This window comes from Bartonella sp. AC158YNML, assembly GCF_042196725.1.
GTDB lineage: Bacteria > Pseudomonadota > Alphaproteobacteria > Rhizobiales > Rhizobiaceae > Bartonella.
Genome location: NZ_JBHIQU010000003.1, coordinates 173,014 through 230,684, shown reverse-complemented (window position 1 = coordinate 230,684; position 57,671 = coordinate 173,014). Strand labels below are relative to the sequence as shown.

The 57,671-nt window shown below is 37.8% G+C and carries 43 protein-coding genes, 3 pseudogenes and 1 riboswitch (1 of these 47 running past the window's edge); of the genes and pseudogenes, 31 read left to right on the top strand and 15 right to left on the bottom strand.

Annotated features, from left to right (window positions below):
• Positions 1-113: 113 nt before the first annotated feature.
• Positions 114-344, bottom strand: coding sequence for a plasmid partition protein ParG (locus tag ACFIM1_RS03245; RefSeq protein WP_375608487.1), 231 nt, complete (start codon positions 342-344; stop codon positions 114-116).
• A complete protein-coding gene (parA, locus tag ACFIM1_RS03240; RefSeq protein WP_375609237.1) occupies positions 341-973 on the bottom strand; it encodes a ParA family partition ATPase in 633 nt (210 codons plus the stop codon). The genes ACFIM1_RS03245 and parA overlap by 4 nt, the downstream gene beginning before the upstream one ends.
• Before the next feature lie 987 nt (positions 974-1,960).
• On the opposite strand from parA, the gene ACFIM1_RS03235 reads away from it, so the two are divergent.
• Positions 1,961-2,290 carry a TIGR01244 family sulfur transferase gene (locus tag ACFIM1_RS03235; protein ID WP_375608485.1) on the top strand — a complete coding sequence of 110 codons (330 nt, stop codon included), beginning with the start codon at positions 1,961-1,963 and terminating at the stop codon, positions 2,288-2,290.
• 681 nt (positions 2,291-2,971) lie between these two features.
• On the opposite strand, the gene ACFIM1_RS03230 is transcribed toward ACFIM1_RS03235, so the two are convergent.
• Positions 2,972-3,097, bottom strand: coding sequence for a hypothetical protein (locus ACFIM1_RS03230; RefSeq protein WP_375609236.1), 126 nt, complete (start codon positions 3,095-3,097; stop codon positions 2,972-2,974).
• 1,098 nt (positions 3,098-4,195) lie between these two features.
• Between ACFIM1_RS03230 and ACFIM1_RS03225 the strand changes: the two genes are divergently transcribed.
• The gene (locus ACFIM1_RS03225; protein ID WP_375609235.1) at positions 4,196-5,227 is read left to right on the top strand and encodes an aspartate-semialdehyde dehydrogenase; all 1,032 of its coding nucleotides are present in this window, start codon (positions 4,196-4,198) and stop codon (positions 5,225-5,227) included.
• Between the two features lie 332 nt (positions 5,228-5,559).
• Here ACFIM1_RS03225 and ACFIM1_RS03220 read toward each other — a convergent pair whose 3' ends face one another.
• On the bottom strand, positions 5,560-6,198 hold the full coding sequence (locus ACFIM1_RS03220; RefSeq protein ID WP_375609234.1) for an SH3 domain-containing protein: 639 nt from the start codon (positions 6,196-6,198) through the stop codon (positions 5,560-5,562).
• Positions 6,199-6,700: 502 nt separating this feature from the next.
• Between ACFIM1_RS03220 and ACFIM1_RS03215 the strand changes: the two genes are divergently transcribed.
• Genes ACFIM1_RS03215 through ACFIM1_RS03205 form a run of 3 tightly spaced genes read left to right on the top strand, consistent with a single transcriptional unit; the run spans position 6,701 to position 9,254 of the window.
• Positions 6,701-7,519 (top strand): MetQ/NlpA family ABC transporter substrate-binding protein, encoded by an 819-nt coding sequence (locus ACFIM1_RS03215; RefSeq protein ID WP_375608717.1) that lies wholly within the window; start codon positions 6,701-6,703, stop codon positions 7,517-7,519.
• A 48-nt stretch (positions 7,520-7,567) separates the two neighbouring features.
• Positions 7,568-8,602 carry a methionine ABC transporter ATP-binding protein gene (locus ACFIM1_RS03210; RefSeq protein WP_375607359.1) on the top strand — a complete coding sequence of 345 codons (1,035 nt, stop codon included), beginning with the start codon at positions 7,568-7,570 and terminating at the stop codon, positions 8,600-8,602.
• Positions 8,595-9,254: a methionine ABC transporter permease gene (locus ACFIM1_RS03205; RefSeq protein WP_375609233.1), complete on the top strand. Its 660-nt coding sequence runs from the start codon at positions 8,595-8,597 to the stop codon at positions 9,252-9,254. Before ACFIM1_RS03210 ends, ACFIM1_RS03205 begins: the two co-directional genes overlap by 8 nt.
• 915 nt (positions 9,255-10,169) lie before the next feature.
• Here the strand turns inward: ACFIM1_RS03205 and ACFIM1_RS03200 are convergent.
• Positions 10,170-10,649: a MaoC family dehydratase gene (locus ACFIM1_RS03200; protein ID WP_375609232.1), complete on the bottom strand. Its 480-nt coding sequence runs from the start codon at positions 10,647-10,649 to the stop codon at positions 10,170-10,172.
• Between the two features lie 159 nt (positions 10,650-10,808).
• Here ACFIM1_RS03200 and ACFIM1_RS03195 point away from each other — a divergent pair, with 159 nt between their 5' ends.
• The gene (locus ACFIM1_RS03195; RefSeq protein WP_375609231.1) at positions 10,809-12,143 is read left to right on the top strand and encodes an NAD(P)H-dependent oxidoreductase; all 1,335 of its coding nucleotides are present in this window, start codon (positions 10,809-10,811) and stop codon (positions 12,141-12,143) included.
• A 414-nt stretch (positions 12,144-12,557) separates the two neighbouring features.
• On the opposite strand, the gene ACFIM1_RS03190 is transcribed toward ACFIM1_RS03195, so the two are convergent.
• The 5 genes from ACFIM1_RS03190 to gcvT form a co-directional block, all read right to left on the bottom strand.
• The gene (locus tag ACFIM1_RS03190) at positions 12,558-12,698 is read right to left on the bottom strand and encodes a hypothetical protein (RefSeq protein WP_375609230.1); all 141 of its coding nucleotides are present in this window, start codon (positions 12,696-12,698) and stop codon (positions 12,558-12,560) included.
• A gap of 744 nt (positions 12,699-13,442) precedes the next feature.
• Positions 13,443-13,793, bottom strand: coding sequence for a hypothetical protein (locus ACFIM1_RS03185; protein ID WP_375609229.1), 351 nt, complete (start codon positions 13,791-13,793; stop codon positions 13,443-13,445).
• 2,352 nt (positions 13,794-16,145) lie between these two features.
• Complete coding sequence (gene gcvP / locus ACFIM1_RS03180) at positions 16,146-18,941, bottom strand: aminomethyl-transferring glycine dehydrogenase (RefSeq protein ID WP_375609248.1); 2,796 nt, start codon at positions 18,939-18,941, stop codon at positions 16,146-16,148.
• A 5-nt stretch (positions 18,942-18,946) separates the two neighbouring features.
• Complete coding sequence (gene gcvH, locus ACFIM1_RS03175) at positions 18,947-19,315, bottom strand: glycine cleavage system protein GcvH (protein WP_375607353.1); 369 nt, start codon at positions 19,313-19,315, stop codon at positions 18,947-18,949.
• A 6-nt stretch (positions 19,316-19,321) separates the two neighbouring features.
• Positions 19,322-20,434 carry a glycine cleavage system aminomethyltransferase GcvT gene (gene gcvT / locus ACFIM1_RS03170; RefSeq protein WP_375609228.1) on the bottom strand — a complete coding sequence of 371 codons (1,113 nt, stop codon included), beginning with the start codon at positions 20,432-20,434 and terminating at the stop codon, positions 19,322-19,324.
• 136 nt (positions 20,435-20,570) lie between these two features.
• Positions 20,571-20,668, bottom strand: a riboswitch (glycine riboswitch).
• A 445-nt stretch (positions 20,669-21,113) separates the two neighbouring features.
• On the opposite strand from gcvT, the gene ACFIM1_RS03165 reads away from it, so the two are divergent.
• Together ACFIM1_RS03165 and ACFIM1_RS03160 are read left to right on the top strand one after the other, a co-directional pair.
• Entirely contained in the window at positions 21,114-21,776 is a 663-nt protein-coding gene (locus ACFIM1_RS03165) for an LON peptidase substrate-binding domain-containing protein (protein ID WP_375608100.1), read from the top strand.
• 13 nt (positions 21,777-21,789) lie between these two features.
• Positions 21,790-21,996, top strand: coding sequence for a Trm112 family protein (locus ACFIM1_RS03160; RefSeq protein ID WP_375608099.1), 207 nt, complete (start codon positions 21,790-21,792; stop codon positions 21,994-21,996).
• A gap of 1,806 nt (positions 21,997-23,802) precedes the next feature.
• On the opposite strand, the gene ACFIM1_RS03155 is transcribed toward ACFIM1_RS03160, so the two are convergent.
• Positions 23,803-24,804, bottom strand: a complete 1,002-nt coding sequence (locus tag ACFIM1_RS03155; RefSeq protein WP_375609227.1) for a bifunctional riboflavin kinase/FAD synthetase — start codon at positions 24,802-24,804, stop codon at positions 23,803-23,805.
• Positions 24,804-25,649, bottom strand: coding sequence for a TIGR01459 family HAD-type hydrolase (locus ACFIM1_RS03150; protein ID WP_375609226.1), 846 nt, complete (start codon positions 25,647-25,649; stop codon positions 24,804-24,806). Before ACFIM1_RS03150 ends, ACFIM1_RS03155 begins: the two co-directional genes overlap by 1 nt.
• A 1,190-nt stretch (positions 25,650-26,839) precedes the next feature.
• On the opposite strand from ACFIM1_RS03150, the gene ACFIM1_RS03145 reads away from it, so the two are divergent.
• The gene (locus ACFIM1_RS03145; protein WP_375609225.1) at positions 26,840-27,199 is read left to right on the top strand and encodes a helix-turn-helix domain-containing protein; all 360 of its coding nucleotides are present in this window, start codon (positions 26,840-26,842) and stop codon (positions 27,197-27,199) included.
• Positions 27,200-27,581: 382 nt separating this feature from the next.
• Here ACFIM1_RS03145 and ACFIM1_RS03140 read toward each other — a convergent pair.
• The 3 genes and pseudogenes from ACFIM1_RS03140 to ACFIM1_RS03130 form a co-directional block, all read right to left on the bottom strand.
• Positions 27,582-27,972 (bottom strand): annotated as a pseudogene (locus ACFIM1_RS03140) (integrase); the annotation flags it as partial.
• 465 nt (positions 27,973-28,437) lie between these two features.
• Entirely contained in the window at positions 28,438-28,674 is a 237-nt protein-coding gene (locus tag ACFIM1_RS03135) for an EexN family lipoprotein (protein ID WP_375607261.1), read from the bottom strand.
• A gap of 1,030 nt (positions 28,675-29,704) precedes the next feature.
• Positions 29,705-30,430 (bottom strand): hypothetical protein, encoded by a 726-nt coding sequence (locus ACFIM1_RS03130; protein ID WP_375609224.1) that lies wholly within the window; start codon positions 30,428-30,430, stop codon positions 29,705-29,707.
• Between the two features lie 387 nt (positions 30,431-30,817).
• On the opposite strand from ACFIM1_RS03130, the gene ACFIM1_RS03125 reads away from it, so the two are divergent.
• The 22 genes and pseudogenes from ACFIM1_RS03125 to ACFIM1_RS03020 form a co-directional block, all read left to right on the top strand.
• Complete coding sequence (locus ACFIM1_RS03125; RefSeq protein WP_375609223.1) at positions 30,818-31,138, top strand: TrbC/VirB2 family protein; 321 nt, start codon at positions 30,818-30,820, stop codon at positions 31,136-31,138.
• The gene (locus ACFIM1_RS03120; RefSeq protein WP_375608094.1) at positions 31,139-31,447 is read left to right on the top strand and encodes a type IV secretion system protein VirB3; all 309 of its coding nucleotides are present in this window, start codon (positions 31,139-31,141) and stop codon (positions 31,445-31,447) included.
• A gap of 22 nt (positions 31,448-31,469) precedes the next feature.
• On the top strand, positions 31,470-33,824 hold the full coding sequence (locus tag ACFIM1_RS03115) for a VirB4 family type IV secretion/conjugal transfer ATPase (protein WP_375609247.1): 2,355 nt from the start codon (positions 31,470-31,472) through the stop codon (positions 33,822-33,824).
• Positions 33,821-34,306 (top strand): type IV secretion system protein VirB5, encoded by a 486-nt coding sequence (locus ACFIM1_RS03110; protein ID WP_375609222.1) that lies wholly within the window; start codon positions 33,821-33,823, stop codon positions 34,304-34,306. The genes ACFIM1_RS03115 and ACFIM1_RS03110 overlap by 4 nt, the downstream gene beginning before the upstream one ends.
• Positions 34,293-35,279 carry a type IV secretion system protein gene (locus ACFIM1_RS03105; protein WP_375609221.1) on the top strand — a complete coding sequence of 329 codons (987 nt, stop codon included), beginning with the start codon at positions 34,293-34,295 and terminating at the stop codon, positions 35,277-35,279. Before ACFIM1_RS03110 ends, ACFIM1_RS03105 begins: the two co-directional genes overlap by 14 nt.
• A 211-nt stretch (positions 35,280-35,490) precedes the next feature.
• On the top strand, positions 35,491-35,793 hold the full coding sequence (locus tag ACFIM1_RS03100) for a type IV secretion system protein VirB7 (RefSeq protein ID WP_375609220.1): 303 nt from the start codon (positions 35,491-35,493) through the stop codon (positions 35,791-35,793).
• Positions 35,747-36,451 carry a virB8 family protein gene (locus ACFIM1_RS03095; RefSeq protein ID WP_375608090.1) on the top strand — a complete coding sequence of 235 codons (705 nt, stop codon included), beginning with the start codon at positions 35,747-35,749 and terminating at the stop codon, positions 36,449-36,451. The genes ACFIM1_RS03100 and ACFIM1_RS03095 overlap by 47 nt, the downstream gene beginning before the upstream one ends.
• Positions 36,448-37,314: a P-type conjugative transfer protein VirB9 gene (gene virB9 / locus ACFIM1_RS03090; RefSeq protein WP_375609219.1), complete on the top strand. Its 867-nt coding sequence runs from the start codon at positions 36,448-36,450 to the stop codon at positions 37,312-37,314. Before ACFIM1_RS03095 ends, virB9 begins: the two co-directional genes overlap by 4 nt.
• Complete coding sequence (virB10, locus tag ACFIM1_RS03085; protein WP_375608088.1) at positions 37,307-38,467, top strand: type IV secretion system protein VirB10; 1,161 nt, start codon at positions 37,307-37,309, stop codon at positions 38,465-38,467. Before virB9 ends, virB10 begins: the two co-directional genes overlap by 8 nt.
• Positions 38,464-39,534 carry a P-type DNA transfer ATPase VirB11 gene (virB11, locus tag ACFIM1_RS03080; RefSeq protein ID WP_375608087.1) on the top strand — a complete coding sequence of 357 codons (1,071 nt, stop codon included), beginning with the start codon at positions 38,464-38,466 and terminating at the stop codon, positions 39,532-39,534. The genes virB10 and virB11 overlap by 4 nt, the downstream gene beginning before the upstream one ends.
• Positions 39,535-39,599: 65 nt before the next feature.
• A pseudogene (locus ACFIM1_RS03075) lies at positions 39,600-39,814 on the top strand (antitoxin VbhA family protein).
• A gap of 10 nt (positions 39,815-39,824) precedes the next feature.
• Positions 39,825-41,459: a BID domain-containing T4SS effector gene (locus ACFIM1_RS03070; RefSeq protein WP_375609218.1), complete on the top strand. Its 1,635-nt coding sequence runs from the start codon at positions 39,825-39,827 to the stop codon at positions 41,457-41,459.
• A 155-nt stretch (positions 41,460-41,614) separates the two neighbouring features.
• Positions 41,615-43,534 carry a Ti-type conjugative transfer system protein TraG gene (gene traG / locus ACFIM1_RS03065; protein WP_375608085.1) on the top strand — a complete coding sequence of 640 codons (1,920 nt, stop codon included), beginning with the start codon at positions 41,615-41,617 and terminating at the stop codon, positions 43,532-43,534.
• 516 nt (positions 43,535-44,050) lie between these two features.
• Positions 44,051-45,679 carry a BID domain-containing T4SS effector gene (locus tag ACFIM1_RS03060; RefSeq protein WP_375609217.1) on the top strand — a complete coding sequence of 543 codons (1,629 nt, stop codon included), beginning with the start codon at positions 44,051-44,053 and terminating at the stop codon, positions 45,677-45,679.
• Between the two features lie 248 nt (positions 45,680-45,927).
• Positions 45,928-46,110 (top strand): annotated as a pseudogene (locus ACFIM1_RS03055) (type IV secretory system conjugative DNA transfer family protein); the annotation flags it as partial.
• 1,606 nt (positions 46,111-47,716) lie between these two features.
• The gene (locus ACFIM1_RS03050) at positions 47,717-49,315 is read left to right on the top strand and encodes a BID domain-containing T4SS effector (RefSeq protein WP_375609216.1); all 1,599 of its coding nucleotides are present in this window, start codon (positions 47,717-47,719) and stop codon (positions 49,313-49,315) included.
• Between the two features lie 308 nt (positions 49,316-49,623).
• Positions 49,624-51,093, top strand: coding sequence for a BID domain-containing T4SS effector (locus tag ACFIM1_RS03045; RefSeq protein ID WP_375608082.1), 1,470 nt, complete (start codon positions 49,624-49,626; stop codon positions 51,091-51,093).
• Between the two features lie 331 nt (positions 51,094-51,424).
• On the top strand, positions 51,425-52,375 hold the full coding sequence (locus ACFIM1_RS03040; protein ID WP_375608081.1) for a BID domain-containing T4SS effector: 951 nt from the start codon (positions 51,425-51,427) through the stop codon (positions 52,373-52,375).
• A gap of 354 nt (positions 52,376-52,729) precedes the next feature.
• Complete coding sequence (locus ACFIM1_RS03035) at positions 52,730-54,040, top strand: BID domain-containing T4SS effector (RefSeq protein WP_375609215.1); 1,311 nt, start codon at positions 52,730-52,732, stop codon at positions 54,038-54,040.
• 303 nt (positions 54,041-54,343) lie between these two features.
• Entirely contained in the window at positions 54,344-56,239 is a 1,896-nt protein-coding gene (locus tag ACFIM1_RS03030; protein WP_375609214.1) for a BID domain-containing T4SS effector, read from the top strand.
• 336 nt (positions 56,240-56,575) lie between these two features.
• The gene (locus ACFIM1_RS03025) at positions 56,576-56,749 is read left to right on the top strand and encodes a hypothetical protein (protein WP_375609213.1); all 174 of its coding nucleotides are present in this window, start codon (positions 56,576-56,578) and stop codon (positions 56,747-56,749) included.
• A 32-nt stretch (positions 56,750-56,781) separates the two neighbouring features.
• Positions 56,782-57,671: the 5' portion of a BID domain-containing T4SS effector gene (locus tag ACFIM1_RS03020; protein ID WP_375609212.1), read on the top strand. It continues 766 nt past the right edge of the window; the window shows 890 of its 1,656 coding nt (coding positions 1-890); its start codon is at positions 56,782-56,784; the stop codon falls past the right edge of the window.

Genomic DNA, 57,671 nt, shown 5'->3' with positions numbered 1-57,671 from the left:
CCTCATGAAAAAAGAGGGGTTTTTATTATTCTTAACTTCGTGTAAAAATGAAAGAGATTATCTTTAGAAAAAAGTCTTCAAACCGACCCAAACTTATTATCATATATCATTTTTTACACTTTTCCGTATTTTCGCGAAAGCAATTCGCGTACCTCATCGGCTATTTTGGTTCCACGACTTGCACAACTTACTTTAATTAACCGATGCAAATTTTCTGGTATATCAATCGTGAGGCGCTTCATACCTCCACTCATGTTCTTTTTGTGGTTTTCCACCCATGCATCAGCCGTTAAAGGAATTGATTTATTGGTTGGCTTCGTGCCAATTTTAATTTTTTTATTCATTGTGCTAACTCCTTGATTTCCGCTGCAACAGCTTCAATCTCTGCAGCTGCAGGGCCTTGCTTATCAACCTCATAAACAGCCTTCCCCTGTGCTGCAGCTTCTGCAAAAATCACGCGCTGCGCAACGCTAGAAGAAAGAACATGCACAGGTTGGTATATGCCAAGAGCTTCGTTCACATCACGCCCTATCGCTGTATTGACTATTTTACGATTAATAACAAAAGCAGATTTAAGATTCTCTTTATAAACGCGTGCTTCATCAATCAGCTTTACAATTCCATCAGCTGCCCAAATATCATAGGGACTAGGCAAAACAGGTATAAGCACCAAATCCGAAGCCATAAGAGCACTACGAACAAGGTCAGTCACACGTGGAGGACCATCGATAATAATATGATCATAACTATGACCAATCTGTGTAATCTCTTTGTGAACCGTTGCTCGCGGTAAACCAATAACTGAAAACAAAGGAGCATCTTCACGCGCAGCAGCCCAATCCAATGCACTTCCTTGCGGATCAACATCAATAAGCAAAACCCGTGCACCAGTACGTGCAAAACTGGCCGCAAGATTCACGCTCAACGTCGTTTTTCCGACACCTCCCTTTTGATTCAAAAGTCCAATGATCATTCATTATGCCTTTTAGCATTACCGTTTTTACGATTGTACAGAAAATAACAAAAGAAGCAAGCTTTCAGCTCCTACAAAACAACTACTTCTCTCATTTTTAGGATAAAAATAACAGCCCTCAATTTTATCTTTATAATATTCTTTTAACTTTTAGCATTGAGCAAAAACATTATGAAGATAATATTCTTGAGGATAAGAAAAAATTTAAACAATAGACACGCTCTTCTTTTCTACCCTAAAATAAAGATTTTTTAATCCATGTCGATCTGTAAACAATGCTCTGTCAATAATTCAGCTTCTTATTTTGCGCCTGCCATTTGAGCTTCTTCCTTCATGTGATCCACTTAATACAACTCTATAAACAAGCTCCACTCTGAATATACAACAAACTATAAGGAGAATTCATTGTTTTACACATTGAGTGAGAGAGCCAAAATCAGGAAGATTCCCTCATTTCATACCTCTTATATGAATCACTTGCTTGCACATCACAAGCAGAACTAGCATATGAGCAAAAAACACTGAAAAGAAAGGACTAAAAATGCTTCTTATGCAGAATCTCCAATACCAAGAACTATTATAATATTAGGGGCTAGCAAAGTGTATGATAGTGTCGGCTTGTACCTTTTCTTGAACTAAAGAAGGAGTACACAATGAATTTTATACTCTTTGACTCTTAACAGAGTAAAATGGTCTTAAGAAAAATAAGGATACCTCTAGCAAACGTGTAAACAAGCAATACAATGAAATGTCTATGCTTAGTAAACACAATAGATTATCCATAAAAACCACACAGCAGTCTTTCATAAGGTCGCATAACGAACATGTTGCGGAATGAGATATTTTGCACCTTACAGCTCATTTTTCCCAAAGAGATCTCCTCGACAAAAAGAATATTTTTGTTAAGATGCCATTGAAAAACTTACCTTCATCATGTTTTTTATATACCAGAGAGTATCGTGAAGATCGTGCAATTGAGAATAAAAAATGAATTTACAACAAATTGAACCGGATATTTTCATCAGTGCCCAAATTAGTATAGAAAATATCAAAACATTGGCACAAGCTGGTTTTAAAACAATTGTCTGTAACCGCCCTGATCACGAGGAGCCTCATCAACCTGATTTTTTGAGCATTAAAACAGTCGCAAATGAATATGGCATAAAAGCCTATCACATTCCCATTTCTCTTCCAACTATAGAAAAGTCAGCTATTGAAACCATGCAAACAATTTTAAAAACAGCCTCTCTCCCTCTTCTTGCCTATTGTCATCACGGAGCACGCTCGCTGCATCTTTATCGTTTAGCGCGTCTTTAGACAGAGATTTTGCACACTTCCTCCTCGTTCTAAAAGATGAAGATTCTTAAATTCACACCGATTTTTTAAAAAATAATCTGTAAATAATCTTTGTCTAGTGCCTTTCCCTTAGCTTGCCACTTAACGTGATTCATTTCATAAAATTCTACAAACAAGCTTTGCTCTTCAATATACAACAAACATGCACACTCGAAGCCATAAAAATGCATGCAAATTCATATGATGATCAAGGAAATATTAATTTTTTACTTCACCTGTCATCATGGCTTTACCTTCTTTTTCTCTTCCTTTACCAATATACCTCATTCGTACGCCACAAACACCTAAAACTACAGTACAAACTACTAAGAAAAATTGACATTGCGTATCAAAGGCGTGCAAAGCATTCTATAAAAAGCCGTAAGCCATAATCTATAGTTAATTACAACATATTGATTAATAATAATCAATTATTTTGCACGGTGAATAAGAAACCCTAATACTGTAGGATTTTCTCATTTCAAATCTGTTTATCTTGAATCAAACAAAAGCATGACTCTTACATGTCAAAAGAGGAAAGAGCCCATGTGAATAAAAACGCGTTAAAAAAGAATCCCACTTAATGAATGCTCTCAAATAACCAAGAGCTGTAAAACATTGAAGGCTCGTCGATATAACGGATGATACCGGATTGCTCTTCTATTAAACATAAAGATGATAACGCTCAACGGAGCTTACTTTATACCATTCACGGGTGGCATCATAGGTTTGGGAGCCAGATGTTTCTTTAAAACAAGCACGTAAATCAGCAACACAAGTATATTTCATTTAGAGCGATCTAGAGAGATCTGCCCGCTATTGAAGAATGTGAGAAAAAAGCGTACAGCAATGCGTAATTTCTATTATTTGAAAGATATGATTTAAAAGACATGATCATGGACGCTTTTGAAAGTCGTATAACTGAATTGGGTGATAGAGAAGAGTTTGGTTTTTCCTTTTATATTCTTCTAAGATAAAGCAGTATTTCCGTTTTGAAGAGCACACAAACAGATAAATATTCTGGTTCACGATATGGCATACAAAAGATGATACAGCTTGTCGTTTTTATTCATCTAGGGGTATTTTAAACATGTTGCTCGTGAATGGTATAACGATAAAGTCCCCATGAAATAATAAAAAATCTATTGAGCACCACCATCTTTACGCTCGTAAAGAAGCAAACCGGCATCATCACACACTTTGCTAGCTCCCAATGTTGCAACACAAACCCTTAAGCACTTGAGACGGTTTATGAGAAGCATTTTTCCTTCTTTCTTATACAGTTTTTACCCACACACCAACTCTGCTTGTGATGTACAAACAATTGATTTTGATTATTTCAACATAGGACAAATTCCAAATAAAAGAATTTGATAATAGTAGAGAATCTTATCCAATATAAATAGAGTTAGATTATCATTATAAATCAATACATTATTTCTAAGTAGAAGCCGATAAAATCTGGACATTTACAAACCGGAAAGAAATCTTCGTCTTTAAAAGCGTAGAGAGGAGGTAAAATAATTGACCACTTAACAGATAAAGTATAAAAGAATCCACCAACGCAATACCTAATACCCTCCTAAAAAACTCAAAAGAGTGAAGAGAAACAATTGACAGAAGATAAAAAATTCACTTAATTAAAGTGCTCTTTAAAGAGCATGATGACTTAGCGTAAAATATTCAATTTTTTCAATGCTGAAAGATTAAAAAAGACAATATTATTTGAAATAAAACAATTTATTGTGCTGACAGTTATAATTTGTATGCACAAAATTAGGATTGTTGAAAGTCAAAAATATAATTTAACGATGTTCCTTGACCAACTCACTCTCTCCTGAGTATAGCACGGGGAATAAACGTGGAGAGACATGAGGAGTATAGAAAATGAGTTTTAAAGTTGCAATTGTTGGCGCAACCGGCAATGTTGGTCGTGAAATGCTTACAATTTTAGAAGAGCGTGGTTTTCCTGCGCATGAAATTGTCCCTCTCGCATCACGACGCTCATTAGGACAAGAAGTTTCTTATGGAGATAAAACTTTAAAAGTAAAAGCACTGGATACTTACGATTTTTCAGACACAGATTTTTGTCTTATGTCTGCAGGAGGGAGCATTTCCAAAGAATACGCCCCTAAAATCGCTGCTACCGGCTGTGTCGTCATCGATAATTCCTCCACGTGGCGCTATGATGCCAATGTTCCGTTGATAGTCCCTGAAGTCAATGGCGAAGCTATAAATGCCTTTTCTAAGCGTAATATTATAGCAAATCCTAATTGTTCAACAATTCAACTGGTCTTAGCTTTAAAACCTCTCCATGATGCTGCAATCATTAAACGTGTTGTTGTCTCTACATATCAGTCTGTTTCTGGAGCTGGTAAAGAAGGAATGGACGAACTTTTCGAACAATCACGTGCAGTTTTTGTTGCAGATCCAATTACATCAAAAAAATTCACTAAACGCATTGCCTTTAATGTCATTCCTCATATCGATGTTTTCATGGAAGATGGTTATACAAAAGAAGAATGGAAAATGACCGTGGAAACAAAAAAAATTCTCGACCCGAAAATTAAATTAACAGCCACTGCTGTTCGGGTTCCTGTCTTTATCGGTCATGCCGAAGCTGTCCATGTTGAATTTGAAAAACCACTAAGCGCATCTGAAGCACAAGCGCTCCTACGCGATGCACCCGGCTGTCAGCTTATCGATAAACACGAAGATGGTGGCTATACCACCCCTTATGAATGTACGGGAGAAGATGACACCTTTATTAGCCGTGTTCGTGAAGATATCACCGTTGAAAATGGTTTAGTTTTCTGGGTTGTTGCCGATAATTTAAGAAAAGGAGCAGCATTGAATGCCGTTCAAATTGCTGAATTGCTCATTTCTCGTAATTTGATCAAGCCAAAGTCGATAAATTAATCATCTTCCTGTCCGACAGGACAAGGAACCTTATACAAAGCCGGTCTGTTAAAAAGTCCGGCTTTTTTAACAGCTTCCCTCTAACACCATCTTAAAAGGTTATTATTTCAAAGCACTGGCAAATTCCACCCTGAATATTCTTAGCTCTCTCTGCCTTAAAGAATGAAGCTCTTTCCCTGCACCGATCTGAACACAATCGCACTTTTGAAGGAGCTTGCACTAATATCCACCTTAATGCCGCTTTACGAAACAGCAAGAGCAGCAGCATAAGCATTGTTTGCTTCATGATGCTGATCCTTTTTGTCATTCCGGTTGTAAAATTAACTTTACCCTTATCGAACAGGATAAGTCACGACACGGTAACGCGTTTCATTGCGTTCAAAGTTTTTGTAATTGACATCATCCGGAAAGGAGGGATTATAAGCATTCACGCGCTTTACAGAAACTCCTTGCGCTTTTGGCGACGGATTTAAAATTGTCCGCTCATCTCTTTTTTTTACCCCGGTGGAATCGATAATCATATCTGTTCTATAGAATTTTTGCATGTTTTTGCGTGTTTTTTGAATCGCCGGAAGAGCTTTAAAATCAGAAACAGCCTGTTTCACTTTTTCTTTTGGTGATTTTACCATGGATTTTGATTTTGCTGGCATCTTTTTAAAAGCAATGGTAGGAACATCGTTAACATTGACGTAACGTGCAGATGCCCAACCAACTTTTCCATGATAACCAAGAGAACACCAAGTTTTATTGGATAGGCAGCCATAAATTTGCACTTTTGCTCCCATTGGAACCATTGCGATAACTTTATAAGCTGTCGCAGGGCCTGTGCGTAAAGATACCTGACCTGATGCAACACGAGCAACTGTTCCTGTAATGGTTCCAGCTTCCGCGTGAAAAGCAGTCACAGCCACCCCTGACGCTCCTAAAGCCCATAAAGTCATCATTGTTGATAAAAATTTCTTTCTTAACATTATTTTTCTTCCTCTCTAAAACATATGAAGGACAAAAATTCGCCTTTGCAAAAATTTGCCGCGTTTAAATCCAATGATCAGCAACCTTTTTCCCCAAAAAATCCCTCAACATTGCAACAAAACCTCTCTTTATCGCCTACACGAACACGGCCTTTTGATCTTGATTGCGCAGTATGTTCTTCATGAATTTACGGCTAAAACATCATCTGATTGTCCAGTTCTTCAACCAATTGTCCCTTACAGAAGTTTTTAAAGGGGCATTGGTTCCCTCAACAAATGATTGCAATAAAAGAATTAATTATTTGAATTTCAGAGAATTTCTATGAACAAAAGATGATCAGCCCCCAAAACAACTAAAATAGAAGGAAAAATAATACTCTTTTAAAAATAAAAGTGATTGAATATTCTCTAAAGCTTGTATAACTTTAAATCTGCCTAAAAAGATACAGAGTATATTGAAACTTCCCTCAAAAAATTTCTCGAAAAAGAAAGTTAAAAGCATATGACATTAAAAAAAATTTTTCGTAGTCGGATTATAGGATTATTCCTCTCTCTCTTTGCACTTTTTTTGTCTACTGCTTTTTCCATGGCCGCAGACAAAACAAAGATCAAACTTGGTATTATGGAAGGGCGGGATGCGATTATTTGGAAAACTGCTGCGGAACAGGCTAAAAAAGCCGGTTTAGATATTGAACTCGTTTATTTTTCTGATTACGCTTTGCCTAATGATGCTGTTAACGCAGGAGAGATCGATGCGAATGCTTTTCAGCACGCCCCTTATCTTAATGAACAAATGAAACAACGTGGCTATAAACTTTCAATTGTCGGCTATACATTTATTGCTCCAATCGGTGTTTATTCACACAAAATAAAAGACTTAAAAGATCTTCGTGATGGTGCTCATGTTGGTATTCCGAACGACCCATCTAATGGTGGAAGAGCCTTACTTCTTCTTAATTCTTTAGGTCTCATTAAGTTAAAAGATCCTCATAATATTCTTGCATCTCCACTTGATATTATTGAAAATCCTAAAAATCTGCAAATTCGTGAGCTCGATGCCGGTATGTTAGGGCGAGCTATTGACGATTTTGATCTTGCAATTATAAACACAAACTGGGCTATTGTTTCTGGATTAAGTTTTGAAAAAGATGTGGTTGCATGGGAGAGCGCCAAAAATAATCCTTATGATAATATCATCGTTGTACGCACGAGCGAAAAAGATGAACCATGGGTTAAAAAATTAGTTGCCGCTTACAACAACGATCTTATCCGTACAAAAATCAAAGAGATTTTTGGCAAAACCGCCCAAACATCTTGGTAATTGTGCCAAATATCTGAGTAATTGTGCCAAATGTCCGAGTAATTGTGAATGGAAAAACCTACTCTTATCTCCTTAAAAAACATCAGCCGTTGTTTTAACAAAACGGCTGGTGTTCCGGTAATTAATAATCTCTCTTTAAATATCCATGCTGGTGAAATCCTTGGCATTATTGGGCGCAGTGGAGCAGGAAAATCAACACTTATCCGCTGTTTAAATGGGTTAGAGAAGATTGATGCAGGGGCCATTTTTTTTGAAGGTGTTGATATTTCCAATCTATCAGAGATAGAATGGGCGCCTTACCGTCAACGAATTGGGATGATTTTTCAACATTTCAATCTTCTCTCATCGCAAAATATTCTTGATAACATTGCATTGCCGCTTAAATTAAGTGGTGTAAATAAAAAACAACGCCACAAACGTGCCCTTGAACTGATTGAATTGGTTGGGTTATTTGGGAAAGAATATTGCTATCCGGCACAATTATCTGGGGGGCAAAAACAACGCGTTGGCATTGCTCGTGCTCTTGCTGCTAATCCTAAAATATTGTTATCAGATGAAGCCACCTCTGCTCTTGACCCTGAAACAACACAATCTATTCTAGAGCTCCTTGCTGATATTAATAAACACCTCAATCTCACGATTGTGCTCATCACCCATGAAATGGAAGTTGTGCGCACCATAGCGCATCGTGTTGTTGTTCTTAATCAGGGGAACATTGTAGAAGAAGGACGTGTGAAAGACATCTTTACATCACCGCAAGACGATACAACCATAGCCATGCTCAAGCTTGTAACCCCACAACTTCCTGAAAAATTTGCGAAAAATCTCAAACCAATCGGACGAGAAGCTGTCATTGAAATTAATATTGCCGGTGAAATTGCCCAGCAGCCTTTTCTTCATCTTCTAGAAAATGAGAGTGGTTTAAAAGCACGTATTTTGCATGGTGGCATTGATACAGTTCAAGATGAAACCATCGGGCGACTCTTCTTGGCTCTTCCTGGAGAAGATAAAGAAGCTTTAGAAAAAGCTGTTCAATGGTTAACGAAAAAAGGACGATATTGTGAGGTCTTAGGCTATGTTTAATGTTCTGTCTCATGAACTTCCCCAAGCTGTTATTGATACAATATTGATGACACTTAGTGCTTCTGTTATGGCATTTATTATAGGGCTTCCCCTTGGTCTTCTTCTTCACACAACAGCACGCGGAGGGATTTTTTCCTCATCTCTCATCAATCGCCCTTTAAGCATGATCATTGACAGTATTCGTGCCATTCCCTTTATTATTCTTGCATTTTATCTTCTTCCTGTTACGCGTATCGTTGTAGGAAGAGGGATAGGAATGCCTGCTGTAATTTTTATACTGACCATTTCAGCTATCCCTTTTTATGCTCGCATGGCGGAACTCTCTTTTAAAACCGTTGAAAACGGTCTCATTGAAGCGATCCGCTCGATGGGTGCAAGTCGTCTTCAAATTATCAGACATGTTCTTATTCCTGAAGCTCTCCCTAGCCTGATTACAGGTTTTACAGTCATGGTCATTTCTCTTATAGGAGCCACCTCACTTGCTGGATATCTTGGTGGAGGCGGTTTAGGGGATATGGCAATCCGCTATGGCTACCAACGCTACAATACCTTCATCATGACCATCGTCATCATCCTTTTGATCGTGCTCAATATTACAACCCAATGGACTTCTGATAAAATCGTACAAAAACTTGATAAAACAAAACATTAAAAGACTTAGAATTTCACATGCCAATACCATCATCCTCTTTGCCACTTTCCAAGTGTACCAACCCTTGCCTATCGAAAACGCTCATAAGAGATTAGGAACTTTTTTCTTAAACAGTTTTTATCTCTCCCCATCCGTTTGTAACATGAAAGAAAATAGTTTTAATGGCTTTAATATAAAAGGGGATAAAATAAGAGATCTCATAGTATGTGAGACTCTCTTTAAATTAAGACATTGACCACAACCTCTCCAAACCGTAGATAACACATTGAATTTATAATGATAATATGGTGTTATTCATATTGAACGAGAACTCTGAATACCGTAAGATCCTCTCATTCCCAATTTGTTCCATATAGAATCAACCAAAACCTCTCTCTTGCACGTTACAAGCGGGAAGAGCCTTGTGAGTAAAAACATACAAGAAAGGAAGGCATGCCTCTTATGAATTATCTCCAGCGCCAAGACCTGTCTTAACATTGGCGGCTAGCATATAATATGATAATAGTATCGGTTTTCTTCTTCACAAGCATAAAAATATGAGGGTGCTCAATGGCTTTATCGTTATACTATTCACAGGCGCCATTGCGAAATGGGTGTGACGAGCGTTGAGAGACATTGCTTTAAAATAAGCCTGTGAATTGGCAACGCAAGTATATTCCATTTGAAGCGTTCTGTTTTACGTGATGGGTATGATCCCATAAAGAACGCTATAAATAAAAGCGCGAAGCAATGCACTATCTTCATTAGAAAACTCCTCTTCAAAACGATCTAGGAAAGATAGTAACCTGCTATGGCTATCAACGCTATGATAGCTCGATCATATCTATTATCCTATAGATTATTCTCAATATCATCATTGAAGAAACTTCTAATAGAGTTGTATAAAAATTTTGTAAAATAAAGCACTCAAATAATCTAGATATTGGAAGGTTTTTCTTCCACAACAGCAACGATAAGCCATTGAGCGGTAAGAGCTGGTTTTTTTAACTTTTCAATTTCCACCGTAACCCCATAATGGAAAACCACTCGACCAGAAGGGCGAATTTCTGCGTCGTCTAACACAAAACGCGCACGTATCCGTACCCCTGTTTTCACAGGACTCATGAAGCGCACTTTATCGAAACCATAATTAATCCCCATTGTGGTCCCTTCTAACTCAGGAAGAGTCTCATAAGCGAGCGTAGACAAAAGCGATAATGTTAAAAAACCATGAGCAATCGTGCCACCAAAAGGTGTTTGCTTAGCCTTTTCCTCATCAACGTGTATCCATTGATGATCATCTGTAGCGCATGCAAACTGATTAATCATATCCTGTGTAACAAGACGCCACTCCGATAATCCTACTTCTTTCCCAATAAAACTGGTGACATCTTGTACTGCTATTTTTTGCTGCATAACGCTATTCCTATTTTATTTGATAAAAGCCCCCCTCTTGCTTTTATAAAATCCATTGATTAGAGCATCAAGAATAAAAGATTAATTGTCTTAAAAACAAATGCACCTTATGAATGAGAAAAGTTCTTTAGCAGAATAGTTTTCAAATAGGAAAAAAGAATGGCAAGCAATGTGAACCTAACAGGTTTAGCGCATGATTTGAAACAACGTGCAGAAAACCATCCCCCCATCCGTATTGGACTGATTGGTTGCGGTGAAATGGGGACAGATTTATTATCAAGTATTGCGCATATGGATGGTATAACAGTCGCTGCTGTAGCCACGAGGACACCGTCACGTATTTTTGATGCCGCTACACTAGCCTATGGCGAAGATGGACATGTCTGTGAAGTTGAAAATGCTCATGCTCTCACGCAAAGCATTGAAAATGGTTTGATTGCAGCGACAGATGATATTGACCTTGTTTTGCGCCATGAACAAATTGATATTATCATTGATGCAACAGGCTATCCCGAAGCAGGAGCAGAAATTGGTATCAAAGCGCTTGAGAATAACAAACATCTTGTCATGATGAATGTTGAAGCAGATGTTACAATTGGCGCTTATCTCAAACATGAAGCAGAAAAACGAGGGCTCATTTATACACTTGGTGCCGGCGATGAACCAACTTCTTGTATGGAACTCATAGAATTTGTTTCAGCTCTTGGACATAAGATTGTTGCAGCAGGTAAAGGAAAAAATAATCCTCTGCGCTTTGATGCTACACCTGATGCTTACGAAGAAGAAGCATTCCAGCGTAATATGAATGTACGCATGTTGGTTGAATTTATTGATGGTTCCAAAACGATGGTTGAAATGGCAGCCATTGCCAATGCCACCGGACTTCTCCCCGATTGCCCAGGAATGCATGGACCACGAGCAGCGCTACAAGATTTAAATAAAGTGCTTATTCCAAAGCAAGATGGAGGCATTTTACAGCGATATGGTGTTGTAGATTATTCAATAGGTCAAGGTGTTTCACCAGGTGTTTTTGTGATTGCAGAAATAGCACACCCACGTTTACGCGAGCGTATGGAAGATTTAAAAATTGGTCAGGGGCCTTACTTCACCTTTCATCGCCCCTATCATTTAACAGCAATGGAAGTTCCCCTTACCTGCGCACGTATTATGCTTTATGGAAAAAAAGATATGGTCCCTCTTAGCCATCCCGTAGTAGAAGTCTGTGCTGTTGCTAAAAAAGATTTACATCCAGGTGATCAGCTAGACTTTATCGGTCTTTATACTTATCGTGCTTGGATAATGAACATCGCAGAAGCACGCGCTCACCACGCCATTCCTTGTGGTCTTTTGGAAAAAGCAACAGTAACAGCTGCAATTAAAAAAAACGAACTCATTACAGTACATAATACTGCCATTCGTGAAGATCAATGGATTGCACGTCTTCGTGCTAAACAAGACCTTTTACTTCATTGCCCTTCTTCCACTAAGGCATAAGTATCCTTTATCCTAACAACGAATCTATTGATTTATAAATAATAATTTCCCTTTCTTCTCTTAAAGTAACGCGTAAAAAATAAACACATTACAGGTTCATAATATTTCTATTCCCAAAAGATCAATGGATTGCGCGTCTTCGTGCCAAACAAGACCTTTTGCTTGATTGTCCTCTCTTTCTACTCATATATCATCTCTCCTTTGCCTTACAACAAGGTATTGATTTATATAGATAATATAAGTGTTATTCAGATTGAATCTCCCTCCCGAATATCGCAAGATTCTCTCATTCCAAACCTATTTATCTTGAATCAATCAAAATCATTTGCTTACATGTCACAAGCGGGAATGACGTATGGATAAAAATGTATAAGAAAGAACTAAAAAAACTAAAAATGCCTCTTATGAACCGTCTCAAGTGCCAAAGTCTGTCGCAACATTGGGAACTGGCAAAGTGTGTGATGATGCCTGCTTAGGAACAGGACGTTTCAAACAGAATACACGTGCGGTGCAATTGCAGGTGTCTGTTTTAAAAAGACACTTCCCAACGTACATATCACCACCTCCATCTCACACCAGTGCCCATCAAGGCTATACCATAAACCACCCCATAAGAGGATGTAAGATTCATTATGTATCAACCATCTTGACTTCATAAGGATACAAACTGGCATCATCATTTTATCTGCCAGTTCTCGATTTACGACAGTCCTTAGCATTTGAGATAATTCCTGAGAGAAATTTTATTCTGTATCTTAAATAATTTTTATCCAAAAACTAACGCAACTTGTTATATGCAAGAAATGCTTTTGGTGGATTCAACATAAATAGATTTGAAATGAAAAAATCTTCCAACATTTAAATCTCTCAATTCAACGTGAGAAATGATAAATGGATAATTTATCATTTCTCCACTGAATATTAGAACATCCAATACAGAGATATTTTTTGTTTTATCCTTTTTTAAAAGCCTTTTTTATATTGCAAAATAAAAAGGATAAAATATATCTTTTATGTATAATCTTCATATAAAAGCAAATAAACAATATAAAAGGGCTGATAAAGAGGGTAAGAGTTCTAACCTTATTACGAGGAAATAATTATAAACTATCAAAACTAGGTGCTCTCCCTTAAAAATGAAAAACACCCATAGCAAAAATTTGAAGTTTAATGATGCCACCCAAAGATACAGTTAGTAATTAATAATAGTAATTTTCTATCCAATATATTGTAAATATTTATTTTTTAAAAACAATGAAGTAAACAAAAAACGCATCAACTTTGTCGATAATTTTTCTCTTAGAGTGTACAGAATAATCCAACAAGAGACACAACAGTACCGATTATATCCCTAGTACATAAAGCAGAAAGAAGTGATAGAACACCTATTCCATCCCAAAAGGCTGAAGCTGAAAAGGCAGCAGCTTTTTCAGCTTTCCCTAAAGCAACTTCATTTTGTCCTTCAAGGTTATGGATAACAACCCTATCTACCGCTTTAACAACCGCACTTTTTTCTAATGTAGAAACAAATCCTCCCTCTTGAAATTGATTTTTTACAAAACTTGCATTCCCCTCTACGGTTTGTACAAAAAAAAGAAAAAAGAGTGTAAAAATAAATGAACACACACGATTTTTAAATATTTTAAACATAGCTTTCTTTGCTCCTCTTTTTCTTCACTGAAAAAGTGAAAAAATATTCACATAATATAAAACCCTAAAATATATTTAATCATTTGCATAAATAAATAAATACATACAATACAATATGATATATTATGTGTACTTTTTACCATATAATAACACATTATGTATTACATGTAAAGAAATAAAAATAACATAATTTAAAAATGCCTCCTTAAAAAAGTTTTTTGAAAATAAAATGACTATAAAATCTAGGAAAAACAGTTGAACATAGCTTCACATCACGACAAAACCATCAAAGTAAAATGTATCGCTAATCTCTATTATCATCACCCCAAAGTTTGAGGGGATTCTTGACCCCCTCTTTACACCTCAAAGGACAAAAATTCCTGCCAGTTACCAGGCTATCAACAATCCAGCTTCTCACGAGCAACTTCCACCTGCTGACTACTCATAGAGTCCACTTCATAGGCTCGTTTGGGCATCCCCTTATCCTAAACACTGATCACCATATCTAAAAACACTTAATATAAAGCTTTTCACGCCTTATATCACCGCACTAAACAACAGTGTTTTATGGCATAATAGGATAAATATCAAAAATAATTTCTTCCTTTTATAAGATAATTTATCATTGATGATCTTAAATTAAGAGCAACTCAATACAGTAATATTTTTTATTTACATCGCTCTACTTCAAAATAATAAATAGTTGTCGACTTTCACATTAAAATAAACTCATTTGCAAACTTAAATAGAGCTTTTATAGCTTATTTGAAATGAAAATAATTTAATAAAAAAGTATAACATTTAAAAATGTCATTATAACGATAATTACTGCCTCTTATCTTAGTAAAGATAAAAATTGAAATAGTGTTTCGTGGATATTTTATTATATCGCGCATCAATAATATAGAGAAATAAAATTGTGGGAAAATAAAACTATCGCTCTAAAATAAAATAATACCCATAAATAAGCTTAAAATAGTATACTACTTTTCGAAAAAATAGTTATAATTCGACAAAACAATTCTAACTTGTAAAAGAGCAATCAAGATCTCTATTTTCAAACAAAAAGACATTAATAAAATAAAATTTCTAGAGCATTATGTAGGTCTTTTTTACCCCTATCAGATTGATAAAACATTATAAATAACACGAAAATACTAACAAACAACCTGAAACCAAATAAAAAGAATGCCATAACAATTTAGATGATCTCCCAAAATACTGAAAAAGACTTCTTGCTTAACTTTCACAAAAGTTTGTTCATCTTTTTCTTCAATATTGTCGATTACAGCCACCTCTCTATTTTGAATAACTATGTTTCCTCTGGATTAATAACAAATACTTTCCTTTGCAATAGACTTTTAGCAATCTTCACATGACTATCTGCAATTTATATGAAACAAAGAGTGAATGCTGTAAAAATATATAAATAAAAGTTACTATTGAATAATTTATTTTTATACTTACGATATAATAAAACATCCAATATAAACGTACTTAAAACTTAAATAAAAAATTGATTAAACATTTGAAGGAAAAGAGAGAGAACAATTTACGAGAAAATTGTTTTTTAAAGGACAAGCTTAAGTAAGCGCATTGAAAAAATAGCGCGATGAAAACTGATATTGAATAATAAATTTATTAACCGATCATCTTAAGAGTAAAATACTCATTTATAAGAATAATTCATTGTTTTGCACGTTGAGTGAAAAATTAGACTATTATAAAATTCTCTAAAATGTTAGCGCTGTTTATCTTGAATCAATCAAAACAACTGGCTTGCCTATCACAAACGAGAGTGATATGTGAGTAAAAACACGCAAAGAAATACATAAAAACATCACTTATGAAGCGTTTAAAAAGCAAGTGCTGGTGGCACACCATTGAAAATTGGTAAAGTGTGTGGTGGTGTCCCTTTTTTACTTCAAAAGTATACAGATGCTGGCGCACAATGTTGTGACAGACCTTGGCGCTTGAGACGATTCATAAGAGCCCTTTTAGTCCTTTCTTATACAAATCTTATCCATACAGCTCTCCCCGCTTTTGACGTGCAAGAGAATAGTTTTGCTTGATTCAACATGAGAAAGATTTGAAATAAAAAACGCATACGGCTTGCTGCTCTCATTCAATAGAGAGAATTTATAAATTATTATTATAAGTTCATATATGGCCTACAAAATACAATTTTTTGTCAACTTTTTCGATTTTGCTCATGATATAAAAAATAATGCAAAGTTCTAGAAAACAGACAAATAACGCCATAGCAACAGGACCAATAAGCATAAAACCCACACAAAATGTGTGGGCTTTTTTTGTTCATGCAAATAAACCAATTAAATATATATTTTTCGTTTAATAGGTATTTCCCAATGGCGGACACGAGCAAATAAGCATTCTGTCTCCCGCAACATTATCAATACGCGATACAGGAGGCCAATATTTATTGGCTGGATCAAGAAAACTGTTGGGAAAAGCAGCTTCTTGTCGCGAATAGGGTCGTGCCCAAGCATCATCTAAAGTATCTACCACTGTATGGGGGGCATTCACCAATGGATTATTGTCTTTTGGCCAAACCCCGCTACCAACTTTCTTAGCCTCTTCAGCAATAGAGAGTAAAGCATCACAAAAACGATCAATCTCTGCTTTTGGTTCTGATTCCGTTGGCTCAATCATCAAAGTTCCCGGAACAGGAAACGACATCGTGGGCGCATGGAATCCATAATCAATGAGACGTTTTGCAATATCATCAACACTCACCCCATACTGCTCTTTCAACACGCGTGTATCCACAATACATTCATGCGCAACACGCCCATGCTTGCCCCGATAAAGAATGGAATAAACTGGTGAAAGACGTGCAGCAATATAATTGGCATTTAAAATGGCTATTTGTGTTGCATATTTTAAGCCATCAGCCCCCATCATTCGAATATACATCCATGTAATCGCAAGGATAGACGCACTTCCATAAGGAGCAGCCGAAACCGCATGTGTTGTCCCATCCTGTTCATGACCTGGTAAAAATGGTTTGAGATGCTTTGCAATACCAATTGGTCCCATACCAGGACCACCCCCCCCGTGGGGAATGGCAAATGTTTTATGAAGATTCATATGACAAACATCAGCGCCAATATCCGCAGGACGAGCAAGACCCACAAGGGCATTGAGATTAGCACCATCAAAATAAACTTGTCCGCCATTTTCATGAATAATAGAACAAATTTCCTTAATGCTTTCCTCGTAAACACCATGGGTTGACGGATAAGTAATCATAAGAGCAGCCAATTTATCTTTATGCAATTGCGCTTTCATCTTGAGATCGTCTACATCAACATCACCATCGCTTAAACATTTTACCACAACGACCTCCATCCCTGCCATATGTGCCGAGGCTGGATTGGTACCATGCGCAGATGCAGGAATAAGACAAACTGTACGTTGATGCTCTCCCCGTGATTGGTAATATCGTCGGATAGCCAAAAGCCCAGCATATTCACCTTGAGCACCAGAATTTGGCTGAAAAGAAACTTGCGCAAATCCTGTAATTTCGCACAACCACGCATTTAACTGGTTGATCATCTCCAAATATCCCGCTGCATCCTCTTGTGAAACAAAGGGGTGTATATTGGCCATACTAGCCCAACTTACAGGCATTAATTCAGCCGCAGCATTAAGCTTCATTGTACAAGAACCAAGAGGGATCATAGCGCGATCCAGCGCCAAATCCTTATCCGCTAAACGACGCAAAAAGCGCATCATATCTGTCTCTGAATGAACCGCATGAAAAAAAGGCTGAGAAAGAAAAGCAGCCTCCCGTTTTTTTCCAAAGAGTCGAGGAGAAGCCTTATCGCCTAATTGTGCCCCAAAAAGCTGCGCTAAAGCACCAGCATCTCCTTCTGTTGATAATTCATCAAAATTGATTGCAATAGTGTCATCATCAAGAACACGAATAAGGCGCCCACCTATTTTGGCTTGATGCGCAATCTCACGCGCTTTTCCCTTAACAGAAATACTCACACAATCAAAAAAGCTTTTCCCTTCAACATGAACCCCTGCTGCTTCTAAACCAGCAACAAAACGACATGTTAAATGATGAATTCGCTGTGCAATTTCTTGTAAGCCTTTTGGCCCATGCCAAACAGCATAAGCGGTTGCCATATTAGCCAACAAAGCCTGCGCTGTACAAATATTTGACGTCGCTTTATCACGCCGAATATGTTGTTCACGTGTTTGCAAAGCCAAACGAAAACCAACGCGCCCTTTGGTATCCACGGATTGACCAACAATACGCCCTGGAATAAGACGCGTTAACGCATCACTCACAGCAAGGTAACCAGCATGTGGACCACCAAATCCCATCGGAACGCCATAACGCTGCATAGAGCCAACAACGATATCTGCCCCCCATTGAGCAGGTGGCTCCTGAAGGGTAAGCGCTAAAGGATCAGCTACAACGATAACTAAAGCTCCCTTTTCCTTTGCCTCTTTTATGATCTCACTGTAATCATGAAAAGAACCTTTTGTATCTGGCCAAGATAAAACAATTGCCGCTGTATCAGAATCAATTTCGCCATTTTGGCTAATCTGAATCCCTTGTGTTTCAGCACGCGTTTGCGCAACACTCAAAGTTTGAGGATGTAAAAGACTCTGAAGAGAAATTTTTGTTTTTTTCTCACGGAAAGAGCGAAAAGCAAGGGCATTGGCTTCAGCTAAAGCAGTTGCTTCATCAAGAAGGGAAGCAGCAGAAACAGGCAAACCTGTTAGTTCACTAACCAATGTCTGAAAATAAAACAAAAGCTCTAAACGACCCTGGCTAATTTCTGCTTGATAAGGCGTATAAGCAGTATACCAAGCAGGATTTTCAAACAGATTTCGTAAAATAACCGGAGGCACATAAGTCCCATGATATCCTTGCCCAATAAAACTTTTATGCACATGGTTACGCTCCATCATCTTGGAGAGTTCTTCCAAGGCTTGTCCTTCACTAGCGGCCTCTGGAAGATTCAATAAACGTCCCAAATGGATAGAGTGCGGAACAGCTTGAGAAATGAGTGTCTCAACACTATCAAGCTCTAAAACATCAAGCATTTTTTGTGTTTCATCAGGACGAAGCCCAATATGTCGAGAAGAAAAAGAACGCTCGATCATGGTACTCATCCAATCAAAGCCTTATAAGCATCTTCATCTAACAACTCGTCCAGTTGAGTTTCATCTTGCAATGTCATCTTCCATAACCAGCCTTCTGTTTCGGCTTTCTGATTTACCAATTCAGGATTATCCGCCAATGTTTCATTTCTTTCGACCACTTCACCATCAAGAGGAGCATAAACATCTGAAGCCGCCTTCACTGATTCCACAACAGCCGCCGCCTCTCCTTTGGAAAGTTTTGTTCCACTTTGTGGTAAATCAACAAAAACCAAATCCCCTAATTGCTCTTGCGCATAATGCGTAACCCCAACAGTCACTACTTGTCCTTCAACTCTAAGCCATTCATGGTCTTGTGTAAAATAAGTTTTAGACATAAAAAATCATCCTTTAAAATAACGTTGTTCAACAAAGGGAAGAGAATGAACTGATAGTGCAATCTTTTTGCCTCGCAGTTCTGTAAAGACTTGTGTTCCTTCAACTTTAAAATCAACAGGAACGTAACCCATCGCGACAGGCCCCTCAAAAGAAGGACCAAAACCACCTGATGTTACAACGCCAATCTCATTACCTTGATCATCAAGAAGCAGCGCACCGGCACGAATAGGTTGGCGCGTTTGCGGTTTTAATCCAACACGACAACGAGCAGGTCCTTTTTGCAGTGCTTCAAGAAAAGCCTTTGCACCATAAAATTGTGCTTTTTCTCGAACACTTTTAGGAACAGCCCATGTTAGAGCCGCATCAATAGGTGTCGTATCAGGGGTAATATCATTTCCATGCAAACACAGCCCCGCTTCCAACCGCAAGCTATCGCGTGCTGCAAGTCCAATCCACTCAACACGAGAATCACTCAGCAATTTTTCAGCCAACATATGCGCATGCCCTATAGGCAAAGCAATTTCAAAACCATCCTCTCCCGTATAACCAGAACGCGTTATAAACCAATCCTGTTGTGGTTCGAATCCTTGCATAAAGAACAATTCATTCCCTGGCAAATCCGCATCAGCAAGAACAGCTGCCGCTTCAGGACCTTGAAGCGCAAGCAATACCCTTTCAAGGGCAATCACTTGACATTCAAAATCAACCGCACGCTTTTCCAATTCTACAAAATCAGCCTGTGCATTCCCAGCATTGGCAACCAACATAAAACGGCCCGCTTCCAAACGGGTAATGATAAGATCATCAAGAATACCAGCCTGCTCATTAAGCAAATAATTATACCGTGAGTGTCCAATCTTTAAAGCTGCTGCATCAATGGGAAAAGCATAGGACAAAAATTCCACGGCTTGTGCCCCTTCAACTGCAATCAATTTCATATGAGAAATATCAAAAAGTCCTGCATGTGCACGCGTATGAAGATGCTCTTTTAAAACGCCAAGAGGATAAGTTAAAGGCATGTTCCAGCCCGCAAAAGCACCAAATTTTGCTCCTGCTTTTTCATGCAAATCATATAAAGGAAGTGTTTTTAAAAAAGATGTTTCTTGTGCTGTGCCCATAATAACTCCAAAGCTGCGCTAACGCCCACAGAATATGGTCGTCTCTGCCCCCTCTGTCATCAACCTGAGAGACTCGCGAAAAAATTTTCCGCTTACACCTTCGGCGCGGGTTCTCCCGACTTTCCAGATCTGCCTTCTTCCTTTTACGGTCCTTAAAGCCTGAGAGATTATGGGCTATTTCCCCTTCGGCGGCAATGCGAAAATTTGCAATCTGCACTCTCCCGCAAAAGAATGAAAGAAACGATAACGCTCTTTCCAGCATATTTAAACCTATAGCCTATCTTTATCACACTGTCATTAGTAAAGTGATGAAAATACTCTCATTTTAAAACTTGCATAAGCTGCTTCAAAAGATTTATAATATTATCCTTTTGAACCTTACAAAAATTGCAAGGAACACATTTTAGGAAATTTAAGACAAAAATCAAAAGCTATAAACAAAAATACCTCTTGAAAATCATGCAAAACGTCACACACTAAAAAGATCGCAAGCAATATTCTTTCGCGCACAGTTCAACCTTAAAGATAGGGTTTCATATTCTTTTTGAGAATAAGGACTTCAAATATTTTATAAGTATGATTTTAATGCACAAGAAGTAGGTTTTCTGCTTTCTCAATAGTGTCATAAATAGCGACTATTTACAGACTAAAACTACCGAACAAAGGTGACAAAATACTCATGAAAGCTGGTAATATCTCTTACAATTGCGAAAATGATCTTCCAAAGCAAATTGCTCTTTTTCCTTTAGAAGGTGCACTCTTACTACCCGGTGGTTTTTTATCACTTAACATTTTTGAACCAGAATCACTTGAAATGATTGAAAATGTTATGGTAACTGATCGTCTATTGGGCATTATTCAACCACTTTCATCGGATACAGATCGCTTCTCTACACAACTTTATAAAACAGGCTGTATAGGGCGCATTACAAACTACAGTGAAACAGGAAATGGACAACTGTTCATTATCTTACAAGGTGTTTGCCGCTTCACTTTAGAACAAGAATTGAAAAACACAAAATCCTATCGAACAGCTCTCATCCAATCAAACATAAAAGACTTGCAAGAATTTGATATTGAAGAAAGCATCAATCGAGAAAGCTTACTCGATGTTGTTGAAAAATATCTAACCATCCATGAAATGGAATATAATTGGAGCAGTATCATAGAAGCCCCTACACCTATATTGGTTAATGCTTTTTCAGCTCTTATTCCCTTTACACCCGCAGAAAAACAAGCTCTCCTTGAAGCTCCAGATATCAGAAGTCGCGCCCAAACTCTTCTTGCATTAACAGAACGCTCACTCATGAAGCAAACAGGAACAGATTACCGTTTAAACTAATGGACGTCCAAACATGAAAAAAATGACCACAGATTCCAAAATGCTTGAATTGCTCGTCTGCCCAATGACAAAAGGCACGCTCTCTTTCAACCCAAAAACACAAGAGCTCGTTTCTTACAAAGCCAAACTTGCCTATCCTATTCGTGATGGCGTTCCCATTATGCTTGCTTCAGAAGCACGCCCTTTGCAAAATAATGAAGAAATAACGCGTAAAAAATAAAAAATTTCCAAGCAATTTCCCTCTACAAGCCCACTGTTATCAAGCCTCTATCCCTATGATATCTCAAGTATTGACGAATTCTGAAAAAAAGCGTTTTACAATATAGTAATACACCGATTTAAAAGATATTTATATCGCTTTACACCTTGTAATAAAAGCCCAAAATATCATCAGATTCTCTCACATTCCAGCTTGTTCATACTGTGGAGCAATCAAAACCATTTGCTTGCCCAACACAAGCATCTGAATAAAAGAAATGGAAAAAAGGAATAAAAATGCTTCTTATGAACCCTTTAAATACAAAGGTCATAATAACATTTTGAATCAACTCAAGTGAATGAAGTTTATTAAATATAAAGGTAATTATATTTCATGGACTTTACGTTATACCATTCACGAATACCATCGTGAAATAGATATGGGGAGAATTCATAAATGTTTTTTTAACAAGCACATAAATTAGCAAAACAAGTATATTCCGTTTGGAGCTTCTATTTTTTACATAAAGGATGTTATCCTATTCAAAAAACAAGAAAAACAAAAACCCGAGGCAGTGCATCATCTTCATTTTCATTATTTAAGAGATATTACTTTGGACACTTTTGAAAGTAGCAAAGTCGAATTTAAAAGATATGAGTACGCTAGACGGATTTCCTCCTTTATAACCTCATATTTTCCCATAATGAGTATGTAGATCGGTTTTAGAAATTACCCAAACAAGAGATACGCAATACACTCGCTCTCATTTGATAACAAAGGTAGAAACAGCTAATAGAGCTCTTATCCGTCTCAATCTTAGTCTCAAACATGCTCCTGCGTTAGAATTGGATGTTGATTTACAAATAACAACACATGAGAAGAATAACGCCATAAAGTCACGAATAGACCGAAAATGGAATGGAGAAATGCCTCAACTTTTATCCAATCCTTCTATCAAAAAAAACAATGATACCATTGTCTTTGCGTTTGCTTATCCTTACAGGACTGGCTTCCCTTTGCTTTATATATATGCGTTTATTTGTGAAAGATAAATGAAGATATATAGACAGTTCTTAGCTTGAGAATATGCAAGAGCTACCGTGATACGACAACAAAGTTGTGCCTTTATCATCAAAAGCATTAGAAATTATGAAACAAGGTCGCCTGCTTTCTCATAATGATTTCTTTTGTCTGTAATCAATCGCGGCCTCCTTAATGTTAATTCCCTATCACAACATATGAGAGAAACGAGACTTAAAGCCTTTCTCATCGGCTTCATTCTCGTTTACGCGATTGGTTAACACGAAAGCCGCTGCTGACCATTGATCTACTTTACGAGACTCGACAAACTAAAACCTGCTTAAAAATTTTCATCATACGACGAATAAAAAATACTACATGCGTAAAGTTTTACTTGAGCCAAATATCATTATAAAAGGTGATATAGTATAAACGGCATAATAAGACAAATCAGAAAAAAGAAGCAATAAACTTTAAAATAAAAAAACATCAATTTTAAAAACAGCATTTCTCTCTTTTCACAATTTATTATCATTGCCCAATACTCTTGGTACTTATTCATTTACTACATCTTGCATCATGGATTTTAACGGATCAGAAAGAAACATGCCGTAAACTTTTGGATGATAATAAAAGCCCTCAAATGAACTTTGAAAAAAATGATGCCAAAATCAGATCTTCAGATATTCGATTCTCCCTCTCAACAACGGAAAAAACATATATTTCATGATGTTTTGGAATATATCTTTGTAATTATAATCACTTTAAGTGCTATTTTTACAGCTCTTCTCTCTTTTTCAGATAAATTTAGAACATATTTTTAAAAGTAAGCAGTCTGTCCAACTTTGATAATGGTTGTACTGTTTTTAAAATTTCTTTTGCTTTCTTTTCATCACGATGCATTTGGGCAATCAAAGGTTCAAGTCCATCAAACTTTTCTTGTCCTCGCAAAAACTGGAAAAAAGAAACGGTACAGTTTTCCCCATAAAGGTCGTCGTTAAAGTCAAACAAATAGGTTTCCAAAAGGGGCGCCCCATCCTTAACAACCGTTGGACGACAACCAAAGCTTGCAACACCATCATACAAAACACCGTTCGCACGACGCAAACGTACCGCATAAACACCATGTGCCAAACGAACTTGGGGAGGCAACATTTGATTAGCGGTAGGAAATCCCAAAAGACGTCCAAGTTTTTCACCTTGAATAATATTGGAGCGTATCCGATAGTGATACCCTAACAAATGGGCTGCTTTGTCCACTTCCCCTTGTGAGAGAAGTTGCCGAATAAAACTTGAGGAAATAATCAAAGATTGTGATTCTTGAGGACGAGCAACGCAAGGAACTTGCACAACCTCAAATCCATATTTCTCTCCCCTTTTGCAAAGAAGATGTACATTTCCACTTTTCTGATGACCAAATTGAAAATTTTCGCCTGTCACCACAACTGAAACATCAAAAACTTCCTTTAAAAAAGACTTAATAAATTCGTCCGCTGAAAGAGCGGCAAACTGTGCATCAAAGGGCTGTTCAATCACACCATTAAAGCCAAGGGTTTTAAAAATTTCAGCTTTTTCAGCTGCCTCTGTCAAACGATAGACAGGAGTTGAATGTTGAAAAAAACTTCTTGGATGTGGTTCAAAGGTTAAAACAACGGCTGGTTTCTTTTTTATCCGCGCAAAGTCAAGTGCTTTTTGCAACACCACCTGATGCCCACAATGAACACCATCAAAATTTCCAAGTGCCAACACTGCTCCCCGCCAAGCCGAGGGAAACATATGAATTCCCTGAAGACGCAAAAAATTAGTCATTACTGAAGTGCCCACATGATTGCTTGTGGTTTATAACCATGATGTTCAAGAAAAGAATGCAAAGCTTGCTTATCAACCACACCATTTTGCGTATAATCATAATGATGAATCCCCCCCATAATATAAAGGGCATCAAGACCAAAGTGAGCCGCTCCCTTAATATCCGTTAAAAGACCATCACCAATAGCTAAAACTTGACTTTTTTCTACTGTTCCCCGTATTTTTTGAAGTTTTTCAAAGGCACATTCATAAATAGGCTCGTGAGGTTTTCCAGCAATGTGCACTTCCCCTCCTAATTGTTGGTAAAGACGAGCCAATGCACCAGCGCACCAAAATTCTTTATTTCCATAATGGACAATCACATCTGGGTTCGCACAAATAAAAGGTAAATTCCGCGCCCGCATACGAAGAAACATCTCCTCATAAGCAGAGGGTTCTTCGTCAAAATCTTCAAGAAAACCGCTACAGACGACAACAGAAGCCTCCCATTCTTCAACAAATTCACACTCTAACCCTTCAAACAGCACCAAATCACGTTGTGAACCAATGAAAAAAACTTTACGTGGAGCATTCTGAATGAGATCGCGCGTTACATCCCCTGAGGTGATAATGGCATCATAATAGTCGCTATGAACATTCATACTTTGTAATTGAGCAGCAACATCTTCCCGTAGCCGAGGGGAGTTGGTTAATAAAATGACAGTTTTTCCCATTTGTCGGATTTTATACAACGCCTTCAACGCTGGTTCAAATGCATGTACACCATTATGCACAACACCCCACACATCACAAAAAACAGCATCATAATGCGCTATAATAGTCTCAATATGGGTAAGTTCATTCATGGTGCACCTATCTCTATTTGTCATTTAAAGCTGTCTTTTACTTCAAAACTACTTACCGAAAGATAATACTTGTGTCATCTGCTTTCTCAAACCATATCCCAACTTTTTATCGTCTATAGAGATCATAAGAAATGATAAAATAACTAAGTTATCATTAAGTTGTGCAAAATTCTAAAATGCTTGATAGCAAAAGCTTATCATTCCCCAATGCTCATTTTTCTCATAAAAATTTTAATTCTAACAACAACGACGTTGATAGAGTTTTTTATCTAAAATACTCAAATTCTTCACTGAGAAAATAAACGTATCCCCCTCTTAAAAACATGCATCATGAGAAAGCCCAATATATTTTCTCATTTCAAATTTGTTTATATTGAATCAATCAAAACCTATTCGCTTACACATTATAAGCAGAGAGCGTACAGATAAAAACATGTGAAGAGAGAAAAACTCTTATGCTCCCTTTCAAAGGCAAAAACTGTCGTAATATTTTGAACTGGCAGAGAGTATGTGCCGTCCGAGCATCTTTTTTTCAGTAAAGATAGGAATATAGCTTTTATCCCATTCATAGAAGCTTTTACACTATATATTTTACGAAGCACCATTGTAAAATAGGCGCTAACATTGAGAAATATCTTCTAAAACAAACATGTGAATATACAACAATCAGATCTATAATGTTTTGAGTTTATTTTGCATGAGGGCTCTTTACTCATAAAAGCTTTCCCCTATCATCATGATATCTCAGACGTATCAAAACAAGCCATTTTGGTTATTGGTTAAGAGCAACACCGTAAGCGGTGCCTTGAGCTTAAAAACCAAGGTTTACCTTCGTAAAATGCATATCTGATGTCATGCGTTTAGTAAGAAAACTTTAAAAGTTTGAAAGGCAAAAAACCTCCTATTTAAAAAAATTTATCCGTCTCAAGAAAAACTATTTTTATTGCCAATCTCCTAAAATTACTTTATGAGTCAGAAAGTGTCTTGGTCGCATACGCAACGACTAATAGGGATTAAAAGCCTGAAAACTCAAACATGAATTGACCCCGCTTTTCGGGTATCCCGGAATTCTGGGAGATTTTGCTATGTCCAAGTGTGTCGACGCACTAAAAGCAAAATGCTGATTTAAGTTCAGTACTTTTAACTCCCGGAATACTCATGCGAGGGCGCTCGCAATCGGTGGGGGAAAAATGCAAGCTCCAAATCTTAATATTGATCTTTTTGTGGGCAAAAAGATTCGCTTTAGGCGAAAAATGCTAAAAATGTATCAAAAAACATTAGGGCATCATTTAGGTATCACTTTCCAACAAATCCAGAAATATGAAAAAGGTTTAAATCGCGTGAACGCAGGACGTTTAAAGGAAATTTCCGATATTTTTAATGTTCCACTTGCCTTTTTTTACACTGATATCATCAAAAAAGACAATACCCCATACCATTATGATGAAATCGCCTCGAGCAAAGAAGAATATTTGCTTTTAAAAAGTTTTAGAGTCCTCACATCTGTCAAGCAGAAAGCGATTTTAAACTTAATTTGTGATCAAAATTAAAACGCTTTAAAAGCATAGCTATAGGGTACTACACGCCCTATTCTTGGCTTTCTCCCCACACCTCAAGGGACGCTCCCTCCTCAAACCGGTTGATAAATGATCCGCCTTCTCAAAAATAACTCCTTCTCAGCTTCCAATTTCATAGGATTCCTTTCACAAAATTATATAAACAAGCCCTCCCTTGAATATTCATCACACTCTCTTATCAAAACAGCCTATGCATAAATTTTTGTGTCTTACATCACCATACCGCAAACAATAGTGTTTTACAGCACAATAGGACAAGCATTCATACGTATAAAGGGTAGCGCCCTCTTCGCTGTGGACACTCCATTAATTTTAAACGATGTGCATTTAATATACTTTCGTAAGATGCCTGCTTATAAAGGCATAAAGGTGAAAACCATTTACCATCTTTCCCATCTCCTTTTAATTCAGCTTTACGGCTTTCAAAAATACCCAAAGCAATATCTTTTAAATAATGCAGATTGCTTATTGCCTCACGCTTTTGTTTATCGCGTTCTTTAATGGGGTAACAACCCTCACGTAAAATAGAACGCCACCCAATTTCCAATGCATAGACTTGTTTAAAAAAACATCTCTTAAAGTACCCAAGCCCACTTCGCGACAATGCCCATGAATGGTATAACGGTAAATTCATTGAGCACCCCCATCTTTACGCTTGTGGGGAAGCAACCCGGCACCATCACAAACTTTGCCAGCTCCCAATGTTGCAACAGCTCTTGGCACTTAAGACGATTCATAAGAACTATTTTTAGTCCTTTCTTATACAAATTCTATCCACATACTCACCCCGCTTGTGATATGCAAGAAAGTGATTTTGATTGCTTCAACATAAACAGGTTTGAAATGAGAGAATCTTACGATATTCGGGACTCTCACTCAACATACAAACAGTAAATTATCATTATAAATGAATTTATTGTATAAAGACTTGGTATCATTATACATTCCTAAAAGCATGTTCTTTCCTCTAAAGTCTCAATGCGATACCAATGCCATCATAAGACAACGCGATCCTATACTCTCGTGAGAATAATCCTCAATTTTACAAAGTTGAAACAAACAACATAATGACCAATACAATTTGAGGCAATTATCTAAAAAATGATAACGATTACTACCTATAAAAATTAAAGAAGCAATTATTCTTTGAATAGTAACTTCTTTATTGAGACATTAATATATCAAAATTTATTGTAGAGTGTATATTTCTATTAAAAGCCGTGTTCACGACCTGTAGAATCAAGCTTTGGCGAGAAAAATAGTTCATTATCTGCTTGGAGAACATTTTGACAATTTTTAGATTCCTGAACAGCTAGTCCTGAAAGAAAACATTTCTTTCCCCATTCTTCTCTTAATTTTGCATCTTTCTTAAAATCTTCCACACTATAAGTTTTTTCACATCCCACAACGAATAACAGAGCCATGCATAATAAAATAATTTTTTTCATTTTACCCCTCTTTAAAGAGCTTATTTGTTAACATCATCCCCTAAATGGATTTTTAATTTTCACACTATATGAGAATACAGCCTTACTATTACTTGCTTGCTTTCACAGCAAATACTCTGAGTAAAATAACGCAAGAAGAGCTCACGACAACCATTGTATGAATTTTTCATAAATACTATGAGAAGGAAAAAGCCAAAACTGACCACAAATGATAAAATCAGAAAGCGGACTAAAGCTTTTGTCCAACTAATTTCAAATATAGAGACTGTGATAAAAATTATCCCTATCCAGTAGGATAATCTATGAACATTATAATGGTTAGTATTGCGATCAATGAACTATGAGGCCATAATAAAAAAGTACGAGCCCCTTCTTTTACCTATTTATATTTTGGTCATTGTACCCCCCCTTATTTAATGCTTCAATACAATCATCCCATAATATATCAACGATGCAAATCATTTTTACGAAGATTTCTTCGTAAGAATATATTTGAAATTAATTCATCATTTGAAAGGCTGTATTGAGAAGAAGATAATTTTATATGAAAGCTTTGCAACAAATGCCACACTGATTACTTTTGTAAGAAATAAACAGACTTGATCTAATACTACAGACAAAATTCTGATTAAAAAAACTTTTGCTATGAATTCTTTTAAGCAATTGTAAAATACTCTATCCCTTCTATCAAACCTTACACCACTTTTAAATTTGTTCATTTTTTATTTTTATCAATTTCGCTCTAGAAATCTATTTCTTGAGTGTTTTTTGTCTTTTCACATTCTCCTTCAAGCACAAACCCTCAAAAACCCTTTGCCACCAACAATGACATTTTCCTGCTTTTATAAAACGCATCAATAAGAGAAGCTATTTTAAGAGCAAATCTCTCTTCAACATGAATGTATCATCCATTTACTTCAAAAACGAAAATAATCTCACCGTTTATTCAAACTTGCTCTACGATTTGGTACAATTTTATTGATAAAGTTTTCTCTATAAAAATTTAAGTAAATATGTTCGTTAAAACCAATCATGGACTAGCAAAGGGATTATAGGATCCATTATCTCGCCGCCATTTTAAAGGTTCAGTGAAATCACTCGACCAAAGACCAATCTTGTTGCCACGTGCTTTTTCTTCCGCATGATGATACTGGACTGGAATAGGATTTTTCCCCTCTTTTGAGAGTACCAACATACCTTCTGTAAGACCTGCCTCAGCTAAATCAACCCCTTGAACAAAACATTGCGCATAATAAACACCATTGTGCATCAAAGCCTGTTTACAGGATAAATCCTGCCCAAGTGTTTTGGTGACAAGCCAAGCCATTGTAACCACACCACAGGGCCATTCTTGATCATTTAATCTTGCTTTTTGACGGGGTGCACATGTGTCCACACCATAAAGATGAATATCACGGGAGATATGTGAGCGCCAAGATTGTGCAGCAGGCGTCAGTAATTTAAATGTAACCCCACTTGTAACAGAAGCCTTACCATGAAAAACAACAGCATTATTTGCAACATCATTTAATGAAACACTCTTCTGCAAATTGAGAGCTGGTTCATTTTTTTCTAATTGCTGTTTAGCGATAGATCTACCCAACTTTTTTTCTTCTCGATAGAGATCGACAATATCTTGGATATCTTGCGTCTCAAATGTTTTAAGAATGCTGAAATCTATTTTATCTTTATATTGGCTTAATCCCCACACTATAGACCCCATAATGTAAATAATAACAATTAATTTAAATAGCATCTCTCAACACGCTCACTCAAAAAATTCGTTTTTTTCTATCCTTTCAGATTATTTATCAGCAATCCCCTTGTTTTTAAATAAAAAAAATCCAAATATAAGTGTTGCAGATTAACTACATTTTGTAAAGAATAATATTCTTTATTTTAATATTGTTATTTTTACCAATAGAAAACTTAAAATTGCCATTTTCATATAACACAATTTCAATTTGAGAAGACTTCTGTCTCTTTAAGAAGAAAAGTTTGAGAGTGAAGAGATCCGCTATCAAAACTTTTAAAACAAGAAAATGAGGAGTTTAGACTGTCATAAAATAACAGAATTCTCCAGTTGTTAGAGGTAATGGAATGTCGATAGATGAACAAATATTGTTTGTTAAAGAGAGGTAAAATGACAGATAATAGATTCCAAAACATCATTTTTATCGTGACCATGCTGCTTTTTACAGCAGTGCTTGTATCAGATCCTTCTTATGCTTCTTCTAGTCCTAGTGGAGGTGGTCTGGGAAATCTTGATGGTGTTTTAGGTAACATTGTCACAATGATGACGGGTGGGACGGCAAGGCTCATTGCTATTATATGTGTTGCTGCTGTGGGGATTGGCTGGATGTACGGCTTTATTGATTTACGCAAAGCAGCTTATTGTGTTCTAGGGATTGCTATTGTTTTTGGCGCCCCTACTCTCGTCACTAAATTAGCAGGCACAGCATAAATGAACGAAGATACTCTCTTCCTTGCCTGTACGCGCCCGGCCATGTTTGCCGGTGTTACGATGGAAGCGATGGCGCTCAATGTTATGGCGACATCTATTCTTTTCATTTTGACCAGTGATTTTACCATGTTTGGTTTTGGGATTGGGATGCATTTTATTTTGCGAGAAGTGACAAAGTATGACCACAACCAATTTCGCGTATTATTTGCATGGCTCAATACCCGAGGAAAACAAAAAAACCTCAACCGATGGGGAGGAAGTTCTACCTCCCCTTTACGCCTTGTCCGCACGTATAAGGAACTAAGCTAAAGGGACAAAACCGGTGAAACAGATGTCAATCATGAAACGGGAAACTTTACCTGAAGAATATATTCCCTATATACGCTACATCAACCAACATGTCATTGCTTTAAATTCACGCTGTTTAATGGTTGTGATGGCTGTTGAGGGTATAAATTTTGACACTGCGGATATTGATCAATTAAATTCTTTACACAACCAATTAAACACTCTTTTAAAAAATATCGCAGACGAAAGGCTTGCTTTATATTCTCACATCATCCGCCGCCGTGAAACGATATACCCAGAAGGTCATTTTCTTTCATCTTTTGCAACAACATTAGATGAAAAATATAAAAAGAAAATGGTTTCGCAAGAACTGTATCGAAATGATCTGTTTATTTCACTGCTTTGGAATCCCGCAGCGGATAAAACCGAAAAACTAGCTTCATTTTTTCAGCGCTTGAGCAAAGCGAAGAAAACACAATCTGAACCCGATGAGGAAGCTATTCGTAAACTCGAAGAGTTAAGTCAAGATCTTATGCAAGGTTTGGAAGAGTATGAAGTCCGTCTACTATCAATCTATGAACATGAAGGACTTTTATTTGCCGAACAAAGTGAATTTCTCCATCAACTAGTGGGGGGAAGACGTGAGCGTATTCCTCTCACATTTGGAACTATTGCTTCAACAATTTACTCGGATCGTGTTATTTTTGGGAAAGAAATTATCGAAATTCGCCATGAAAGCAATGAACGCTTTGTGGGCATGTTTGGATGGAAAGAGTATCCTTCTAAAACACGCCCAGGTATGACTGATGGTCTGCTTACGGTGCCATTTGAATTCATCTTAACACAATCCTTTGTCTTTAAAAGTAAGGCAGCCGCCAGTGCGATTATGAGCCGCAAACAAAATCAAATGATCAATGCAGCTGACCGTGCTAGCTCACAAATTGATGCATTGGATGAAGCGCTGGATGATTTAGAATCAAACCGTTTTGTTTTGGGAGAACACCACATTTCTTTAGCTGTTTTTGCTGATCATCCCAAAATATTGTCTGAAAACTTATCAAAAGCACGTTCCCATTTAACCAATGGGGGAGCCGTGATTGCCAGAGAAGATTTAGGATTGGAAGCAGCATGGTGGGCACAACTTCCTGGAAACTTTAGCTATCGTGCGCGTTCAGGCGCCATTACTAGCAGAAACTTTGCTGCTTTATCGCCCTTCCATTCTTTCCCTGTTGGCAAACTGAACGATAATGTTTGGGGAGCTGCTGTCGCATTGCTAAAAACACAGGCTGGTTCACCTTACTATTTTAATTTTCATTATGGCGATCTTGGGAATACTTTTGTTTGTGGTCCATCGGGCTCTGGTAAAACAGTGATTGTTAATTTTCTTCTTGCACAATTACAAAAACACAATCCAACAATGGTTTTTTTTGATAAAGATCAAGGAGCAGAGATTTTTGTACGGGCTGGAGGAGGAAAATATAAACCTTTAAAAAATGGGCACTCCACGGGGATTGCTCCCTTAAAGGGCATGGAATACACCGAAAAAAATAAAATTTTTCTTCGTAATTGGATCTTAAAGCTGGTGACCGCTGAAGGGCAAATCGTAACAGAAGAAGAGCGACAAGATATCGCCAAAGCCATTGATTCCTTGGAAAACTTACCCCCAACCCAGCGCTCTCTTGGTGCCCTTCAACTGTTTTTTGACAACACATCCAAAGAAGGGGTTGCCATGCGGCTGCAACGCTGGATTAGAGGCAATGATTTAGGATGGGTTTTTGATAATGATCAAGATGATCTCAATTTAAATGCGCAGTTCATTGGATATGACATGACCGATTTCTTAGATAATGAAGAAATTCGGCGCCCCTTAATGATGTATCTTTTTCACCGCATTCTTGATTTGATTGATGGGCGACGTATCATTATCGTCATTGATGAATTCTGGAAAGCTTTAGAAGATGATTCATTCAAAGCTTTTGCGCAAGATCGGCTAAAAACAATCCGTAAACAAAATGGCTTAATGCTCTTTGCAACACAAAGCCCTAAAGATGCTTTGAACTCAACAATCGCACACACAATTATTGAGCAATGCCCCACCCAAATATTTTTTCCAAATCAAAAAGCAAATTACAATGATTATGTCGAAGCTTTCAAACTTACTGAGCGTGAATTTGAACTGATACAGTCAGAATTAAGCAGGGAATCCCGTCGTTTTCTCATCAAACAAGGACAAAGTTCCGTCGTTGCAGAACTTAACTTACGTGGAATGAATGATGAGATCGCCGTTTTAAGCGGCACAACAAAAAACATTGAACTCATGAATGAAATTATCAATGAATATGGAGCTGACCCTGATAAATGGCTGCCCATATTTTATCAAAGGAGAAAAAATCAATGAAAAAATATGGCTTAGTTACACTGTTATCCTTTTCTTTTATGTCTCATGCAATAGCGCAAACAACACTCGATGTGGATGAATATTATAAACAAGCACTCGAGAACACACAAAAATTAGATGCTGCAAAATCAGAAACAGCTGAAAACATTTATAAAAGCACAACTGAAACTGCAAATAAAATCAAAGAAATAAATAATCAGCTTGAACAACTTAAATCACAAAAAGACATAAAACCTGAAGAATTGCAAGCTCTTCGGCAAGATCTTCAAGTAAAGCTTTCTCTTCTTCAAGCAGGTCTTCAAGTAAGTTCTTTAAAACTTCAGTCTCTTGATATGATTCAAGCAAGAGATACGAAGACAAAAGATGAGCTACGTGAAGAAAAGGAACAAAAAAAACATAAATATCTTGAGGCCCAATTAAAAGAAAAAGAAAAAGAATTAAAAGAAAAACTTGAAAGTACGAGTACAAATGTCAGACTTTAGTTTTTCTCCCTTTGAAACCGTTTCTGGGTATATTTTAAAACCCCTTGATAATGTGATGGATACAACGGTGAGTGGGCTGTCTTCTGCTATTTCAGCGCCCTTAAATCTCGCCGCAATCATTTTTATCTTTCTTTATGGCTATAATGTTATGACAGGTCGCGTTGCGCTTTCGATGCATAGTCTTCTCAATAATGTTGTTAAAATTGTTGTTGTCACAACAATGGCAACGAATGCGGATACATTTAATACATATGTCAAGGATATTTTCTTCAATGATTTATCCAACGCTATTGGGAATGCGCTGAACAGTAATCCAACAAGCTCCAATGTTTTTGATTATATTTTGTTAAAGGCAAGTTCGCGCTATCAAGAAGTCTTATACAATGCTTGGTTTTTTGAAAAGATCCTTGTGGGTCTTCTTGGTTCTATCATGCTTCTCGCCGTTATTCTTTTTTGTATAGGTGGTTTTATTGTGCAAATGTTTGCACAAGTTGCACTGGTCATGATTATAGGTCTTGGACCTCTGTTCATTAGTTTGTATTTGTTCAATGCAACGCGAAAATACTCCGATGCATGGATTACAACCTTGATCAATTTTACCATTTTACAAGTTCTCGTAATCATGCTTGGAACAATTATATGCCAAGTTATTCTACAGGTTCTCAGCATTTCATATGAATCAATTTACGTTCTTTTTCCCCCTGTCATCATCATTTCGATCATAGGGGTTATTATCTTCCGTGCTCTTCCCGGTATTGCAACAGCCCTGGCCTCTGGCGGACCATACTTTAACGCTGGTGTCTCTTCAGGAGGACAGATTTTTACAATGATTTCAAATGGTGCAAGAGCGAGTGGTAATGCAGTAAAAAGTGCTACTTTACAAATCTCAGGTGCTGCCGGTAACGCTGCTAGAGGTGCGGCAGGCGCAGCAGCAAAAGCAGGAAGCTCCGGAGGTGGTCGTGGTCGGTTTTAAGATAAAGCGCCTCTTTATAAAGAATAAGTATTTTTGTTTTTGCTTTGCGTGCACCCTTTGGCGCACGTACCATGATCCTGTTCCTGATAAGTCCTAACATCTTGGCTCTTACAACAAAATCAATCAAAGTCTTGCATCACATAGACTTGTAAAAGTGTCCAGAATAAAAACTCTCATGCATTGTATTCCAAGATATTTGTGAGTTCAAAAAATGAAACGAAAAATAACTTTTGTTATGGTCCTAACAATCGCTCTTACTGGTTGCACCTCTTTGAGTGGCCCCAAAAAACCACCACGCTGTAATGGCAAACATACACGTGCTTTAAATAAAGATAAGTGGAATTGGGACAATAAAAACGTTGTCCATCCAGAAAAAAGCGTAAAGCCTGTTACCACTCCCATCATTCTCAATACTTTGGAAAGTGAAAAAGCAACAGCCAATTCAGCTTTATTAAAGCCAATTATTCATGAAGCACAATCTGATAAAACTGTGGAGGTTACGCGTGAAAAGTGATGCCCTTGAAGAATATATAAAAGAAGCGCGTTCATTTGACATTGACCGCATGCATAGCATGCGTGTGCGAATGAAAATTTCCATGGCTTTAACAGTACTTTTGGGATTGATGACGATTGCGCTAGCTTTAGCTGTCGCCGCTTTGACGCCTTTGAAAACAGTAGAGCCTTTTGTTATCCGCGTTGATAACTCAACAGGCATTATTGATACTGTAAGTGCCCTCAAAGAATCCCCTAACGACTATGATGAAGCGATAACGCGTTATTTTGCTAGCCAATATGTTCGTGCCCGTGAAGGTTTTCAAGCATCAGAAGCAGAAAATAATTTTCGCTTAGTTTCTCTTTTATCTTCTCCCAAAGAACAAAACCGTTTTGCAAAATGGTACGCGGGCAATAATCCAGAAAGTCCGCAAAATATTTATCAAAACATGATTGCTACCGTCACAATCAAATCAATCTCTTTTATAAGCAAAAATCTTATCCAAGTTCGTTACTATAAAACGATCAGAGACTTGAATGAAAAAGAAAATATTTCCCATTGGATTTCAATCTTAAATTTTTCCTACGTAAACGCACACATTTCAACGTCTGATCGTCTTATCAACCCCCTTGGTTTTCAAGTATCGGAATATAGATCTGATCCAGAGGTGATAAAATGATCAGACTTTTACAAACAATCTCTTTAATTTTTACGATCACTCTCAGCTTTCACACAGTCCTCTCATTTGCGGAAACAGCGCCTATTAGCGCACGTAAAGATAACCGCATCAGATTTGTCAATTATGACCCCTACAATGTCGTACAAATTATTGGCTCCATTCGCTCTTCGGTTCAACTAGAATTTGCCGTTGATGAAGAAGTGACCTATGTAGGAATTGGAAATTCGGTTGCTTGGCAAGTTGCACCGGCTGGACACTTTGTTTTTCTCAAACCACGTGAAGTCCAACCTGTAACCAATTTACAAATTGTCACAAGCCGCCAAGATGGAACACAACGCTCTTATCAATTCGAGCTACAAGTCCGTGAAGGCGATGTTTCAGCCGGCAATGAGACGTATTTTTTGGTAAAGTTTCGTTATCCAGAAGATGAAGCCTTACGTAAGAAATTAGCCGAAGCAGAAAAAGAAAAACAACGTGAAGAAAACTTTGTCAATGATATTTTAAATATCCATGAAGATTTTGGACCACGCAATTGGGCTTATGAAGCCCAAGGCTCTCCCCTCATTGAACCTGCTTCTGTCTATGATAATGGGAAAACAACAACCTTTACCTTTTTAGGCAACATTGAAATCCCTGCCATTTACATTGTATCGCCTGATGGGCAAGAGGCCCTTATTCCCAAATCGATTAAAGGCAACAAGGTTATTGTCCATGCAACATCTGCACAATTCACACTACGGCGTGGGAACGAAGTATTGTGCATTTTTAATAAAAGGTTCGTACCAGAAGGAATTAACCCTGAAACGGGTACGACATCACCATCTGTACAACGTAAAGTGAACATAGGAAGCAGCCATGAATAACACCGTGGATGAAAAAAACATTAATGATCGCGATACAATAAAAAATGCTCAGGGAAAAAGCCAACAGAGCAATGTAGGGAAAGCAGTCGCTCTTGTTATTCTTTTTAGTGTCTGTCTTTATTTAGCCTATTCAACACTTGTCACAGAAAAAAAACAACCGGTTGAATCTTCAAAAGAAGAAAAATTTATCAAACAAACAGAACTTTTCCACCCTGCAAAGCCGACCCCTCCCCCCCTTGAACAATCTCAACGAAAGAACGCTCTGTTGCCACAAATCGAGCTACCAACACCAACCATCAATCAATCAAATTCTAATGATCCACTGTTGGAAGCAGCGCAACGTGCTCCTGTATTAGCTTATGCGCATACACAACAAAGCAAAATAGATTCACAAACAAATAATGGCGCTTTGCCTCACCAACTTGAAAACAAACCTGATGAAACGACACAACGTTTTAATCATCTTCTCAAACCCACAGTGCTTGAAGGTATTCGCGCTTCAACCCTTGGCAATCGAAACTACATCATCACGATGGGAACTTCTATCCCTTGTATCTTAGAAACAGCCATCAACAGTGATCAACAAGGTTTTGCCAGTTGTATCGTCTCCAGAGATATCTTATCAGACAATGGTCGTGTTGTTCTTCTTGATAAAGGCACCCAAATTGTTGGTGAATATCGCGCTGGCTTGAAAAAAGGCCAAACACGTCTCTTTGTGCTATGGAATAGAGCAAAAACCCCTAATGGTATCATTATATCCTTAGCTTCACCTGCAACAGATGCTTTAGGGCGTTCTGGTATGGATGGAGACATTGATAATCATTGGTTGGAGCGGATTGGATCTGCACTTCTTGTATCACTAATAAAAGATGCAACACACTATGCCAATAAACGTTTATCAAAAAAACAAGAGAAAGAAGAAACTGAAACACTCTCTTCAGGACAACATATTGCAAATATTGTCGTAGAAAATTACGCCAATATTCCTCCAACATTATCCAAAAACCAAGGAGAAATGGTGAATATTTTTGTTGCCCGCGATTTAGATTTTTCCAGTGTTTATAAATTGAAAGTCATCGAAAACAAAAAACAGATTATCCATCGAGCTGTTTCAAAAAACTTTTACAAAAATTCTACGATACCTTTAAAATGAACCACAACTTACATACCATGAATAATGAAACTGTCGCGATTGTTCTCACAAAACTTGAACCCATCAGTGCTTTTTTGAAAGATGATAGTCTTTTTGAAATTGTTATCAATCGTCCCTATCAAGTAATGACTGAAGGATTTGATGGATGGAAAACAATAGAAGTACCAACTCTCTCTTTTAATGAGCTTATGGGTATTGCGAAAGTTGTCGCGTCCTATTCCAAGCAAAACATATCGGACAAAAACCCAATATTATCTGCCACTCTACCAGGCAATGAACGCATTCAGATTGTCATTCCGCCAGCTGTCGAAAAAGACACGATTAGTATGACAATTCGTAAACCATCATCGCAGAGTTTTTCTCTCGAAGAACTCGCAAATAAAGGACTCTTCTCGCTCTGTGAGCAGGTATCTTTCACGCCATTGAATAATTATCTTTCTCGTTTTAATGAACTCAAAATCATCGAGCATAACTTAGCCAATGCCTACTGTAATAAAGACTTTGTCTCCTTTTTAAATCAAGCTGTAAAATGCCAGAAAAATATTTTAATTGCGGGAAAAACCGGTTCAGGTAAAACAACATTATCAAAAGCATTAATCGCCAAAATTCCTCAAGAAGAACGTATTATCACCATTGAAGACACACAAGAATTGCTGATACCGCATCCTAATCATGTCTCGATGCTCTATTCAAAAGATGGACAAGGCTTAGCCTCCGTTGGTCCCAAAGAATTGCTTGAATCATCTTTACGGATGCGTCCTGACCGTATTCTTTTGCAAGAACTTCGAGATGGTACAGCCTTTTATTATATCCGCAATGTCAATTCAGGCCATCCAGGTTCCATTACGACGGTTCATGCATCAACGGCCCTTGCTGCCTTTGAGCAAATGACCCTTTTGGTCAAAGAAAGTGATGGAGGGGGTGATTTAGAGCGTGATGATATTCGAGGACTGTTGATTTCAATGATTGATATCATCATCCAATGCAAACGGGTTGAAGGAAAGTTTAAGGTCACAGAAATTTATTATGACCCCTTCAAACAACGAAACATCTTTGGAGGTGACTAAAAGAGGATCACACCGGCTGCCGAAGAATCTTTTAAAGCAATAATTGGCCATAAAAGGAAAAATGCATGAAAACCCAAACAATAAAAATTAGAGAAAATCTTTTATCAATAACAATGGAAGATTTAAAAAAAACGCCGTGAAGCCGTTGACGCAACCATCAGCACCCATGCAATAGAGGATATAAAGCTTCACTCCAAAACGCTAAAAATTCTAGAAGGATATGCAAAGGGGACATTTCACTCGAGAATTTAACACTCGTATGGACAACGTAAAATTATAAGGAAGCTGCGATGCCAAAAGCAAAAGCAAAGACAAAAAATATACAGACAGTTTCTCCCCATCATTATGTCTACCCAAACACCACAACACTCAAAAATAAATATGGAATAAAAGACTTAAAATCCTTTCTGGATAAATGCTCACAGGATACAGCAGAAGCGATGGTTAATCTGCGTGAATCCCCCGTACCAGAAAAGTTTGATAGCTCCTATCTATGCTCTATACATCACCACTTATTTAAAAATACCTTTGAATGGGCTGGATATCTGCGCCATCTCCCCTTTACATTTGAAGATGGTACCATAGCCGCCATGCCCGAAATGAAAAGAACAGGATGGGAAAATCCTTTTGCACTCGGCGATGAAATCCAAGACGGTTTACAAAAATTAGATCAAACGCTTGCCGAAAAAGATAATTTGCAAGGCTTAACGCGTGAGAAATTTAACGCTGAAGCAATAAGCTTATTTAACGCCCTTAACCAACTTCATCCTTTTAGAGAAGGCAATGGACGTACACAACGGGTCTTTTTTGAAAATCTCGCCAAAGCCGCAGGGCATCAGCTTGACTTTTCACTTGTTACAAAAGAACGCATGATGCTCGCCAGTGTTGCTGTAGCAGAAAATGGGAACCTAGAGCCAATGCAGCATCTGTTTGAAGATATCTCTAATCCCAATAAAATACTTCTTTTAAAGGAATTCATGAGCAACATGAAAGAACTTGGGCGCAATGTTAATAATCGTCCTGTTATGGTTGCAAAAGAAGGTGAAACCTACACAGGCATCTATAGGGGTGCTGGTTATGATAGCTTTGCTTTCAATGTGAAAGGTGCTTACATCATCGGCAATAAAGAACAGCTCACGCCAGAACAACTCAAAACATTAAAACCCGGTGACAAATTTACCTTTACAGTCCCAAAAACAAAAGAGCTTGAAAGTATTCTCATTCCAGAAGAGAGATTAGCCCCTTTGACAGAAAATGAAAAAGCCGAAATGATTGCTGAAGATTCTTGCGTCCACACAAGCTTAAAACAAATCCAGAAATTGTCAAAAATTGTTTATGGTAACGAAAAAATATTAGACAAACAGATGGTAGAGATCATCAAAAATCCAAGCTTAGGCCAGCAGCTCGCCAACCAGATTGAAAGAGCACCATACTCTATTTCTCATCTTGCCGGTTTCAGTTTATGTGGACTACAAAATCAGGCACGCGCAAACGCTAAAAATCATCTTGAGATGCTCTGTACTGCCGTTGCAAATTTTGCCCATGCAGTGAGACATGCTGGGAAGGAAATTACGCAAGAACATGCAACAGAACAGAAGCGCCGTGCAACCACAGTAGAAATGCCAAGTCAAAGCTTGCAAGACCTCTTCACCTTGCCAAAAGAATTACAGCAAGAAGCTTTAGCAAAAAATCCTTCACTGCAAAAAGAGCTTACCGACTTTGTAAAAAACATCAATACCCGTCTCTCACAAAATGAACATAAAGCAGTCAAAAATAATGAGTATGAAACATTGGCTCAAAGTATTGGTGTATCAGAAAGTAAAGCTAGGCAAATTACAGAAATTATTAAGCAAACCAAAGAAGTACATCAACGAGCACAAATATGCACAATGCATCGTTCCCAAGCATTTGCTATGGCCTGCTAAGAATAGATAAAACCTTCCTCCTTAATGAGAAAGGCTCATAAGCAAAAACTGTCTGGCGTTATCTGCACCTTTGCAAAAAGAGATGAGAGTTCATATCACACACCTGGAAAAGAGCATTTCGCAACATATTCTGACAGAATTGAAAGTAAAATACAATGAAATATACCAAAACACAAATGGTACTCATTTTAACACCGATCGCTTTAGGTGCTTTAACAATATTCCTTGTCCCTCACTTTTTGTTGTTTATAACAAATGGACTAAAGAGCGATCAAATTTATTGGACTCTTCGTTCAGAACCTTTATTAGTCCTAGCACTAACGGCTACTGTTTCATTGTTTTATAGTCTCTCGCAAAAACTGCACCTGCGTAGAATAATCACTTTTGTCTCCATTGTCTTTTTTGGAATGACTTCTCTTTACTATATTGGTGGTGAAATAAAACGCTTAAGTCCCTATGTTGGACAACAAGGAATAACGTGGAGCTACGCTCTTCAATTTATGGATCCCATGGTTGTCTTTGGCATCATCATTGGTGTTTTTTTGTCCCTCATTCAATTCATAACAACCTCTCCACCTAAAAATAAGGTCAAGCGTGCAAAAAAAGGTGTTTTTGGTGAAGCATCATGGATGAATTTAAGAGAGGCAGCAAAAATCTTTCCTGCCAATGGGCAAATTGTTGTGGGTGAAAGATACCGCGTTGATCAAGATAATGTGTGCAAAGTTCCCTTTGCACCTGGCAATAAAACAACATGGGGAAAGGGTGGAACAGCCCCTTTGCTGACCTTTAATCTTGATTTTGGTTCAACCCATATGATCTTTTTTGCTGGTTCTGGTGGCTATAAAACCACAAGTACAGTAGTTCCCACGTGTTTAACCTATCCAGGGTCTATTATTTGTCTTGATCCTTCAACAGAAGTTGCCCCAATGGTCAAATTTGCGCGTCAAAAAATGGGAAATAGAAATGTTATTGTTCTCGATCCCAATTCATTGTTAACAAAAAATTTTAATGTTATCGACTGGCTTTTAGATGATAGCGTACCACGCACACAACGTGAAGCAAATATTGTTAGCTTTTCCAAATTGCTTCTCACAGATAAAAAATCAGACAATTCTTCAGCGGAATATTTCTCAACACAAGCCCATAATCTTTTAACCGCTCTTCTTGCCCATGTCATATTTTCTGACGAATATGAAGACAGCGAGCGCAATTTAAAAACTTTGCGTGGAATTCTCTCTCAATCAGAGACAGCTGTTGTTAATCAATTGCGCATGATTCAAGAAACAACACCTTCTCCTTTTATTCGTGAAATGGTGGGTATTTTTACAGAAATGGCAGAGCAAACCTTTTCAGGAGTCTATACAACCGCCTCAAAAGACACCCAATGGCTTTCTTTATCCAATTATGCAGATCTTGTCTGCGGAGATGATTTTTTTTCCTCAGATATTGCCAATGGCAATACAGATGTTTTTCTCAATCTCCCCGCAAGCATTTTAAACAGTTATCCAGCTATTGGACGTGTGATTATTGGCGCCTTTCTCAATGCCATGGTTACAGCAGACGGTAACTATAAAAAGCGTGTTTTATTCGTCTTAGATGAAGTTGATCTTCTAGGCTATATGAATATTTTAGAAGAAGCCCGCGATCGTGGACGTAAATACGGCACATCCTTGATGCTCTTTTATCAATCCACGGGTCAGTTGGTCAATCACTTTGGCGAAGCAGGAGCACGTTCATGGTTTGAAAGCTGCTCCTTTGTCAGTTATGCGGCCATTAAAGACCTTCAAACAGCTAAAGACATTTCAGAACGCTGTGGTCAAATGACCGTTGAAGTCACCGGAACGAGCAAATCAAGAGGTTTATCTTTAGGAAAAAGTTCTTACAACATCAATTACCAACAAAGAGCTCTCATTTTACCCCACGAGATTATTCAAGAAATGCGTCAAGATGAACAAATTATTCTTATGCAAGGACAACCCCCTTTGCGATGTGGTCGCGCCATCTATTTCAGAAGAAAAGAAATGTTAGCCGCAGCTGCAAAAAACCGTTTTGCTCCAAAAGCACAGAAAAACTAAAAAACACCCTCCAATGGAGGTCATGCATCAAAACAAAAACATCAAAGGATAAAAACAGAGATTCTATCTCATAAAAGCCTATAAAGAAGGAATTCCCGCTTGATACAACAAGAAAAATATAGGGAAAAGTCTTTGAATGATGGTATTATGCCTGTGCTTACCAATGCCAATTTTCTTTATAAAGCACTCTCCTCATCTCCAAATAATAAATACCAATCATATCTATGCCTTGAGAATCCTATCAAGAAACTTTTGAAGGCACCGCTTTTATAGGAAAATTTTTCTACAAAAAAATTAAAAGACAATATGCATGAAAACAACCCAAATGAACTATTCTCTCTCAGTAAAAGAAAAAAGTGCCAAGATAAAGATTGATACACTCAAAAACACCTACGAATTTGAGGGATTTTTTCCTCACCCAAGTCTCAACATCTCAAAACAATATGCGTGGGGGATTTTCAAACAAAAAGTTTAACACACTCTCATAGACAATGTAACATTATAAGGAATGTAACAATGCCAAAAGCAAAAGAAAAAACAAAAGGAATTCCCTCACCCCATAATTATATCTATCTTGGTACCCAAATTCTCAAAAATAGATATGGAGAAACAGATTTAAAACGCTTTCTGGAAAAATGCTCACATGATAGGCAAAAAGCCATGATCAATCTGCGTGCAGAACCCCTGCCAGAATATTTTAATTCAACTTATCTATGCCATATCCACCAACAATTGTTTAAAAATACCTTTGTATGGGCTGGACATCTGCGTCATATCCCCTTCGCATTTACAGACGATAGCATTGCTGCCATGCCAGAAATGAAAAGAATGGAATGGGGCAATAATTTTGCAACTGGTGAAGAAATCCCTGAACTCTTACAAAAATTAGATCAAACGCTTGCCGAAAAAAACAATTTGCAAGGCTTAACACGCGAAGAATTTGTCAAGGAAGCAACGAGTCTATTTTATTCTCTTCACAAAATCCACCCATTCATAGATGGCAATGAGCACACAGAACAAGTCTTTTTTGAAAATCTTGCCAAAGCTGCAGGACATCAGCTTGACTTTTCGCTTGTCACACAAAAACGTATGATGGCTGCCTGTAGCGAAGCAATGCAATATAACAATACACAACTGTTGAAAGATCTTTTTGAGGATATCTCCAATCCCCCCAAAATACGTCTTTTAAAAGAATTTATGGACCACATAAACAATACGGGACGCAACGTGGATGATCGCCTTGTTATGGCAACAAAGGCAGGAGAAACCTATATAGGAACTTATAAAGGTTGTTATTCAGAAAGTTTTATACTCGATATGCAAGGAACTTACATCATTGGTAGCAAAGATGATCTCACACCAGAACGATTAAAAACATTAAAACCTGGTGATATCATTACCTTTACCGCCCCCAACAGCAAAGAGCTTGAAAACACGCTTATTCCAAAAGAAACATTAGCGCCTCTCACAAAAAGTGAATGTGCCAAAACAGTTGCGCTAGATAGTTACGTTCTCAAAGCTCAAAAGCAAGTCCGAGCTTACGCAAAAACTGTTTATGGTGACGCAAACGTATTAAACGAACAGATAGAAGAGATTATTAAAAATCCAGAATTAGGCAGACAGTTTGCTAATCAGATTAAACAGGCACCGCACTCTGTTTCTCCTCTTGCAGGTTTTAGTATATGCGGTCTACAAAATCCGACACGTGTACACGCTCGAAATTATCTTGATGTGCTCTCTCTTGCAATTGAGAATTATGTGTATACTGTAGAAGCTACCTATAATATAGTCACTCGAGACCATAAAATTAAACAAGAACGCCTTGGAAAAGCGGTAGAGAATCCCAGTCAAAACTTGCAAAATATTTTTGCTTTATCACCGGAAAAACAAAGAGAAATCTTGTCTCAATCTCCTCAATTATACCAAGAGCTCCGTACTTTTATAAACAGTTTAGAACATCGTCTCTCATCAAACGAATGTAGTGCGATCACAAACAAAGATTATGAAACACTTGCACAAAGTATTGGTATATCAGAACAGAAAGCACGAGAAATTACCGACATTGTTCAAAAAGCAAGGAACACTCATAGCCAATTCTACACACGCACACAAAATCGTTCAAATACACTTGCTATGGCCAACTAAAAAATATGAAACTTTGTTTTTTTGATTTAAACACCTATGTGGAAGAGATATTTTAATATTCTTATCATACATGCAAAAAACAGACTACTTAAGCGCCCTACCACCAATTTTGCACATAGCATATACACCATATCCAAAGCAATTGGACAGGATAATTGTTAATTCCTTTTAAACGTCATGATTACTAATGACGAAAGCTACAAAAGCCTATTTTATTTGTCTTAGATGGAGTCGATTTTCGTGGTTATATGAATATTTTAAAAAGAGCACTCATTTTACCCCACGAGATTATTCAAGAAATGCGTCAAGATGAACAAATTATTCTGATGCAAGGCTCCCCTTCGCGATGTGGTTGCGCCATCTATTTCAGAAGAAAAGAAATGTTAGCCGCTGCTGCAAAAAACCGTTTTGCCCCACAAAAGAAAAACTAACCTCCATGATGAGATATTGATGAAAAATAACAAAAAAAGGTATACATCCCTGTTTTTTTTAAAGCCTGTGAACGAAAAAACTCCGTCCACATATAAGAAAAACAGGGTCAAAAAATCCATGATTTTTTCTTTTGTATTTTGTGCATCATTTACCAGCAACCATGATTTTTAAGAAGTCTCTATAAAAAACGTTCATACACCCAACCAATAGCGACACCAATATCCCCCAAAAAGGAACACATTCCTACAAAGGATTTTCATATATAATTTAGAAAATACATTGATTCATAATGATAATTTATATTTTTATGTTGAATGAGAGACCAAATAGCGTAAGATTTTCTCATTTCAAATCTGCTCCACGTTAACTCAATCACAACCCTATTACTTCGCATGTCACAAGCGGGCCCCCAAGTGAAGTGGAACTGTACAAGAAAGGCATGCCTTTTCATAAATCGCCTCAATGTCCAAGGGGTGGTCCGCAATATTTTAGCGCTGGCATAAAGTGTGTGATGGTACCAGATTCTTTATGAAGCGTAAAAATGGGAGCGCTCAATAGATTTTATACGCTTTATGAGGGCTTTACCCCATCGCCAAATGAGTGTGTTAAAAGATGTATCTTTAAAATAATCCTGTAAAGATGCAACACAATGGTGTTCTTATTTTACGTAAAAAACGTGCCTCCATTAAAGAATATAATAAACAAAAGATTTGCCTTTGAAACAAGAAACTCTCAAAATACCCACACGATAAACACTGGTTCCCCCCAAAAAAACATCCAAGATATACACTAAAATGAATAAAACATTCTTAGACAAAGTTTTTCCCCTTTACGATATCATCATGTGTTCTATTTTAACAGCCAAGTGCTGAAAAACACCTTTTTTCCTAGCCAAAAAAAGTTTTCCCCCTCTTATGGATCTTAAAGCAGCGCGATACAATTAAGAGCAACAACACAAAGTAAAAAACATTTTGTTGCAAACATACGCAAACAAGATGTCCACATACACCAATAAGAAAAACATAATGGAGAAAAATTCTTGATAACTGCTTTTATCTATAGACTTCCTAACCTAAACACTATGTATGAAAAGTCCCCAAGTCATCCAATAATCAAGAGCAATATTCTCCGTCACATCCACGCCCTTCATCAAAGTGCTCTTGCAAACAACTTTGCTAAAGGCAAAACAGCGAAAATATTAAGCAACATTTTTCTTTTCGACCTCTTTCCCTCCACCTCAAAGGATAAAGATTTCACCCAAAATCGATTTATAAAAAATCCATCTTTTGCTCCCTCTTAGATTTCATATCACCGTCTTAAATATCGATATTTTACAGTACAACAGAATAATAAATAAAAGGAAACATTATAGAAGCTAAAATAAATGAAAAAAGAATAGGCATGAAAACAATCGCAATAGAACATTATGTATCTCTCAAACCACAAGCCTCTCAAAAGAGTTGATACAACTATCCGCACACTTGAGGGAAAAGTGTTCCCTCTCATAACACCCAAAATCTCAAAAGAATATGCGAAGGGGAATTTTTCACATACAGCGTTTAAGACGCTTATCAACCACGACCTTACCTACTTAGGAGAGATTACATGTTAGAGCAAAATTATCTATATAAAGGAACAAAAACACTCAAAAATAAATATGGCATCAAAGACCCTAAAAAACTGTATGAACGCAGTACCCATGACATCGCTAAAGAAGCCGTCAATTTTCGTCACGAACCGCTCCCACAAAAATTTGATTTCACTTATTTAAAATTAATCCATTGGAGCCTCTTCCACAAAACTTTTGAATGGGCGGGCCACACCCGCGATACATTTTTTACATTTGAAGATGGCACCACTGCCCATATGCCGGCAATGCGTCCCAAAGGTTGTGAAGCTCCTTTTGCTATCGGTCCACAGATAAAAAAAGAACTCACACAACTCGAAAAAACACTTAATGAGAAGAACAATTTAAAAGGTTTATCGCGCCAAGAATTTGCTGAAAATGCCGCTGAAGTTTTTATGGCGCTCGAGCACGCGCATCCTTTCAGAAAAGGCAATGGGCGCGTCAATAGAATGTTTATGGAAAAACTTGGACAAGCAGCAGGACATACCATTGACTTTTCTTTCATCACAAAGAAACGCATGACAACAGCTTGTATTGAAGCTATGCAATATGGCAATTCCCAACCGATGAAAGATCTTTTTGAAGATATCACCCATCCACAAAAAGCCCTTGTTTTAAAAGAATTTATCTCCCAGATGAGAGAAACTGGACTGGATGAAATTAACAATCGTGTTGTTGTTGCAGCAAAGGAAGGGATTCCCTATGAAGGCGTCTTTAGAGGTTTTTCAGCAGAAGGTTTTGTCATGGAAATAGAAGGTGCTTTCGTCGTCGGACACAAAGATGATCTTCCCCCAGAACTCGTTAAAACATTACAAAACGGTGCCAACCTTTGCTTTCAAAAAACCAATGTTCAAAATGTAAAAGAAACATTGATTCCAAAAGAAACATTAACATCTCTCACACATGAAGAGTTATTCACAAAGATTTCAAATGACGCTTATGTTGAAGCATGCCGAAAAGAAATCAAAAATTTATCAAAGCTCGTTTATGGTAAAGCACAAGCCTTAAATACAAAAATGGATATCTTAACGGCTGATCCAAGCTTAGGAAATCAGTTTGCTGATGAAATTTTACAAAACCCTCAATCAATTTCTAAACTTGCAGGAAGAAAAATACTTGACATAAAAAGCCCGAATCGCAGACAAGCTGAACAGGCTGTTCCACAACTCAGCCAATCACTTAGAGATTATGCCACAATAACACAACAAACAAAAGATGCAATTCTAGAACAACACCAAAGAGAACAAAAACGCTTGAGCCACACTGTCGAAAAACCTGGAAAAAATTTACAAAACCTTTTTGCCTTACCAGAAGAACAACAAAGGGGAGCTTTATTGCATTCTCGTTCACTGCGACAAGAACTCCATCACTTTTCGCGCCAACTACACAATCGTCTATCCTCAGAAGATCGTAAAGCTATACAAGAAAAAGACCATACCAGACTCGCGTGCCTCCTTGGGACATCGGAAAGAAAAGCAAAAGAAATTACGAATACTGTAAAGAACACCCAAGAAGCACAATGTCAAGCCCGCAGTTTGAAAGTTAGTCGTTCCTCATCGCTTGCTCTTACTGGATAAAAACGCATGAACTTTTGCCTTCCAAAAGAACTCTTTAAGCTAATCATTTTATCTCCATTGCGTCTACCAATTGTTTTAGAATATTATAAAAAATAGTCCTAAAAATAGATCCGATAATTTACTATAACTTATTGATAAAATTTCATAAAAAAACTGTATAAAAAACATAAATGTCCATTACATATAAACATGAATAGCGCGAAATCTTTGGAGATCATTAAATTTGATATCTTACTTGTGTCTTGAAGTTATCAAAAAGTGGGAAATGCGCCAAAGAGGCTTTCTAAAAATATTGAAAGGAAACAGCCATGAAAAAAAGTCACCCACAACCAGCTCCCCAGAACCCAGCCCCCCAGAAACGAGAAGCTCTTTACGCAAATCTCAGTAGAAGCGGAAATGGTTCACAAGGGCCCTTACAACAAGAAGCATCTCCTTACGACAAACCGAGAGGGAAAACAAATGAGCAAAAAAATTCCCCCTACAATACACAAAGAGAAAGTGCATATGAGACGCCCTCTTCTCCACAACCACTAGGAACTATCTATGCTCCCCAATACCCATTAGGAGCTAGCCGTGCAACGGTTGGTAGGGGCTCGCGTGAGCCTTCTCCAGAAAACCCCTCAAATCCCTATGCAGTCGTTAATCTAGCGTCGGGTGAAACAGAGTTCCAAGAACGAATAAACCCCCTCTACAGCTCACCGAGCGGAAGCTCTCAGGATGTGCGATTTCCCCAAGAACCAGAACATCTCTATGCAGAGCCTGATTTTAGCGAAAATAGTGGACGCTCTCCCCATAAACCTCTAGAATCTGTCTATGCAAAACTTGGCATGGAGACTGAAGGCGGGCAAGAACCTCAAAAACCAGAACATCTCTATGCAGAACCTGATTTTAGCGAAAATAGTGGACGCTCTCCCCATAAACCTCTAGAATCTGTCTATGCAAAACTTGGCATAGAGGCTGAAGGCGGGCAAGAACCTCAAAAACCAGAACATCTCTATGCAGAACCTGATTTTAGCGAAAATAGTGGACGCTCTCCCCATAAACCTCTAGAATCTGTCTATGCAAAACTTGGTATGGGCGCTGAAGGCGGGCAAGAACCTCAAAAACCAGAACATCTCTATGCAGAACCTGATTTTAGCGAAAATGGTGGGCGCTCTCCCCATAAAACTCTAGAATCTGTCTATGCAAAACTTGGCATGGAGACTGAAGGCGGGCAAGAATCCCAACAACGAGAAAATCCCATCTACCAAGGCGTTGGAAGAGCAGCAACACCTCCTCCAAGAACCTCAAAAGAGGTGATTACAACAAAGCTTTTACAAAGCAGAGAATTTCAATATGGTGTAAGAGAAACCCAAGAATGGTGCGCTGTTGTTTATGGTAACCCACATGCTTTGAATGAACCACTTGCTCAGATTCTTGAAGATCCCCTAAATGCAGAAAAAGTCTTATGGAACCTTTTAGAAAATCCTGAAAGCCCTGCTAAACTCGCTGGTCGGCAAGTGCTTGGCGTAAAAAGCCCCGATCGCAGAGCAGCTGAAGATGGTTTTTCTCCCCTTTGCTCAGCTCTTGAAAGGCATATTGGTAACGCACAAAAGCTCCATAAACAGTTTACACGTGAACATGAAAGAGGTCAAAGACAAGAAAGTCCAGAAAGAGAGGCAAGACACAGACGTCATCACCATCATCGTCGTCACACAAGAGAACAAAACCATGAAAGTCCAGAGCACAGCCCTCAACGACCAAAACATGGAGAAAAAGGATTTTCTTATGCCATGTAAGGAGGCATAGGCATAAAAAACAGATAGTTTTTGTTTTTCATGTAATCTCTTTTTCATAGAGTCTCTTGGTGCAAGTCATTTTATTGTGGTTGCGCCAAGAGTTGTTTTAGAATGTTACATAAAATATGTCCTAAAAATGGATTCTGTAATTTATTATAACTTATTGATTAAGATTTCATAAAAAAACTGTATAAAAGACATAAATGTTCATTACATATCGATATGAATAGCACGAAATCTTTGGAGGTCATTTGTTGGATATCTTGTTATCAAAACTAAAAATGGGGAATGTACCAAAGAGGTTTTCTAAAAATATTGAAAGGAAACAGCCATGAAAAAAAGTCACCCACATTCAGAAACCCAGAGAACAGAGCCCCTCTATGCACAAGTTAATAAACCAACCAGAGGAAACCAGCGCAGACCAACCCCAGAAGAGGACGTTCTATACGCAACAGTTGGCAGTGTTACCCCTTCTTCAAGAGATAAACATCAAAGGAAAGAAGATCCTGAAACTGACTATACAACGGTTGCTTCTCCAAAACACGAAGCTGATGTTCTATACGCATCAGTTAGCAGCGTTACCCCTTCTTCAAGAGGTAAACATCAAAGGAAAGAAGATCCTGAAACTGACTATACAACGGTTGCTTCTCCAAAACACGAAGCTGATGTTCTATACGCATCAGTTAGCAGCGTTACCCCTTCTTCAAGAGGTAAACATCAAAGGAAAGAAGATCCTGAAACTGACTATACAACGGTTGCTCCACAACAAAGAGGAAGATCTTCATCTTCCCTCACAACTGAGCAAATAGCTGTCATGCTTTTAAAAAATCCACACGTTCAAGCACGTGTAGAAGAGGTTATGCATTGGGGTCAGATCGTTTATGGCAATAACAACCTTTTCCAGGAACACTTGCAAGGAATACTTACAGATCCCAGTAAAGGAAAAGATCTTTCAAATCGACTTGCTGAAAATCCTGAATCTATACATAAGCTCGCTGGCCATTCTGCACTTGGCCTAAAAAGTCAGGCACGCAAAGCAGCTGAAGACGGTTTTGGGCCGCTCATTGACGCCATTGATAGTTATACAAAGACTGTACAAGATGCAACAACAAGACTATTGCAAACCCCTATGGCGGAACAAAGACGCCAGCAAGAAAATTCTCAGAAAACTGAAAGGGGCCATCATCATCGTCATCACGAAAGAGAACAAAACCGGGAGAGTCCAGAGCACAGCCCTCAACGACAAAGACATGGAGAAAAAGGATTTTCTTATGCCATGTAAGGAGGCATAGGCATAAAAACAGATAGTTTTTGTTTTTCATGTAATCTTTTTTCATAGAATTTCTTGGCGCAAATCGTTTCGTTGCGATTGCGCCAAAAATTGTTTTAGAATGTTACAAAAAATGATCCTAAAATAGTCCTAAAAATGGACTCTGTAATTTACGATAACTTATTGATAAAATTTCATAAAAAAACTGTATAAAAGACATAAATCTCCATTAGGCTGGTTGTGAATAGCGCAGATCTTTGGAGCTCATTCAGCTCAATATTTTCTTTTATCTCAAAGCGATCCAAGCATAAAAGGCAAGAATGCTCCAAAGAAGTTTTCTAAAACAATTCTTGAAAGGAAACATGCATGAAAAAAAACCATCCTCATCCTTTTCTATCCTCTTCAATACAAGAACTTATAAAGCTTTATGAACAAGCGGCGGCAGAAGTCTCTGGTCCAGCCCCCCTCTCTAAAGAAGCTCCTTCAAAAAGCAAAAGGCTGTCAACGATACTGGAAAAAGATGAGGAAAGACAATCTCTTTTAAGAGAAGAAACTGTTACGGAAGAAATTGCACAGGCATCCGTTAGAATGACACATTCAACAACATCTCTCACAAGAAGTGGCTCGACCAAAAGACCGCAAGAAGCTGAAACGACATACGCAACAGTTCCTCCACAAGTTGCTTCACAAAAGGCAACTATAATCCTCTCAGAAGAAGAAATCACTAAATTTCTTCCACACAATTCATTGGTTCGAGCATATCAAGAAGAAATCCAACGTTTATCCGCAAATGCCTACGGCAACCCAAACATTTTGCAAGAAAAAATGCAGGAAATTCAAAAAAATACCGCTGCAGGAGAGGAGCTCTCATGGCGCATGGCAGCCCATCCTGAAAGTATCGCTAAACTTTCCGGTACCAGCATGTTGGGCTTCAAAAATCGAACGCGTAGACAAGCGGAAGAGAGTTATTCCGCCCTATGTGTCACCATTGATTGTTATACAGAAGCTGTAAAACAGGCAAGAGAGAGCCTCGTACAATCTCCAGAGAAAGAACTCAAAAACTATGAAGGCTTTATGGGGAAGGAAGCCGTCGCTGAACTTCTAAAAAAACCGGATCGTTCCCAAAGAGAAGAAGAAAGCCTTTCAGAAGTAGAAATTTCTACCCAAATTCACCAACATGCAAACGTCAAAAGATACCATGCCCAAATCCAATATTGGTGTAAAGTTGTTTTTGGGAACGAAAACACTTTACAATCACATGTGGAAACGCTTTTCCAAAACCCTAAAACAATAGAACAGCTGGCACAGCAACTTGCCGAAAATCCTCAGTCTTTTAACAAATACACTGGTCACAACTTTTGTGGTTTTAAAAATCAAGCACGCAGACATGCTGAAGCGGGGCTTTCTCATCTCATTGACGCCACTGACAATTATGCAACAGCTGTAACACAAGTAAGAGAGAGCCTTTCAAAAATTCAGAAGACAAAACAAGAACGCCATGAAACATCTGAGAGAGCGCAAAACTTGCATCAACAACAAAGCGCCTTACAGTCTACTCAACGCCCTGAGCCTTCAACAGTAACGCATGAAGGAACAACACCCTCTACGCAACAAAGAGAAACAGATTTTCGTCCTCGCAAAACTGCCGCCCCAAAAGCGATGGCTTTTGCCAGCTAAACAGACATACATTTTCACGTTGAATCGAACGTCTTGGCGCAGCCATGGGAGGGGTTATTTGCGCCAAGAGAGAGAAAGTTAAAACAAAACTCATTCTCTCACCACTTAATCTAAGCTATTGATAAAACAGTATTTAGAGAGTGATTATGATCTGCACTAAGAGAGTCAAATCTTGTGAAACTGCTCAGTTTTATATCCTCTCTTATAAAAGATAAGTGAAAAAGCATAAAACAGAATAAACACCAACGTGTATTTTTAAATAGTATTTAAAAACAATATTGGAAAAATTTGAAAGGAAAATGCATGAAAAAAAGAAATCCCTCCCCTTTTATCGCCGAAATGATGGAAAAATTTCAACAACAGGATGAACAATTTCCCACCAGAACGCCCCCTCCCCAAGTTTCTCAAAGTGTACCAAAACCACCTGTACAAAAACGCCCAGAGAATTTGTCACATTCCCCAAAGGTTGCACCACCACCTCCCCCACGTATGAGAGACAAAACGCTAACCGACGCAAAAGTCCAAAAGCCTGAAACTCAAAAAAATCCCTCCCTACAGACAAAAATGCCTCCGCCTAACCCCCCACGTATGAGAGATAAAACGCTAGCCGATGCAAAAGTCCAAAAGCCTGAAACTCAAAAAAATCCCTCCCTACAGACAGAAATGCCTCCGCCTAAACCCCCACGTATGAGAGACAAAACGCTAGCCGATGCAAAAGTCCAAAAGCCTGAAACTCAAAAAAATCCCTCCCTACAGACAGAAATGGCTCCGCCTCCCCCCCCACGTATGAGAAACAAAACGCCAACTGATGCAAAAATCCAAAAGCCTGAAACTCAAGAAAGCCCCTCCACGCACATAAAAACGGCTCCACAAAGACCCCCGCGTGCAAAAGATAGAGAACAAAACAAACAAACTGCTCAACAATCCCCCTCTCTACAGACAAAAATGGCTCCGCCCCTTCCCCCACGCATGAGAGCCAAAGTGCAAACCAGCACACAAATCCAAAAACCAGAAACCCTCGTCCCAAGTGTTAGACCCAAAACACCATCACATATGAAAGTCAGGCAGCAAAGCAGTTCATCATCACAAGACAGTGGAGCATATGCCGTCCCGCCTTCAAGAAAACCGCACCGAATAGGAGACAAACAAAAAAGCGATGCGGTTATCCAAAAACCTGCCTCTCCACATATAGCAATAGAACAACCAAAACCGTCTCACGAACCAAAAACATCCATTAATTCAATGGAACGAGAGCTATTGCTCGTAGCATATCAAGAAGAAATACAATTTTTGTGCGAAAAGGTTTATGGCGACCGACTTATTTTAAATGAAAGAATAGAAGCAATCAAAGAAAACCCCGATATGGGAGAACAGCTCTTATGGGATGTTACAGAACGGCCTAAGTCTATTTCTAAGCTTGCTGGTAGAAAAGTTCTTGGCATAAAAAATCATGCGCGCAAACAAGCTGAAGAAACTCTTCCTACCCTATGTGCTGCTATTAACGGTTATGTGTATACTTCAAAATATACAAAAAGTGAAAATATTTTTCAAGATCCTCACACGGAACAACAACATCAGCGACAAGCACAGGAGGAAGAGCTAACAAATCAACATTTACAAAATCCGCTCAATTCAGAAAAGAAAATAAAACCTCTCTCAAATCAGGAAATTGCTCGCAGAGTTCAACAAGATCCATCGGTTCAATATGGTCAAAGAGAGATCCAATATTGGTGCAAAGTTGTTTATAATGATCCATTTATTTTGCAATATAGAATGGAAGATATGCACAAAATTCCAGAGATGGGAGAAGAAATCGTATTTCAAATTGAAAAGGATTCTACATCTTTTGCTCCGCTTGCTGGTAAGCAAGTCCTTGGCATAAAAAATGGAGTACGCAAAGCTGCTGAAGAAAATCTTCCTACTCTTTGTACCGCCATTAAGGATTATACTGATACGATAAAACAGTTAAGAGACACCATCGTGCAAAACCATCAGGCAGAACAACAAAAACGTCATCAACCGCTTAACGATCTCGATAAAAAATTGCAACAGCAGCAAAGCCTATCGCAGTCCCCGAAGCTACCTGAGCGCTCAACAATAAAGCAATATCAAGAAGTTGCAGAAACTTCTAGACAAGAAAATCAACCGCATGTTCGACCACGCAAAGCAGAAACATCAAAAGCAATGGCTTTGTCGTGACAGTCTAATCATCGTTGACTTTTCATACAAAACTTTGGTGCAATTATCTTGCCAAAATTGCACCAAAGACGGTGTATGAAATACAGAAAACTTTGAATAAGGCACCCCATTATTTTACAGAATTCATTGATAAAATTTCACGATAATACTTCATAAAAATTACAAACTTTAACTTTGTTCCATGATTAACTTGGTTCCATGCGAATAAGGTCAATTTTTTCAATCATTCAAATAGGCACTCTTCTTTGAAGAAAATGCTATGAAAATAATAAAAGGCAAAAAACGTAAAAAAGAAGATTTTAAAAAAATAATGTTACCATTTGAAAGGAAATATGCATGAAAGAAAACACAGAACATTGTGCCTCCTCTACACCGGAAGAATTGCAAGAACAACACTCTGCAATTAATGCAGCCATTTCAAAGCAAATCAATGAAGAAGCGCAAAATTTTTCTACCCCAATAGCAAAGTGCTTAAAAATAAATACCGCATCAAAGATAACGAAATATTAAAAGAACGCTGTTCTAATGATGTAAAAGAAGAAATGATAAAACTGCACCAAGAACCTCTACCAGAGCAGTTTAATGCCTCTTATCTAAAATACCTTCATCAACGCCTCTTTTCCCGCACATTTGAATGGGCCGGACAAACGCGCGAAGAGCCTTTTACATTTGAAGATGGCACTGTTGCTTCTATGCCAATGATGAAAAAAGCTGGTATTTCTTTTGCCTCAGCAAAACAGATACAGAAGGGGCTAGAAAATTTAGATAAAATACTTGCTGAAACGAATAGTTTAAAAGGCTTAACCCGCGAAACATTTGTTGAACATGTCACTGAAATGTTGATACAGCTCAACTATACGCACCCTTTCAGAGAAGGTAATGGACGCACGCAACGAATATTTTTTGAAAAACTTGGGCAAATTGCTGGCCACACACTCGACTTTTCTCTTGTAACAGAAAAACGTATGAATCTTGCCAGCATTGCATCGCTAAAACATAACGATAAAGAAGAAATGAAACATCTGCTTGAAGATATCTCAAATCCAGAAAAAATACTTATTTTAAAAGAATTCATGGACAATATGAAACATATCGGGCTTGAGAGTATTCATCATCATCTTATTATAACAGCAAAAGAAGGTCATACCTATAAAGGCTTTTACAGAGGCAGTGGACCCAATGGCTTTATGCTTGATGCTAACGGAATTTTCATCTTGGGAAATAAAAAAGATCTCACCCTAGAGCAAATACAGACATTAAAAATCGGTGACGCTCTCTCCTTTACAGCACCAAAAATTCAAAACCAGCAAGAAGTGCTTATCCCCGCACAAACAATAGCCCACCTTACCAACAATGAAATTGCCACAAGGATAAAAAACAACGTTTCCATTCAAGCAAAAAGAAAAGAAATAGAAACTTTGTGCCAAATCAT

Bases quoted from the DNA above. Each gene is read 5' to 3' on its own strand.
- ACFIM1_RS03025 (WP_375609213.1), top strand. From the start codon at position 56,576: ATGAAAGAAAACACAGAACATTGTGCCTCCTCTACACCGGAAGAATTG.
- ACFIM1_RS03215 (WP_375608717.1), top strand. From the start codon at position 6,701: ATGACATTAAAAAAAATTTTTCGTAGTCGGATTATAGGATTATTCCTC.
- ACFIM1_RS03210 (WP_375607359.1), top strand. From the start codon at position 7,568: ATGGAAAAACCTACTCTTATCTCCTTAAAAAACATCAGCCGTTGTTTT.
- ACFIM1_RS03205 (WP_375609233.1), top strand. From the start codon at position 8,595: ATGTTTAATGTTCTGTCTCATGAACTTCCCCAAGCTGTTATTGATACA.
- ACFIM1_RS03120 (WP_375608094.1), top strand. From the start codon at position 31,139: ATGAACGAAGATACTCTCTTCCTTGCCTGTACGCGCCCGGCCATGTTT.
- traG (WP_375608085.1), top strand. From the start codon at position 41,615: ATGAAATATACCAAAACACAAATGGTACTCATTTTAACACCGATCGCT.
- parA (WP_375609237.1), bottom strand. From the start codon at position 973: ATGATCATTGGACTTTTGAATCAAAAGGGAGGTGTCGGAAAAACGACG.
- ACFIM1_RS03200 (WP_375609232.1), bottom strand. From the start codon at position 10,649: ATGCAGCAAAAAATAGCAGTACAAGATGTCACCAGTTTTATTGGGAAA.
- ACFIM1_RS03040 (WP_375608081.1), top strand. From the start codon at position 51,425: ATGAAAAAAAGTCACCCACATTCAGAAACCCAGAGAACAGAGCCCCTC.
- ACFIM1_RS03045 (WP_375608082.1), top strand. From the start codon at position 49,624: ATGAAAAAAAGTCACCCACAACCAGCTCCCCAGAACCCAGCCCCCCAG.
- ACFIM1_RS03115 (WP_375609247.1), top strand. From the start codon at position 31,470: ATGTCAATCATGAAACGGGAAACTTTACCTGAAGAATATATTCCCTAT.
- ACFIM1_RS03145 (WP_375609225.1), top strand. From the start codon at position 26,840: ATGCAAGCTCCAAATCTTAATATTGATCTTTTTGTGGGCAAAAAGATT.
- ACFIM1_RS03160 (WP_375608099.1), top strand. From the start codon at position 21,790: ATGAAAAAAATGACCACAGATTCCAAAATGCTTGAATTGCTCGTCTGC.
- ACFIM1_RS03150 (WP_375609226.1), bottom strand. From the start codon at position 25,649: ATGAATGAACTTACCCATATTGAGACTATTATAGCGCATTATGATGCT.
- virB9 (WP_375609219.1), top strand. From the start codon at position 36,448: ATGATCAGACTTTTACAAACAATCTCTTTAATTTTTACGATCACTCTC.
- ACFIM1_RS03135 (WP_375607261.1), bottom strand. From the start codon at position 28,674: ATGAAAAAAATTATTTTATTATGCATGGCTCTGTTATTCGTTGTGGGA.
- ACFIM1_RS03050 (WP_375609216.1), top strand. From the start codon at position 47,717: ATGTTAGAGCAAAATTATCTATATAAAGGAACAAAAACACTCAAAAAT.
- ACFIM1_RS03235 (WP_375608485.1), top strand. From the start codon at position 1,961: ATGAATTTACAACAAATTGAACCGGATATTTTCATCAGTGCCCAAATT.
- ACFIM1_RS03220 (WP_375609234.1), bottom strand. From the start codon at position 6,198: ATGTTAAGAAAGAAATTTTTATCAACAATGATGACTTTATGGGCTTTA.
- gcvP (WP_375609248.1), bottom strand. From the start codon at position 18,941: ATGATCGAGCGTTCTTTTTCTTCTCGACATATTGGGCTTCGTCCTGAT.
- ACFIM1_RS03030 (WP_375609214.1), top strand. From the start codon at position 54,344: ATGAAAAAAAGAAATCCCTCCCCTTTTATCGCCGAAATGATGGAAAAA.
- ACFIM1_RS03100 (WP_375609220.1), top strand. From the start codon at position 35,491: ATGAAACGAAAAATAACTTTTGTTATGGTCCTAACAATCGCTCTTACT.
- ACFIM1_RS03070 (WP_375609218.1), top strand. From the start codon at position 39,825: ATGCCAAAAGCAAAAGCAAAGACAAAAAATATACAGACAGTTTCTCCC.
- ACFIM1_RS03195 (WP_375609231.1), top strand. From the start codon at position 10,809: ATGGCAAGCAATGTGAACCTAACAGGTTTAGCGCATGATTTGAAACAA.
- ACFIM1_RS03110 (WP_375609222.1), top strand. From the start codon at position 33,821: ATGAAAAAATATGGCTTAGTTACACTGTTATCCTTTTCTTTTATGTCT.
- gcvT (WP_375609228.1), bottom strand. From the start codon at position 20,434: ATGGGCACAGCACAAGAAACATCTTTTTTAAAAACACTTCCTTTATAT.
- ACFIM1_RS03130 (WP_375609224.1), bottom strand. From the start codon at position 30,430: ATGCTATTTAAATTAATTGTTATTATTTACATTATGGGGTCTATAGTG.
- ACFIM1_RS03155 (WP_375609227.1), bottom strand. From the start codon at position 24,804: ATGACTAATTTTTTGCGTCTTCAGGGAATTCATATGTTTCCCTCGGCT.
- ACFIM1_RS03185 (WP_375609229.1), bottom strand. From the start codon at position 13,793: ATGTTTAAAATATTTAAAAATCGTGTGTGTTCATTTATTTTTACACTC.
- ACFIM1_RS03245 (WP_375608487.1), bottom strand. From the start codon at position 344: ATGAATAAAAAAATTAAAATTGGCACGAAGCCAACCAATAAATCAATT.
- ACFIM1_RS03225 (WP_375609235.1), top strand. From the start codon at position 4,196: ATGAGTTTTAAAGTTGCAATTGTTGGCGCAACCGGCAATGTTGGTCGT.
- ACFIM1_RS03060 (WP_375609217.1), top strand. From the start codon at position 44,051: ATGCCAAAAGCAAAAGAAAAAACAAAAGGAATTCCCTCACCCCATAAT.
- virB10 (WP_375608088.1), top strand. From the start codon at position 37,307: ATGAATAACACCGTGGATGAAAAAAACATTAATGATCGCGATACAATA.
- ACFIM1_RS03105 (WP_375609221.1), top strand. From the start codon at position 34,293: ATGTCAGACTTTAGTTTTTCTCCCTTTGAAACCGTTTCTGGGTATATT.
- ACFIM1_RS03125 (WP_375609223.1), top strand. From the start codon at position 30,818: ATGACAGATAATAGATTCCAAAACATCATTTTTATCGTGACCATGCTG.
- virB11 (WP_375608087.1), top strand. From the start codon at position 38,464: ATGAACCACAACTTACATACCATGAATAATGAAACTGTCGCGATTGTT.
- ACFIM1_RS03095 (WP_375608090.1), top strand. From the start codon at position 35,747: ATGAAGCACAATCTGATAAAACTGTGGAGGTTACGCGTGAAAAGTGAT.
- ACFIM1_RS03165 (WP_375608100.1), top strand. From the start codon at position 21,114: ATGAAAGCTGGTAATATCTCTTACAATTGCGAAAATGATCTTCCAAAG.
- ACFIM1_RS03035 (WP_375609215.1), top strand. From the start codon at position 52,730: ATGAAAAAAAACCATCCTCATCCTTTTCTATCCTCTTCAATACAAGAA.
- ACFIM1_RS03230 (WP_375609236.1), bottom strand. From the start codon at position 3,097: ATGAAATATACTTGTGTTGCTGATTTACGTGCTTGTTTTAAAGAAACA.
- ACFIM1_RS03190 (WP_375609230.1), bottom strand. From the start codon at position 12,698: ATGTACGTTGGGAAGTGTCTTTTTAAAACAGACACCTGCAATTGCACC.
- gcvH (WP_375607353.1), bottom strand. From the start codon at position 19,315: ATGTCTAAAACTTATTTTACACAAGACCATGAATGGCTTAGAGTTGAA.